Source organism: Parabacteroides caeci (assembly GCF_023656795.1).
Classification (GTDB): Bacteria; Bacteroidota; Bacteroidia; order Bacteroidales; family Tannerellaceae; genus Parabacteroides; species Parabacteroides segnis.
This window is the reverse complement of record NZ_JAMOKT010000008.1, coordinates 115,344-156,839: the sequence shown is the minus strand read 5'-3', so window position 1 is coordinate 156,839 and position 41,496 is coordinate 115,344. Positions and strand designations below refer to the sequence as shown.

The following is a 41,496-nucleotide window of genomic DNA, read 5'->3' as shown; positions in this document are numbered from 1 at the left end:
CCTGACATCATAGCTTTTCTCAATGGATTATATAAATAAATATGTTGTTCCCAAAACACACAACTAACTGTTCACAAGTTAAATACAATTATTATACAACATAAATTGAAAGCTAACATATGGCGTGAAATTCATAATCCATTAAACTTGCAAGCGACATGAAAAAGATGAAAAAGATATTGGCCCTGGCGGTCTGGATCGCCGCCCTGGGTCTTTTATGCGCATCCTGCGACAACGGGCTGGATATACAGCAGGCGTACACGTTCTCTCTGGAAACGATGCCCGTTCAGAAGCGAATCTCCGTTGGTGAAACCGCTGAAATCCGCTGCACGCTCGTGCGGGAGGGGAGATATGACGGCGCGCGTTACACGATCCGCTATTTCCAGCCCGACGGGCGCGGTGAGTTGAGGATGGACGACGGTACGGTGTTCCTGCCCAACGACCGCTATCCGCTCGACCGTGAGGTGTTCCGCCTCTATTACACATCGCGCAGCGATGACCAGCAGACCATCGACGTCTATGTCGAGGACAACACGGGTCAGGTCGTGAAGACCTCCTTCACGTTCCAGAGCGAGAACGGGACGGAGGAAACGGAACGATAACGGAATATGTCTAACCAAGAGAAGCGCCCGTCACCCGGGCGCTTTCCATAAATACTGAAAACCATGACAGAGCAAGAGAGAATAGATATAGCCTATCTCGATACGGGGGTGTACGAGAACCCGTGGCGCGAGAACCTTTTCGAGACGCTGCCCGAGGATCGGAAAACGGCGGAAGTCTGCCGTTTCGCCATCAAGAAATCGGCTTTCAACATCGAGTTCGTTCCCGAAGCGATGAAAACGCCGGAACTTTGTCTTGCCGCGGCCGGCCACCGGGGCGAAACACTGAAATTCGTCCCTGACCGTCTGAAGACACCGAAAATGTGCCGTGCCGCCGTCGATAGCAACAGCTACGCGCTGTATTACGTTCCGGAGGGGCTGAAGACCCCCGAACTGTGCATGGCGGCCGTGAAGCGCAACGGTCTGGTGCTGGAGGCCGTCCCCGGGGAATTGAGGACGCCGCAAATATGCCGTGCGGCGTTGAAAGCGGTGGACAGTGCCGATTACAAGATACTCCCTTACATTCCGTATCCCGATATATGCCTGGAAGGGCTGAAAAAATTCGGGATGTCGTTCGTGGACAAGTTCGAGATTTTCGCCTCCATTGCCCCGGAGGTCATGACCGGGGAACTGGCCCTTCACGGCGTGGGGATGGACGCGTCCTGCCTTTCGCTCGTGCCGGTGGAACTGCGCACGGAGGCAGTCTGCCTGCGTGCCGTCAGCGGGGACGGCATCCTGCTCCATGAAGTGCCGGAGGAATTACGCACGGAACGGGTCTGCGAGGCCGCCGTGTCCTCGAACTACCTGGCACTGGAGTACGTTCCGAAACATCTGAAAACCGACCGTCTGTGCGGGATGGCGCTGGAGCGCGATCCCCTGGCCATCCGCTTTTTCAACCCCGAACAGCTCACGCCGGAGGTCTGCAACCGGGCGTTGGCCCGTACCGACGACCTGCGTGTCCTCCGCTATATCCCCTTCGAGGAGATACACCTGAAAGTGTTGGGGTTCTATTGCACGAATTACGATAAGACCTTCGATTTTTTGCAGCACATGAACCCGGCACACGTCACGCCGAGGGTGGCCCGGGAGATCTTCGCCCTGGAGCCGGAGCTGTTCTACAACCTTCCCGACCACGCCAAGAACGAGGAGATGTGCCGCCGGGCCGTCGGGCACGACGGGAGCTACCTGCAATATGTCCCCGAGAAGTGGAAAACGCCGGAGTTGTGCATGGAGGCCATACGGCGCAGTCCCTATGCCATCGCCCACCTGCCCGAGAGCATGAAAAGCCCGGATCTATACATGAGCCTGGTGCGGGAGAACCCGCAAAACCTGAAAGGCGTCCCCCGCGAAGCCAGGACGCCGGAGATGAGCCGGGAGGCTTTCGAGCGTACCTACGGGAAGGACAAAACCGATTTCTCGGTTATCAGCGCGTTGAGCGACCCCGCCCTGGTCTTGCAGGTGTTCCGCGAGCAGGACGACCCGCAGCAGATACACCGGTTGATGAGTATCCTGCACCTGAACCGCCGGCTTGTAACGGAGGAGGTGGCGTTGGAGGCCGTTCGCAAGGATGCGGGGGTGCTGTACGACATTCCCAGCACGGCCATCACGCCGCTCGTGGCCGATACGGCCGTGCGGGGCGACCCGAGGATGATCCAGTGGGTTCCGAGGGAGCTTCGCACGGCGGATCTGTGCCTCTATGCCGAGGCCGCCCATCCCGAGTTGCGGGTTTACGTTCCCGACGAGATAGCGAAGGGACGTAATATCTATTCGTTCCACCGTCAGGTGGACGCGAAATTGCGGCAGCCGCTCGAATACGAACAATACAAGACCCTCTACTCGGGCGGCGCGGTGCGTGTGAACAACGTGTGGACGTCGGTTGCGGGTGAGATTGACTGCTGCGAGGTGCGTTACGACCGTAAGACGGAGAAACTCAAACTGCGGATCGTCGAACCGCCCAGGGAGAAGAAGGCGCAGCCGAAGGTCGCGCCCCGCAAACCCGCCCGGGGGCCGAAATTGTAGGACGGCGGGTAGTTCTTTGGCAGGAAGGTTGTTAAAAATCGCACGTGTTGTCGCCGATACCCGGATGAAATCGTTATATTTGCAATCGAATCCTCCGGCGGCGTGCCGCCGGGCGATTTACATACGGAAGGAACACATTATGGTGGGGCATTGAAAACAGCCAAATTTTAATCCGCTCGCAAAATAATGGGTAGTTCTCTTCTTCATCGTCGTGTCTATATGCGTCAAGCGTATGCGATAGCGGCGTGGGGAGAAATTATCTATCGAGTGGATGGGTGCTTGGCTGTACCTCAATGCCGGTATTTAACGTATTCTCACGCCTTTTTCGTATGGTATTTGTCTGAACCTAAAGAAAAGCGATATGGAAACGAAATCGACAAATGAGGTAAAGGGTGATTACGACCGGGTATCGGCGAGTGAATGCCTGGGGTCGCTAATCGAGTTGCACGGGATTGTCATGGAAGACGATCTGTTCGTCATTCCCGATGCGGATGGCACGGCAGTATTATACAATGACGGGAAGATACGTTTTGACGAGATCGCCGACATCGAGGTCGGCTCGGTGTTTGTGGGCATCCTGCTCCGCAACGGCTATCTGTTCTACCTTTCCCGTACCGAACCGCTCAAGACGTGCATATACACGCATGGCGGGTGGGGTTCAATCTCTGAAATTTCTCCCCGTGGCATTGCCGGACATATCGGGCGTGAACTGCACGGGAAGCTGGGCGACCATACGGCGGTCGATTGACGGGAAACAAAAAAATCGGACGGTTGTTTGTACTGCACCCCAAAAGTTGGACACTTTTGGGGTGTTTTTTATGAAATATAATTATGAGATTCGTTTAAAGGCCGTAAAACTGGTACTCGAAGGCGGACTTTCGGTTAGGGAAGCCGGATGTCACTTGGGCTGTGGCCGCTCGCAAGTTCACTTGTGGGTAACATTATTCGAGCGCCATGGCCTTACCGGCCTTAAGCTGCGCCACGGTAGCTACAGTGCAGAATTTAAGTTGTCAGTTTTGAAGCATATGCACCAAAATCATCTATCTTTGCTGGAGACAGCAGTGCATTTCGGCATTCCGGGCCCTTTTGTTATTCGTCAATGGGAGCGGCTCTATCAAAACCAAGGTGCTGAAGGCCTGCGGCGTAAACCGCAAAGAAGGAGGCCGGCCATGAGTAAATCGAAGACTAAAAAAGTCAAACTCAAAACGACTCCGCACGAAGAGTTGCTTAAGGAACTGGAGTATCTTCGTGCCGAGAATGCTTACTTAAAAAAATTGCAGGCCTTAGTCGAGGAGCGCATTGTCCGCGAGAGCGGGAAAGAGCCCAAGCCATCGAAGGACTAAGGCCGCAGTGCCGGCTTTCAGTATTGCTCAAAGCCGCAGGGATGGCGCGAAGCACATTTTATTATCACTTCAGAAAATCAAAACAACCCGATAAATATGCTCGCGAAAAAGAGAGTATTATAAGGTTATATCACGAACATAAGGGGCGTTATGGTTATCGGCGCATTACCGTTGAAATGAATAAGATCGGATATGCGATAAATCACAAAACCGTACTTAAGCTGATGAATATTTGCGGGATAAAAAGTCAGGTCAGGCTCCGTAAATACTGTTCATACAAAGGACAGATCGGACGGATAGCGCCCAATCTTCTGCAACGCGACTTTGCAGCCGAAAAACCGAATCAGAAGTGGGTTACTGACCTTACGGAATTTTCGGTTTGCGGCGTAAAGTTATATCTATCGCCGATTATGGACTTATATAACCGGGAGATTATTAGCTATAAAATAGCTGAACGCCCTAACTTTATGCAGATCATGAAGATGCTGGACGATGCGTTTGCCAGAATACCGGATTCTCCGGGTATTGTCTTGCATTCCGACCAGGGCTGGCAGTATCAGATGAAGCAGTATCAGCTCCGTTTAAGACAGAAAGGTATTACACAGAGCATGTCGCGCAAGGGTAACTGTCTGGATAACGCTGCTATGGAAAGTTTCTTTGGATTATTGAAGTCCGAATTATTATATTTGCAAAAATTCTCATCCATAGACCATTTCCGAAAAGAATTGGAAGAATATATCGACTACTACAATAACAAGCGGATAAAGAAATACTTAAACAACATGAGCCCGGTACAATACCGAACTCATGCCATCTAAACAAATACTAATCCGTCCAATATTTGGGGTGCACTTCAGTTATCGTCCGATTTTTTTCGCGTCGTATTTTCACGGCCGTTGCCTGCCGTGTTCCCGTTTCCGCCTTTGCAGGGCGAGCAGTTGCCGCAACATGTAGGCATGGTTTTCCCCCACGGTATGCCCCGAGGGCATCAGGTAGGGACTTGCGAGGCACTCCCGGCATTGGCGTACCGCCTCTTTTAAGTCGGTAACGGTTATTTCCGCTCCCGTGATGTCTTTAATCTTTGTTTCCATTCTTGTCCTGTTTTTTTGGTTCGTACCAACTGTCCCGGTAATTTTCTCCCACGAGCGAGAAAATTCCGCTCATGCCGCTTTCAGCGGCGAAATTTTTGGCTTCCCATATACCGGAAAACTCTCCCAGCAGCCGGTAGCCGATGAATAATTTGTACTTGCGCATGATTTTATCGTTTTTCCAGGTTGATAATCGGTGTGTTCTTTTGCAGCCATTCCTTCACGCTGTCCATGTTGTATTCGGATGTGATAACCGCCGTTCGGTCGTCGATTTCGGTGAAGCGCGTAGTTTCATACCCGTCGATCCACTGCTTCAGCGTGGCAACGCCCCACACCTGCGGGTCGTCGAACATGGTGTTGAGCCGCCCGATACCCTCGCCGAAGGTTACGAGCAGCGTTTCATAGGAGATTTCCTTGTTTACTTCATTCGTTTTCATATTCTCGCTTTTTACGGGCGGCTTTTGCCGCCCCGAAATTTTTTAATCAGACAAGTTCCACTCTAACCCTGCTCATGTTCGCCCAGAACACGCCGTTGCAGTAGTAGGCGTAGCCGTTATGCCAGTTGCTCCTGCGGCGTATCACGTCCTGCTCGGGTGGTCGTATCTCGATACTCGTGGTGTAGATGTTGTGTCCCACGGTAATGACGAGGTTGCACCTTCGCCATATCTCGGAATGGGTTTTGAACCCGTTTTTCCCCTCGACGAGCGCAAGGGCCGTCTTGACTGCTTCCCGAACTTCCCAATCCCACTCCCCGAAGGGTTTGAGCGGGCGTGCCATGTAGCTTTTATAGATGATTTTCATTGTTATATTTTTTTTTGTAGGGCGGCTTTCGCCGCCCCGATTTTATAATTCGACAATCCTTTCCACTCTGCCGTACAACATGGAGCGTATGCTCGTCTTGTCCACGCCCTTGTATTCCGTGTAATGCCCGTACTGCTTTACCACGAATGTTTTCAGTACATCGACAAAGTTGAAACGATACCCTAAAAGCGGAATGGAGTCCTTGAAATAGGTGTTATGGTTTACCTCACGGGTAATCCAGTCTTTCTCCTCACGGGTGAGCGTTCCCCCGTCATTGAGCCGTTTGCGTAATATGTACGCTTTTGAGCCTGCAAGGCTTTCGAGTGCGGGAACGTCCCACGACACGAATTTATATGCTATTTGGTTCATTCTATTTTGTTTTTGCGGGCGGCTTTCGCCGCCCCGATTTTTATGCTGTCATTCGTTTCCGTATAAGGGACATGTTCCCCTTCATCAGTTTCAGTATTTGCCCGTGGTATGGGGTATTCTTGTTACACACGCCACGGCTCTGCACGACCTCCATGCGTTTTAGGGACACCTCTATCGTTTCGATACGTTTGCCGTCGATTGTGGCCGAGAGTATGAGCGAGTCGGCTTTCAGATAGTATTCGTTGGTAAACACGCAATGGTGCATGGCCTCGCCCTCCTGCCGTATGGCTTCAACGCTGTCCAATACCTTGATGCAGATTTCCCCGTCGGAAAACTCCACTCCGAAAAACCGCCCTTTGGCTTCGACAAACGAGGCTTCCTGTTCCAACGCCTTGCGCCGTTCCTCCTGCCGCCGTTCCATTTGCATGTGCCGCCGTTTTTTTGCCATGTAGAGGTCATGCGCTGCGGGCAGGTCTGCGGGACACACGAAATGGGCGTTATGCAGGTCTTTCCCGAAAAATCGCAGCAGGTCGATGTAGTCGCACCATTCCGTCGGTTTCCCGATAGCGTACCCGTTACGGATGGCGATACGGATGGCCGGCCAATAGTCTGCGATATTGCGGGAGGAACGGGCGAAAAATCGCACGAGTGCCGTTTGTCCCGCTTTAAGCAGCGTTTCGGCCTTGTTCTCCGAGAGCAGCAGGTGGATAAGGTCGAAAGGGGTTACATCGGGGAGTTGTTTACCGTAGCCGCTTCGGCGCAGTTCGGGGATAAGCCGTTGTCGGGGATAGATGCGTGTGGGCGTGATGTTGTATTTCCCGTCGTTCTCCGCCCGCAGTTCCAATGCGCTCGACCAACTCCACCCGTGAACGAAGAAGCCCATCGGGCGCAGCCGTGCGAAGGTTGCGGAGCGTCCGTCGGGGGCAATCCACCGCTGTACGGCTTCGATATGGGTGTAAACGGGCGTCTGTCCCACTTTCGCCCAACACTCGATATAGACGAAGCGCAGGACTTGAAAACCCTTGCAGCGGGTTACGATGCACAAATACTCGTAATCGTTGAACTTGCGGCGCAGGGTGGTTTCCACTTTCAGCGGGGTGTGGCAGTGCGGACACTCGCACCCTAACAGATTGTCCGTGAGTTCTCCGTTTTCGCTCTGCCACGTGTGGCCGCACTCGGTGCAGGTGATAAGTCCTTTCGGCGTGCGGCGTCCGATATGCTCGATGCAGTTCTTGTACCCCCATTCGATTTGTGCGGGGGTAAGCGGCGGCAGGTGTTTACTTGCCGCCACAACGCTCTGTTGGAATTTTGTTCTCGGTTTCATAACTAAAATAGACTGGGCATTAGTTTGTTATCTTCGATTTTCTTGGGTTTGGACTTGGCTTTCGCCAACTTGGCGTAGGCTTCGCTCTCGGCCTTCCGTATGGCGTTCCGCCGTGCCTCGGCTTTTTCCTCCTCGGTCAGTTCAACGGTGTGATTGACCACTACCTTGCAACTGACGGGTTTGCCGATGTCGATGTCCTCCTCGTCGTAATAGTGGAGTGCCATAGAGTATATTTCCTCGTCGGCAAACCCGTTGCAACCGCTCTGCCGTACTTGGTTGATGATGAAAGTGCAGCAATCGTCAATGTTCTTTTTCGGGTTGGCGTATCGGGGTGCGAAAAGTTCGTCCTCCCGTGCCCGTGCGTCGAGATAGTTCTGTATCGTCAGTTTGAAATAATCTGTTCCTTGTGCCATGATTTTTTGGTATTGTGGGGCGGCGAGCCGCCCCGTGTTCAACATTTATTCGTCCTTTCCGAGAAGCCGCCGCACCTCGTCCTCTTTGGTCTTTTGGAAAATCCATCCCGCTCTCTTCTGCCCGTCATGCGTCAGCCGTGCGTTGAAGCGTCCCCCGAGTGCGTGAAGGGCGTCCTTGACGGGCTTGGTGTCCCCGAATACGGCTATCGCCTTCTCGGAATAGTCCACGATGATAAACCCGCCTTGCACGCTCGTTTCAGTGCGTTCCGCCCGTTTTTCGTCTTTCGGCTCGGGCAGACATATATTCTCCTCGTTTCCTGCGATATATGCCAGCCTGTCGATGTACCCTTCACGTGTGTAGTGGGTCAGTTTGCAGACACTCCACCCGTATTTCGGACTTTTGCCGAGCGTGAAAACGGGATAGCGGTGTTCGTTCTTGGGGTCGTATTCGGAGAGGTGCGCCGTTTGCGGGAAATTGGCCGCCGCCTTTCTCAACTCCCCGAAGCCGTTGCGGGAGGTGGCCGAAAAGCCGAGAATGACGGTACGCACGCTTCGGGTGGTCGAACACTCGTAAGAGGGGTCAGTGTATTCCGTTTCGTTGAGTTCGGCGATGATTACGCCCTGCACCCCTTCGGGCATGATGCGGCGTAACCTCTGCGCTCCTATTTCCGCTATGCGGTCATGCTCGGCTTTCTCTTTGGCGGCGGCGATGGCTTGCGCCGTGGCTTGCTCTTCCGCCTGCCCCACGAGCAAAGCCACCTCGAAAGCGTCCATGAACTCGGGGTTCACGTCGTCGTAGTACCTGCCGATACCGAATGTTTGCGAGAGGGGTCGCAGAATGTCCGTTTGGCTGATTTCCTTTGTTTCGGTATCGACCATGTGGTACACGTAGCCACGGGCGGTGTGTTCCACCTTGTAAACGACGTAACGCTTTCTGCTCGCACCCGCACCGATACCGATGATTACCTGGTTTTCCTTGACTACCTGCACCCGTGTGTCCGTGGTAGTCGCTCCGAATAATGAAATGTACTTTGTCATACCTGTAATAATTTAGAAGATGTGAGTGAATAGGAAATAGAAAAAGCCGGTTAGAGCCACGAGAGAAACAAGGCAGGAGAAAATGCCCCGCAGGATGTCATAACAGAACGTGAAGCCCAAAACGACCCAAATAAAGTCGATACCCCACACGTGGAAGCCCAAAGCCACCGCCCCGACCTTTACCGCCAACCCGACCTTTGCCTTTATGCCAAGTGGAAGGTTGGAGGATTTCTGTTTCCATTTATTTTTCTCTTCGTTTCTCATAACCTTTGACTTTTTTTTTATGCCGTAGCGGAGCCGGTATGGATGGAATCTGTTTCGGTAGCATCAAAAGGTGTCGGGGATAGCTGCTGCAAGATTTTGTCGGAAAATACGCTCGCCCGCAGGGAAAGAGGAAGATTTTGCGGCAAACCGCCCCGCGGCCCGATCTTGCAGCAGCGTGAGCCCCGTAACTACCTTTGCTACTGACAACAGATTTCCATACCGCGCTCCGCGGCATGAAAAAAAGAGAGGAAAAGGTTATGGGAGAGAAACGGGGAGAAAACGATATGCCGTGAACGCTCGCGAAAGTCGGTTCACGGCTCACCCTGCATGGAATGATAAATCGCCCGCGAACATTTCCTTTCACGGGCGATTGGCGTATCGGAGCGTGCCGATCCCGTATCGGCGGAGGATCGTTTCCGCCGGACGTGGCGCCACTCGCTGCCACTTTTAAGACGGATACGTCCATATACCACTGGCTGATAACAAGATACTGTTCATTTGTGTACTTTTGGGCATCCGGGAAACAAAAAATGAAACAGAACATGGAAATAATAAGTATGGACGTGAAGGCTTTCGACGCGCTGGCAGGGCACGTGGAAGCCATTGAAAGAAAAGCCGAGGCGTTATGCCGCAGGCAGGAGGACGTGAGTTTGAAAAAATGGCTGGACAACCAGGATGTCTGTGACGTGCTGGGGATATCGAAACGTACCCTGCAAACCTACCGGGAGAAAGGGTTGCTGCCTTTCAGCCGCATCCGTCACAAAATCTTCTACAAACCGGAAGATGTCGGGAAACTGCTGCAATCGTCGCACTATCCTAATACCGCCGCGTTATGAGCCATTATTTCATCGACAAGCACGATCCGCGTGTGGCGGATCTCTTCCGGCGTTTGGAAAAGGCCGGCAAGGCACTGGATAAACTGGAATCCTCCGGAGGCCGGACACTCAAGGGAGAGCGGTTCGTCACCGACGAGGAATTGTCCCGGCTGCTGAAAATCAGCAGGCGTACATTGCAGGAATACCGCACGGCGCGGATCATTCCCTATTATTTGATTCAGGGCAAGGTACTATACATGGAATCCGAGATACAGAAATTTCTGGAAGATTCCCGGAAGAAATGTATCGGGGGACAGGAATGGGTATAAAAGAAGAACGGCCATCACGGCCGTTCTTCTTTTTCAGTTCAATATCGTGTTCATGCCGGGGAGCTGCCAGACGACGGCGGTCGTCGTGGCCCTTCGGACAAGCCACCGTCGGAAGGCTTCGGCATTCCCGGATTTTAAGCGGAAAGCCAGCGCGGCGATCATTTCGAGCGAATACAGCTCGACAATACCGCCGTCACGGTTGCGCTCCCGGCGGTAAACCCGCTCCTCACGGAGTATGCCGCTTTTGAGTATGGAGCGGATGTTGCTCCCCACGGCAGGAACGAAGACTCCGAACAGGTCGGCAATCTGGTGGCGCGTGAGCCATACACGGTTCTCCGGCGTGTGGATTTCCACCCGCCCGTTTTCAATGCTGATAGGTTCTCTTGTCGTCATAGTCATACAAATTTATCAATTTTTGTTATACTGTTCAACCGTTTACCGTTATAATATCTGCCGTTTCCGGTTCGTCCTCCTCGTAGAGATTTATTTTCCGGCCTTTGGTCTGTTCTTTCAGACGTTTCATGTCCTCGTCCACCTTGCGGTCGGTCACTTTGGCGTAAATCTGCGTGGTGGAAATGCTCTTGTGTCCCATCATGCGGCTGACAGTTTCGATAGGCACACCCAGCGAGAGCGTGATATGTGTCCCGAAATTGTGCCTCGCCTTGTGAAAGGTCATGTCGAAGCCGTATGTCCGTCCCAGTTCTCTGGTGAGCTTGATGAGATACCCCCGGCAATAGAGGTTGAAAATCCTGTCGCTTTTACGCTCGTGGCGGTATTTCTCGATGATCTGCAACGGCACGTTCAGCAGGCGGATGGCCGAGGGCGTTTCGGTCTTCTGGCGCCGGATGTGTATCCAGTACGTTCCGTCGTCCGACTGCGTGATGTCTTTTTCGGACAAGCGTTTCAGGTCGGCGTAGGACAACCCCGTGAAGGTAGCGAAGAGAAACCAGTCCCGCACCCGCTGGAGGTTGGGTTTACCGACGGGAGTTTCCATCAGTTTTTTGAGGTCTTCGAGTTTCAAATGGCGGCTCTTGCGCCGGGGCAGTTCCGGGTGCAGCTTCCCGTAAGGGTCGCGCCGGAGTGTACCCTGACTGACAGCCCGCTTGGTCATTTTTTTCAACCGGTAAAGATGCTCGTGTACTGTCTTGGGTTTCATTTCACGATCTGTACGCAGGAATATTTCAAAATCATCGTAGAACTCCCGGTCAAGGCTCCGCAACGCTACATCCTCCTTTTCCTTCCTTTTTTTCACGAAGGAGGCTAAAATATTATAGGAGTTCTCGTAACTTTCATAAGTTTCTTCCTTGCGATCCACGCCGACACGCTTGCGGAACTCCTCGTTATGCTCGCGGAACAAGGCAAGGAGGGTGAACGGTTTCTGCCCGATTCCTTCCACGGCGTTTTTGACCAGCTCGGCCGTCACGAAACCGAGGCTTTTACGAATATGACGGTAATGTCCGGTGATTTTTTCGGTCAGTTTCTCTATTGCCTGGTTTACCGTTCGGGCGTTCTCGCTTCGTCCGTTCGCCCTTTTGGTTTCCGGATTCCAAAGCGATGGATCGACAAACGCGTTGATATTGATCGGGGCCGACTTGGCGTCGATGCTTACCTTGCATAACAATTTACATGTTCCGTCCTTGCGGACTTTCGTGCGGTTGATGTAGAACAGCAGGGAGAACGTGCTGCGGCGTTTTATCTCTTTATTATTCGTTTCCATAATCGTTGTGAATTTGATTGTCAATGATAGATTAAATAGCTACGGAGAAGCGGCCGGCAATCTTTTCCTCTAAAGACCGGGTATCCATGTCGATCTTGTCATCGGTCACTTTGGCGTAAATCTGCGTCGTGGAAATGCGGCTATGCCCCAGCATTTTACTGACGGTTTCAAGCGGGACACCATGCGAAAGCGTGATCTCGGTGGCGTAGGTATGGCGTCCGCAGTGAAAGACGAGTTTCCGTTCAATTCCGCAAATGGCGGCAATACGTTTCAGTGTCCGGTTGAGTTCGTTGTTGCTGTACATCGGCAGCAGTTTTCCTTCCGGGGCCATATCCCGGTACTTGTCGAGGATGAGCAACGGTATGTCGAGCAACGGCACTTCATAGTCGATTTTCGTCTTCTTGCGGGCGGTCTTGATCCATACCTCACCGTCCTCGGCCACTTCCAGATCCTCCGTCGTCAGGCGGCACATGTCCCCGTAAGGGATACCCGTGTAGCAGGAGAAGAGGAACAGGTCGCGGATATGGTAGAGTTTCGGGTCGTGCAGGGGTGTGGTCATCAGCCGTTGTAACTCTGCGGCGGTAAGGTATTTCTGTTCCCGCTCGGGATGTTCGGCTTCATACCCCGCGAACGGGTCGGCAGTGATAATCCCTTCCGCGATGGCTTCCCCGACAATCGTGTTCAACCGTGTGACAAGCAACACGATAGTTCCCAGGGCAAAGCGGCGCTCCGTGCGTAGGTAGAGGTCATAGTTGTCGATGAATGAACGGTTCAGGGCCGTGAAAGGAACATCCGACAACTTGTATTTCTCCTGGATGAAAGCAGCCACACAGTTACAAGCATAGCGGTAAGATTGTGCTGTTCCCTTTTCCCGGTTCACGCCGACACGTTTTTCGAAATGTTCGATGAACGTCCGGAAATAACCCAACAGGGTTTCCTGCCCGAAAGCCGTCCCCAACAACAGATTCCTTATTTCTTCAGCCGTTACATTCTCACGGGTGGCTGACAGTTCGTCATAAATGGAAATGGCTGAAGCTCGCAAATCGTCCAGTTGCCGGTTGATTTCCCGCGCGGCGTTACTTTTACCCGTGGCACGTCCGGATGCCCACAGTGCAGCGGGTACGGACATTTTCGCACTAAAAGCCGCTTCTGAAAATTTGCCGACGGCAAGTTTCGCCATGACCGGGCAATGTCCCTCGTCATTCATTTCGCTCTTTTTGAGGTAGAACGTAACCGTTACATCCGTCTGTTTCATAACTCTATTTTTTTATGTTGCAAAATTACTTGATATAGAGTTATTTACAGTTATGAAAATTATAGCGGAACAAAGAATAAAACCCCGGATGCCGGTAACATAACCTGTATTTCCATGAAAAACGGAAAAAAACGGTTATCTTTACGGGCAAAATATAGGGTTCTTTGCATGGTGAACGGTAAAACCGCAGGTGGTTAAGCGTTATTTTGCCGGATTATCCGGGGCTAAAAAAGGCAACGGATAAGTAGCAAATCTTTCTCTTAACCTTTCATTATCCTGCATTTTAGCGATTTGGAAAGGTATAGAAGAATTTGGCTTAACTCTCCTCAATACCAAACACTTACTTTATTTATCCAAATTTTGCCGTTTTTTTGCGAGTTCTTCGTATCTTTGCGGCATAATATATTTAGTATATGGCTGATACGAAAGAGCAATTCGAGAAAGTGATCTCCCAATGCCGGGAGTTGTTCGAAAAGAAGTTGAAAGATTACGGTCCCTCCTGGCGGATTATGCGTCCCCTGTCTGTGACCGACCAGATATTTATTAAGGCAAACCGTATCCGCAGCCTCGAGATAAAAGGGGTGAGCATGGTGGACGAAGGGATACGTCCGGAGTTTGTTGCGATCGTTAATTACGGAGTGATCGGATTGATCCAGTTGGCAAAAGGTTTTTCGGATACGACCGATATGACGAATGAGGAAGCGTTGGCATTGTACGATAAGTACATAACGGAAACCAAAGAGTTGATGTATGCCAAGAACCATGATTACGATGAAGCCTGGCGCAGCATGCGTATCAGTTCCTATACCGATCTGATCCTGATGAAGATCTACCGTACCAAACAGATAGAAAGCCATGGTGGCAAGACGATCGTATCGGAAGGTGTAGATGCCAATTATATGGATATGATTAATTACGCCTTGTTCGGTTTGATCAAACTCGAATATGGCGAAGAATAATATATGAACTATAAAGAGACTGCAATAAAGATACTGACAGAATGCAGCCGTCTGCTGATCGGGGTCGTGTTTATCTTCTCCGGTTTTGTGAAGGCGGTCGATCCGACGGGAGGTGCGATCAAGATAGGCGACTATCTGACTTCTTTCGGGTTGGATATGTTGCAGCCTTTTACCGTCCTGGCATCTTTTGCCCTTTCGGCTGCCGAGTTTGCCATGGGTGTTTGTATGTTGTTAGGGGTATACCGCCGCTACAACTCTTTCCTTGTTTTACTTTTCATGGCGTTCATGACGCCGCTGACGTTGTATCTTGCGATATTCAATCCGGTTTCCGACTGCGGTTGTTTCGGGGATGCAGTCGTTATTACGAATTGGGAGACGTTTTTCAAGAACCTGGTTCTTTCGGCTGCTGCTATTATGGTATTTATGAATTGCGGCAAGATGTTCCAGTGTTTTACTTACAAGGTTTACTGGTTCGTGGCGTTGTTTTCTTACTTCTTCTGTCTCGGTTTTGCTTACTGGAATTACAATCATCTGCCGGTCATGGATTTTCGTCCGTATAAGATCGGGGCTAATATCCCTTCTTTAATGGCAATACCCGATGGCGCTCCCGAAGATGAGTATAAATATACTTTTGTCTATGAGAAAGATGGCGTACAGAAAGAATTTTCTTTGGAAAACTATCCGCAAAATGACAGTACCTGGACATTTGTAGAGTCGAAGACCGAACTGATAAAGAAGGGATATGAACCTCCTGTGGCTTCCTTTAATATCTATAACGCCGAAGGAGACGATGTCACCGATGAAATATTACATAATCCGCAGCCGGTTCTGCTGCTGATCGCTCCGAAACTGGAAAAGGCGGATGATGAACAGATCGACGAGATAAACGGAGTGTACGATTATGCGTTGGAATATGAAGTGCCTTTCTATTGTGTGACCGGTTCCTCTCCTGAAATGATTGACGAATGGAGCGACAATACCGGTGCCGAATATCCGTTCCGTATGGCGGATGAGGTATTATTGAAGACGATCGTCCGTTCTAATCCCGGACTGGTATTGTTGAAAGACGGTACTGTGATGGGCAAATGGCATTATAACGATATCCCGGACGAGGAACATGTGAAGGCTGAGATCGAAGATCATTTGAACCTGAGTGAAACAAAAGAAAAAGAAGATGGCTGGCTTATTACCATTTTATTGACTTTTACCGTACCTTTGCTGCTCGTTTGGGTATATGACTTTTTCCGATTCCGCCGGAGACGGAAGGAGAAGGCTGAATAAAAGATTTTATTGTATTTATATATTTAATTAATTAAATCATGAGAAAGAATATTGTTGCAGGAAACTGGAAGATGAACACAACTCTTCAGGAAGGTCTGGAATTAGCAAAAGGATTAAATGAAGCTCTGAAAGGCAAAGCTATCAACTGTGATGTAATCATCGGTACTCCGTTCACTCACCTGGCAAGCGTTGCTGCTGCTATCGATACTGATAAGATCGGTGTAGCTGCTGAAAACTGTGCTGACAAAGAAAAAGGTGCTTACACTGGTGAAGTTTCTGCTGCTATGGTTGCTTCTACAGGTGCTAAATATGTAATCCTGGGTCATTCTGAAAGACGTGCTTACTATCACGAAACTCCAGAAATTCTGAAAACTAAAGTTCAGTTGGCTTTGGCTAACGGTCTGACTCCGATCTTCTGTATCGGTGAGGTACTGGAAGAAAGAGAAGCCGGTAAACATTTCGAAGTGGTAGACGCTCAGATCAAAGAATCTTTGTTCGACCTTTCTGCTGAAGATTTCGGTAAGATCGTATTGGCTTACGAACCGGTTTGGGCTATCGGTACAGGCAAGACTGCTTCTGCAGAACAGGCTGAAGAAATCCATGCTCATATCCGTGCTACACTGGCTGCAAAATATGGCAATACAGTGGCTGACGACTGCACAATCCTGTATGGCGGTAGCTGTAATGCTAGCAATGCTAAAGAATTGTTCTCTAAACCGAACGTAGACGGTGGTCTGATCGGTGGTGCTTCTCTGGCTGTTGATAAATTCATGCCGATCATTGAAGCATTTTAATGACATTATCCTGTAGGGAAAGGGTAAACGCTCTTTCCCTCCCGATTTGAACATAAAAATAAATCACAATGAAGAATTCCCCTTGTATCACTTTCTTATTCATGTTACTGGTTTGTGTGACCGGGGCGTCAGCACAAACGAGTGTCGACGGATCGGCACAGACGATCTTTGACGACCTGCAAACATCGAAGCCCGGTAAAGGCGAGGTGATTGTCAATCAGCCGGAGGCCCTTCGTAAAATGGTGGGAGTACGCCTGTATGGTGATAATGTAGAGAAGACGGATAGTACTGCCTTCCTGAAGATACAGGGATTCCGGACACAGGTGTTTTCCGGAAATAGCCAACGTAAGTCGAAAGATGAAGCGTTCGAAAAAGAAAAGAAGATCAAGGAACTTTTCCCTGATGTCCCGACTTATGTCAGCTATACCGCACCGTTTTGGAAACTGCGTGTAGGTGATTTCCGTTCACACGAAGAAGCATATCATATGCAACGCCTGTTGATGACTGCTTTCCCTTCGTTCGGAAAAGAAATGTATATTGTCCGGGAAGAAGTAAAAATCCCATTGAATTAACTAAGAAAATAAGAAACTTGTCCCCGTGCCTGACACGGATAATTATAGAAATGACAAAAGAAATAGACGACAAGACCTTGGCGGCACGCGAAGAACTGGCCGGCCATTACAAACAAATATTAGGCCTGTTGGGCGAAGATGCCGAACGTGAAGGTCTGATCAAAACGCCGGAACGTGTAGCAAAAGCTATGCAGTTTTTAACCAAAGGATACAACGAAGACCCTGCAAAGGTACTAGCTTCCGCTATGTTTCAGGAAGAGGACTACAAGCAGATGGTTATTGTAAAAGATATTGATTTCTTTTCTCTGTGTGAACATCATATGCTTCCGTTCTTCGGAAAGGCCCATGTCGCTTATATTCCCAAGAAATATATTACGGGTCTGAGCAAGATTCCCCGGGTAGTGGATATCTTTGCCCGCCGCCTGCAAATCCAGGAACGCCTGACTATGCAGATCAAGGACTGCATCCAGCAAACGTTGGACCCTCTGGGTGTCATGGTGGTAATCGAAGCACAGCACATGTGCATGCAGATGCGCGGTGTGGAGAAACAGAATTCCCTGACGACAACTTCCGACTTTACAGGTTTCTTCCAGCAGGCTAAGACGCGTGAGGAATTTATGAACCTGATCAAGAATAACCGGTAGGATTTGCGGTGACCGTACGGGATTATACGGTCACCTGATTGTTTAAGGACGTAGCACGTCTGTGAACACAGCCTTTTGATTGGTGAATTTTAATCCGTTCCCATCCTGGTATGTTCCAAATTCTGAGATGATGGCGCCATTGTCGTCTGCACGAAGGAAATGAGGAGACAAGAGTTCCTTCAGCGGAAGTATATCGCCGACTTTCATATAAGTGAAGTTGGAGACGGTGATAGCCTCTTTCTGACTTTCAGGCAATGCCGGAGGATTGGGGGTAGGATCACCGATCCCGAAATTATAAGCCGATCCGTTGCGTACCATCCATGATTCGAATTTAGCCGGATACTCAGGGGTTGCCACATGACGGTGTTCCGGGATCATTTGTCCGGGTAACAGATATATTTCGTGTCCGAAATGGCGGTTAACCGGGTCGTTAACCCAAAATACGCCGGCCATACCGGCATGTTCGAAATCTCCTAAGCCGAAATCGGATATCCACATGTTCTCCTTCATAAAGTCTGTAAAGGGAACTCCATAAAATTCAAACATTTTGAGATAGGCTTTCAGGGCGACTTCGCCGTTGAACTTTCCGCCTACATAAAAATCTGCATTTGTGTACTTTTTGGTGAATACCTTTTCTTTTGTCTGTTCCATGTTATCTTTACTTTTATTTGTTTATACTATTCAGGGAAGCTATGCTGTCGGCAAGTGCCTTGAAGTTGTCGAGGACTTTCCGGTAGGTTGCCTGATGACGGGGATCGGGCCTGAACCGTTGTTGTTCCTGATGCAGGGTGTCGATCTTTTCATAACTATTCCAAAGACCTGTACCTTTCAGGGCGAGTGCCGCAGCTCCCAACGAAGCCGCCTCCTGCCCGATGTTTGTCTTTTGGATTTCCAGTTCGTAGATGTCGGCAAAGAGTTGCATCCAAAAATCACTTTTTGTGCCACCGCCGACAAATAACATCTCGGAGAATGAGGCGTGATATTTCCGGAACAGATCCAGTGCGATACGAAGATTCAAAGCGATACCTTCCATGGTGGCACGAATCAGGTCGGCACGTGTATTCCCCAATCTCAGTCCGGTAAAGGCTCCTGTCATATCCGGGCTGGGCTCGATGCTTGAACCGCCAGCCAGGCTTGGGTTGAAGAGCAGGCCATTCGCACCCGGAGCCGAAGTCTCTGCCAGTTTGTTCATGGCTATATAGGCGTCTTCTCCACCTTGTTCTTCGGCCGATAACAGATCGGGACAGATCGTATTTCGTACCCATTGCAGGCTACTCCCTGCCGAGAATATGCAGGTGGCGGAGGCATACATTCCTTTGATGACGTGTGCAAAGACATAAGGCTTTTTGTCAAAGTCGAGCACCGGATTTTCGGATACCAGGGCGATCCAGGCAGAAGATCCCAGCGAGGTATAAATACGGGAAGGCTTGATACCTTTGCTTCCCAGGGCCATACAAGAGTTATCCACACCACCGCAGATAACCCTGACATGTTCCGGCAATCCGGTTTCGAGAGAGGCTTCGGGAGTAATTGTCCCGACGATAGCGTCCGAGTCCAGTATTTCCGGGAATATATCCGGGCGGATGCCGGAAGCCTGTATATATTCCTCTTTATAGTTCCAGGTTTTTAAGTCGAAAACTCCGCTTCCGGAGGCATACGAATAGTCGGTGCAAAGGCGGCCGGTAAACCGGTAGTTACAGTAGTCTTTTGTTCCGATTATTTTGTTTGTAACCTCATATTGTTCTGGGTAATGTTTCTTGTACCACATGATCTTGAAGACCGAATAACATTCCGGCGGGAAACCGTTGCCGGTTGTCTCATACCATTCTTTATAATCGATCCGGTTGAAGAACGTTTCAGCTTCGCTACTGGCCCGGCGATCGGACCAGATAGGGGTGGCAGCCTGCAACAGGCTACCGTCTTTGCCGATTGGGACGACGCCCAGGCTGTGTCCGGAGATGGCAAGGGCGGTTATTTCATTTTTATCGATCTTAGTCTTATCCAGCAGGTGCCGGGTGGAACGGATGATAGCCTGCCACCAGTCTTCGGGTGCCTGTTCTTGCCAGCCAGGTTGCGGGTAGGCAGTCGGATAGGGGATAAAGACGGAATGTAGAGCCTCTCCGTTGCGATTGAAGAGAGAGGCTTTTATTCCTCCTGTTCCCAGATCATAGGATATTACTTTTTCATTCATGTGCTTCCCTGTTTATACATTCTTCCATGATCCTAAGAGCCGATTTATAGCCAATGCCGAAACGGCTGACGCCCATTTGATACATTTCCAGCAATGTGTCGAGCGTGCGGACACCTCCTGCCACTTTTAATTTGATGGCGTCACCGACGGTCTCTTTGATCAAATCGATATGATGGAGCGTAGTTGCTCCCGCCCAGCCGGTTCCGGTTTTAATGTAATCCGCTCCGGCTTTCAGGATGATGGAGGAAGCTGTTTTTATCTCTTCATCGGTGAGGAGGACGACTTCCATGATTACTTTTAAAGGAAGAGGGGAAACGGCGGCTTTGATCTGCCGGATTTCGTCTTCTATATCGTTCAACATGCCGGACTTTAGTTTGCCGATATTCAGAACCATGTCGATTTCGTTGCAGCCAGCCTCTTTCAGTTCTTTAGCCTGGAACAGCTTGCTTGCCGTTGTCTCTCCGCCGGAAGGGAAACCGACAACACCTCCGATTCCGATCTGCGAATGGTCTTTCAGTTTCTCAAAAACGAGCGGAAGCATGCCGGGCATGGGGAAGATGCAAATGAAGTTGTGTTTTATGGCTCCGTCGATGATGTCTTCCACGTCCTGACGGGTGGAATCTGCACGTACGGCACTGATGTCGATCAGGCGTGCGATTTCCCGGGAGGAAATGATTGGATTGTGAGTGCTCATGATTATAAACTTGTGTAACCGCCGTCAACAATTAAATCTGTCCCTGTTGTGTAGCGTGCGGCATCGCTTAACAGGTATAAATAGGCTCCGATAAGGTCTTCCGGCACACCGAGGCGACCGGCCGGGATTTTCGATATCCATCCTTTGTGCATGTCCTTCATCTCTGCAACCAGCTCAGTTGCCATATATCCCGGACTGACACAGTTGACGCGTATATTATACTTGGCCCATTCGACTGCCAGTGCTTTAGTCAGCAGAAGCACACCACCCTTTGAGGCACAATAGTTGGCTATTGTCTGTGGGGTGTTGATGATGTGGGCGGACATGGAGGCCGTGTTTACGATACTGCCGGCTTTCCCTTCTTTTATCATCTGGCGGGCTGCGGCCTGGGCTGTCAGAAAGACGCCGTTCAGATTGATGTCGACAACTTTCTTGAAGTCTTTGGATGAGATTTCCTCTGCTGCATAAGTGTTTGCTATTCCGGCATTGTTGATGGCAAAGTCGATGCTGCCGTACTCTTTGATAAATGTGTCCATCATTTGTCCTACATCTTCTGCATCCGTCACATCGCAGCGGATGGCGATGGTGTGGGCTGAGTAACGGGCGGCCAGTTCTTTGGCTGTCTTTTCTGCCTCTGCAATATCTATGTCGACAATGGCGATAGAGGCGCCCATTTCTGTGAATGCATCGGCAAGACATTTCCCGATACCGCGTGCGGCTCCGGTGATAAAGCCTTTTTTCCCTTTCAGGCTGAATAAATCGAGTGTACTCATGGTTGTGTGTTTATATTATTTGTCGTAAATCTTATCACCTTGTCCGATGACCGAACAGTTTTGCTGTTCGACTTTCAGACGTTCCGCATATTTCCGTAGCTGTGCTTTATGCCGTTCGCAGGGAACGAGGTCTTTTTCAATATCTCCGCGTGGAGTAGCTTTCAGCCGCTTTTGTCCGGTGCGGATGATTTCGACGGCACGGACATATTTCTGCTTGTCGTTTCTGATTTTATCCAGGCATGGACTGACTTCCGGGCGGTCGAAAGATATTTGTGCGGTCAGTTTTCGGCCGTGGTGGTTGAGGTCCCAGATGTTTACTTCCGTCAGTTTTATTAATTCTTGTATTTCGTAATTATATAGCGGGCTTCGTCCGGCAAGTGTAGAGTCGAAAGCGGACTCATAAACCGGATAGTAAACGCCGTTCAGGTCCATCCAGGTGTAAAGTATCTCTTTATCTTTGGGGGATAATTTCACATCGTGATGATTGCCTTCAATGACCTTTGTCAGTTTGCTGGCATGCGATCCCCAGGAATAAGGCTCCTGTATCTGTGCGGGGCCTCCACCGATGAGTGTAATTTCTTTCTTTACATATAAATTGACGTAGGCGGCATTGAAGAATGGATTTTTGTCTTTTGCCAACACCAGCTTGTTACGGTTCTTCTGGTCGAAATCATGACAACGTACACAGCTTTTATCCAGAATCGGTTGAACCTGTTCCATAAAGGAGAAGTTCCTGGGTGCCTTACCCATCCAGCCATTCATCTTTACAGGAGCCTTTTTTAAGGCCAATGGTTTGGGACCCATTGCACTCGGAACACTCAGGCGGTCTTCGTGGCAACCGATACAACCATTTACCTCTCCCGGCATAACCATTGTTCCGCTGCGCATGGATTGGATCATTTTCTTATCCTTGTCGAGCAACTGGAAATAGACGAATGTACCCGAAGGAACTTCGAAATTAGCAGAACCGTCTTCTTCTACCGGTACTTCTCCCAGGATACGTTTGTTCTCGAAGCTGTGCCAGTTAACGGCCGGTGCCTGCTCGCCTTGTCCGCCCCAGCCGTTCTTTGTCCATGTCCTTTTCTCCGGAGATTCGATGACACGCAGGTATTTGGCTGTTCCCGGTTCGACGCCTTTCATATGTGTGCCATGATAAACATTTTGCACGTAGAAGGAACCTTTCTTATCTGTATAATTCCTGTTGGATGGTATAGCGTGAGGTTTAGGGCGCGGTTCGATAATCATCGGATCGAAAAGGCTTCTGTTTCCTTCGATAATCAGTTCCTGTGTTCCGTCGCGACCGATCAGGTAGATGCCGGATTTGGAGTCGAGATGCATCCATCCGCCCGGCTTTGCCCAGATTGTACGGGAAGCCAGAAAGAAGTTCTCATTGAGAGGATAAGGGTCTTCAAAGAAGTATTCGATCCATTTGAATGAGTCGAGGTCGCCGTTGTCAACCAGTTTCCTGCTGTCTTCGGGCCATATCTGTACGACGGGGTCAACGCCGTCTACTCCTTTTTTTCTGTCTATAATGGCAAGGGCTCCCCAGGGACGGTCATGGCAGGAGCCGAAGATACAGATTACCTGGTCGGTTCCGGGGATTTGCCGGGCGTCGATTACTCCGCCCGGCGATTGAGTATTGTTGCCATAGTATATAGAATGTTTTGTTCCGTCGGGGTTTACCGTCCATAGTCCCTGTGCATCACCGAAATTACGGTCCACGTATTCCCAGCGATCGTAGAGGATTCTACCGTCGTTCAATAAAGAGGAATGTCCTTCGAATAACGTGCTAACGCCGATTTGTGTGATATTGGCACCATCTGCTTCCATCCGGTACAGGTTGCACATGATATGTCGGTTGCACATGCAATATTTGGGCTGGCGGGTGGAACTGAACACGATTCCTCCGTCCGGCAGATATAAAGGATCTATATCGGATACTCCTTCGGCGAAAGTTAATTGCTTTAATTCGCTTCCATCTGTGTTTATTTCATAGATATGATAGAAATCATCCTTATTTTTCCGCATGGAAAAGATGATCTTTTTCCCGTCGAAAGACAATTCAGGATCGCGGACCAATCCGTCTTTCAGTTCGATAAGTGTGGTCGTATTCCCTGTGTTCACATCAAAAATACGCATGGCACCTCCCGGGAAGAAACTGCTTTCATTGATTTCCTCTTTCTGGAAAAGAGTGGCGGTATTATGATGGTCCGGGGCATACTGTTCCCTTTCTATATACAATATTTGTTTTCCCGCCAATTGTTCTTTGGCCTTTGCGGTGAGTGTAATTTTCTTCGGGTCCATTTGTTCGGCGGAAAGTTGCATACTCCCTATGCAGACTGTCGCCAGAAGGATGATGAATTTGCTGTAGTTTCTCATGATATGTGGTTATTTATATTGTTTACAAGTATATCCCAAACTGGTAGAGATACTATTCGCTGTTTGGATTAATTCTTTTGCGACTACAGGAAAGATACTTTTGGTTAGACGGCCGGATGGACCGGACGTCCAGATTGTTGCGACAATATTATTAAATTGATTAAATATAGGTGCAGCGATACATTGCACACCGGCCATTTCTTCTTCCAGGTCTACTGCATATCCGATTTTCCGAATGTGTTCGAGCTCTTTTTTCAGTTGAGCTTCGTTTTCGATAGTATGTTTGTTGAAGACGGTATATTGTATCGTTTCCAGTGCTTTTTCGAGTTCTTCTTCCGGCAAATAGGCGAGGGTCAATTTGCCGGGGGCAGAGGCGTGCAAGCAGAAGCTTGTTCCGGGACGTAGCAGGAAGGTGAAATTGTGAGATCCCAGTACTTGCTCCAGCAGGACTATTCTGTTTTCCATAAAAACGCCGAGCATAATACTTTCTTTGATCTTATCGCGCAGCGCTCTCATGGGTGAAAGAGATTGTTCCACTATATTGGATTCGCCCAAAGCTGCCAGACCCAGTTTTAAAAACTTTTTGGAAAGGAAAAACTGTTGGGTATCGATGTTTTTTGATAGATATCCCATATTGAGCAAAGAGTTCAGCAGGCGGAAAACAGTCGTTTTGGGTGTATTCAGCAGGTTGACTGTTTCCTGCATGGTTAACCCGTTCGGATACTTGATAAGTAGCTCCAGCAGTTCAAAGCTTTTTTCAAGCATGGGGATGTTATATTTATCTCCGTTTTTTACTTCTTTTGTTTCTTCCTGATTCATCATATTGTCACTTTCTTTTTTTTGTTTCTTATTTGAAATCACATTTCTTATTTGAAACAAATTTCGCGTTTTTATAATAAATAGACTTCATGTATTTTGTTAATTAATTAATAACAACAAGGGGTAAGGTTATATAATTTGTTAATTTGCAACCATGGAACAAATGTGTGGAATATGAAAAACGGGAACACGTCAACCGTGTTCCCTGTTTTTATATTTTGATTGATTCAAATATTTTGCTTATGCATTTTCTTATCCTATTTATCTTCAGGTAACCAATATTTGTATCCTTTCGATTTTACTTGTGCCCAACTTTGGGGAGAGATGCTATTCCCTTTGATCGGATCCAACGTCAGGTCTTCTGATTCGAAGGTTAATACATCGGTATAATCCTGCCCGATTACATTCTTGTAATGAATGGTAAGGGTCTTTGTTTTAGGATCATATTTGTTGTCTTCCGTGACACCTTGTACGGTGCTATAGGCAAATGTTCGGGCTGGGAAGTCATTGTTTCCTGCCAGGATGGGTTCGATGGTGTAAGTTCCGGCAACCTGGTCGTTCAATGTGAACAGGTTATACATCCAACCGGAACCATGATAGGCGAAGACTTCGAAACTCCAAACCCCGGTTCCCCAGATTATATACTTTCCTTTTAGTTCAGGGGTATCGCCCAACGGTGTGATATATTTATATTTACGATGTCTGCCGTCTGCCGGTATGTTTTCGGCTCCGTTTCCTAACAGACGGGCTGAGAGGTAACGGCCTGTCGGTATTTCTGGTATCGGAAAACCGGACCAGTCGACCACTCTTTCCAGGTCTACATTGAGTTTGGATACCATGAAGTTGTAGTATTGGCGGCTCAGTGTAGCATTTCCTGTCTCTTTTATTTTCAGGGCAAAAGCGAAATCGGCATACGTTTCCATCTTGTCGCGTTCGATGGGAACCTGAAATGTCAGAGACGTGGAGGCTGTTCCTGCTTTAATGACGACAGGGAATCCTTTTCTTGTCTGGTCGTAAGGGATGTTTGTCGTGTACAGTGACGGATCCGGAATATAACGTTCGGCATTTTTTGAAATGTTATAGTCTTTCACGGCTTCTTCGTCAAAATCGATCAGGATTTCCAAATCTTCATGGGCGGAAAGCGATCCTCCTATTCCTATTTTGAAAATAATATTGGCCGTGCCGACTTTGTAGTCTACTAAAGTGTCCGTGTCGTAACTGTCGTTGATGATCTTTAGTGTATCAACGAAAGTATAAGCTTGGATACCAGTTATCTCGCGCTCCGTGGCGGAGGTCGATTCTGAATTGATGATATAAACTTCCTGTTTATAAAATTCTTTATTTTCGTAATCTAGCTTTCCACATGCTGCTGTTATCAGCGTAAGCGTGAAAATGGTTATATAAGACAAATATGTTTTCATATACGTTATTATTTTTATAGGATATTAAAATTACCATCCCGGATTTTGAACAAGGTCTCCCCAGTGATTTGCCACATCCTGGTAAGGAATCGGCAGGAAGTAGTTTTTTTTCTTGAACAGGTAACCGTCTATGATGGTCCGGTCATAAAAACTACCGTCGGTGGCTTGATAATTGCAACCATATACGGGGCCGTTCATTCCTTTGTTGTTACCGAATTGATCTCGTTCGTTTATCTCTGCATCTTTCCATCTGCGCGAGTCGAAATATCTCTTGCCTTCAAAAGCGAATTCGACATATCTTTCTCTTTTGATTCTTTCCCGATTTACATCTTGGTTTCCCGATCTGTAACCCGGTAGTCCGGCTCTGTAACGAACGTAATTCAGATATTTCAAAACATCCGGATTCTGTGGGTCATATTCATTTAATGCTTCGGCATACGATAAATAGATTTCCGCCATTCTGAATACAGGATATTGTTTATCGAAACTTCCGGCTGCGTTTTGATCTTCGTCATTGATCCATTTTACGATCTGGTAGCCGGTACGGATAGAAGGACGGTCGGATTGTAAATATCCGTCAACCATATTGGCACGGTAATCGGCATAGTATATGCTTCCGGTATTTTCGACATAGCCTTTCCCGATGAACCCGATCGTTGCATAAAAGCGAGCTTCCCTGTTCAGGCATCTGTTGGGCACTTTTTGAATCGTGTTGTTCAGTTTGAATCCGGTTATTATGGGAGAAACTTTGTCTTTCTTCCCTTCTCCATGAATGAAGTAGTTGTCGCCGATGGTGGTCATTCCCAGATCGATGTACAACTCTTTTTCTTCCTCGATTGTCTTGCCGTTATTCATAAAATAAGCATCGACAAGCTTTTGTACGGCACATAATTTTCCGGCCATACCGGCGCCCTGTCCTTTGTTATAGTTGCGGGGGAAACCTAAACGGCTTAACGAGGAGCTTTGTCCGGATGTGTTCACCTGCCAGATTACTTCTTTGTTCCAGTAATTTTTCCCTCCGCTGAATAATGCTTTATAAGACTGGTAGGCATCAATGCCGGCAGGTCCGTTCGGCCATTCGATATTGTTGCCTTCGAATTCGCCGAGCGGAACGGTTGTATAGCCGTCGTTGGCGGGCATCGTAAACAAGTCGAATTTATTTAAATCGATAATATCTTTAGCTGCTTTGGCAGCTTTTTTCCATTTCTCCATATCAGGTGATTGTACGTTGAAATATGGGACACCTTCTTTATTAACAAAGTCGCTATAATCTGGATTCCCGTTTACCAACGGACTGGCAGCCCATAATAATAAACGAGCTTTAACAGCCATGGCTGCCTCTTTGGAAGGACGACCGTAATCGGAAGTCAGGATGTCTTCGTTGTTGGGAAGTTCGACAATACACTGTTCTAATTCTTTTAGGATGAAATCCGTACATTCGTCCAATGTTGATCTGGTGGTAGGGTATTCTTCCAGTTGCGAATAGTCGATTGTTTTGTCGATGATGACAAACGGACCATATAATTCTATCATTTGGGAATAATAGAAGGCTCTTAAAAAGCGAGCATCTGCAGCATAACCTTCTACTTCGCCCTCTTCTAGCAGTTTATCATTTGCTAAATGAGAGTTTTCCAGAAATTGGCAGCATAATCGAATGGCTTTGTAATAGTTTTTCCAATATTCGTATATCGGTTTGTCTGCGTCATATTTACCTTGGGCAAAAGTTAGACAATTATAACTGTCTAAACCGCCATGGGCCTCATCGTAATTACAGTTGAAAGGCCAACCGTTGACCATGTCTGCATAGTTGGGCATGGCTCCGTAGCAAGCGGCCCATGCTTTTCGTATGCTGTTTCGTTCAGTCCAGATATCGTTCAGGTTTTCTACCTCATTCAAATACTCATTTGCATCCAGATAGTTGCAAGAGTTAAAACCCGCCGACAAGCAAAGGCTTAATGCTAATTCTATAATATATGTTGTTTTCATGATTTGTATTATAAATTAAAACCGATTTCAAAACCTAATGTGATCGTTCTTTTTAGCGGATATGCATATGGAGATGTTAATTCTGGATTCCAATCCTTGAATTTGGAGAACGTACATACATTATCGCATCTTCCGTAGAAATAGATACTCTTGAAGAATTGATTTTTGTCTTTAGGTATCCAGTTATAACCCAATTCTATGTCGGCAATTTGCAAATAAGAAGACTCACGAAGCCAGAAGGTAGATTGTTGGGCATTGTTTCTGTTTTCAGATCCGAAAGCCAGACGCGGATAAGTCGCATTCGGATTTTCTGTGGCAGTAGTTCCTGAATAAGAGGCCGGTGTCCAGTGGTCGTTCATTGCGGCATAATACAATGCTCCGTTTTCGTTGATTACTTCCTTGCCGTTGGAATCATATGGATTGAAGGGTATTCTACCTCCGCTGATCGTCCTGTAAACATTCGACTTTCCGATGAGTCGCGATGCCAGAGTGAAGTTTTTGTAACTGATGTCGAAAGCCAACGAGTAAGTCCATTTGGGATACCGGTTTCCTAACCATACACGGTCGGTAGGCGTAATTACACCGTCTCCGTCTATATCTTTATATTTTATATCGCCGGGCTTTACATCATTCCATGTCTGAACAGGACTATTGTTGATGTCTTCTTGGTCTTTGAACAGGCCTAAAGCAATATAATTGAGAGATCTTCCGTAGTCCAGGCCGATACCGCTCTGGTAAGGAACTTTCGGGTCTAATTGTCCGTTTTCTTTGATCTCGTTATTATTGTAACTGATGATACCTTTTATGTAATTGATTCTGAAATTATTCCATGAATTGGAATAAGTGAAATCGAAGTCAACACCTTCGGAAATAGTGCGTCCCAGATTGGCTTTTGGTATGGTCGGTAAGCCTAATGTGGATGGCAGACGGTTCAGGTCGATCAATTGCATCTCGTTGTCGTAGCGGTATAACTCAGTGATTAATTTGAATTGTTCAAATAAACCGATTTCTATTCCGAGATTAATTTTCTTGTTGCGCTCCCAAGTTAAGCCTAATTGTTCCAGTCGTGTTTCGCCAATACCTCCAATGCTGACGCCACTGCCTGCGGCATTACCGAAACCGAATGAATAACCGGTCAGAGGACCTGTCGCTGCCAAATAACCAAAACGTTTGGCACTACCCGGAGCCCCTACTTCACCATAAGTGACTCGGATTTTAAATAGATCCACTACAGGACGTAAACCTGACCAGAAGTTTTCATCCGAAATCAGCCAACCTACGCCAATAGAAGGGAAGGTAGACCATCTCTTATCCGGTGTAAAGAGTTGAGAGCCTGATGCCCCTATATTCACATCCATAAAGTAGCGATGCTTCCAGTCGAATGTCAAACGGCCTGCCAACGATTGTTCGCGTGAGGCCAATGCGTTGATCAGCAATTCGGCTCCTTTCCCTTGGGGTGCATCTGTCAGATATTCTCTTTGCTTATAAAGGAACAATCCTGTTGTGTGAAGATCGGTGAAGAAAGTTCTGCTGTAATTTGCGCTACCTTGTACTTCTATAACTCTGTTTCCTGTTGGTGCTACATATTTAAAACTCATTTTGTCGTCGACATCCGGGGTTTTATTAATGGTGACCAGATTGCCTTCTTCGTCTCGCCCGGTACCCATATAACTATGGGCGAAGTCAGGAGCATGTTTTTGATACTTCTTTTCGTACTTGTGCGTGTAATAGTTGTTTTTTGTAAAAGAAGCAATAAAGTTGACAAATAGCCCTTCTGTTATAAAGTCAAGTTTTTGAACGATATTCAGGTTGGTTGACATGTGATTGGCATAATCTTTTACAAAACCAGTCTTTGTCAGCAACGAATACGGGTTTGTCACACCGGGCGGCTCTTCTGGAGCTGTACCGTTCGAGTATTCGGCCGGGAAAAGCGTCGGGTTTAGATTATTCATAATATTCAGAAGATTGTCAACGCCTTGACCCGGTTCTGTCGTTGTATTGTAACGACCGTCAAATCCTAAAGCTAATGTTGTTGAAGAGCTCACATCGGCTTTGATATTTGAACGGAAATTGAACTGGTTGTAATCGGCATTGGAATCATTTCCGCTGTTGAACATACCATTTTCTTTATAAAAACCTCCGGACATGTAGTAGGTTACCACGTTTCCTCCACCGCTGATGTTGAAGTTCGCTTTTTGAGAGAAATTATTCGGTTTAACCATAGTCTTGTACCAATCCACATTCGGATAAAAGTCCATATCCGCATCACCGAATTTCTCTATATCCTGATCTGAGTAATACGGTTTTTTCCCTCTGACAACGTATGCTTCGTTTTTCATCTTGGCATAATCAACTGCATCTACCCACTTGGGTTTGTAAGTCGAGTTGTTAATAGAAGCTGAATAGCTGACTCTTACGGATGGTTTTGCTAAAACTTTTCCTGTTTTTGTTTTAATAACAATGATACCGTTGGCTCCTTCCAGACCATATACAGCTGTTGCTGAGGCATCTTTTAAAACGGAGAAGCTTTCAATATCATTCGGGTCTACGTCGTCAATCGTTCTTTTTAATCCGTCAATTAAGATAAGAGGTTCACTATTTCCTGTCACAGAGTTGATCCCTCTGATAATAAAGGAGGCACCATCTTTTCCTGGTTGTCCGGACTTTTGTACAAAGGTAACGCCTGCTACTCTACCAGCCAATTGGGTTGATAATGATCGTGTTGGCGCTTTTAATTCACTTGGTTCAAGAGTCGTAATAGCACCTACGATACTTACTTTTTTTTGAGAGCCGACACCTGTGACAACAACTTCATCCAGAAGTTCAGAGTCTTCTTCCATTTCGACAAGAAGGGAAGTCAGTTCCTGATTCTTTAATTTACTGATATTTATTTCTTTCGTTTTGTAACCGAGATAAGAGAATACGAGGGTCGAATTTCTTGGTACATTGCTCAAGCTAAAACTTCCATCTTCTCCAGATATTGTTCCGATCAGCGCGTTGGCTTTAACGTGAATTGTTATATACGCTAATTCTCCTAAAGCATCTTTTACTTTACCAGAAACCAAAACGTTGTCTTTGGCTTGTTGGTGCTTGGTCGGTTGTTGAATAGGGGAAGGCTCTCCTATATTATCCGCCCATATATGCCCTACAAAGAATGAGAAAAATAATAAAGACCCCAAAGGTCTAAAAATGTGTGTACAGATTGAATTTGGATGATAAAATGTAATATCATCTTTTATGCGATTTTTTTTCATACTTTTGTATGCGTTTTTGTTAGTATTAATTTAATGAGAAAAGAGGTACTAATTTAAGGCTGATAAGTGAGGCAACACTTATTGGCCTTTTTTGTACAAAGGCAAGTGATTGTGTTTATTTCATAGGCATGTGAATTTAAAATGTTACTAAATGTTTAACTGTATTGTATTGAATTTGAACGCGTAATATCATTTGTTTAGGGTTTGTGATACAAAACTAAGTTTCATATACAAAACTAAGTTTCTGTATAGAAACTTAGTTTTGTATATGAAACAAATATGAAGTTTTTTTGTGGAATAAATATAGTTTGATATATTAAAAAAAGTGAATTTTTGAATATTTTGCAATTCTTGCAGAAGTAGTAACTACTCACCTAATGTGGAAAGTGACGAGACATTTTTTGAAGAATCCGAGAAAGGTAACCGTCATCTCAAACGTCCTCCCCGCAAAAGGGGGACCGATCCTAAAAGCAGTGGTATATCGGATAACAAGGCTAAGGTTATAGTAACTGCCGACAGAAAGAACGACCTGAACATGACATGCTGTGGAAAAGGAAGGCTGACCAAAGCGGACATCGCGGAAAGCCTGGGAACTCCGCTGGACAAGGACGTAATTCTTTGCTCTGACGGCCATGTAAGTTATAAGGGGTATGCAAACGACAACCACCTGAAGCATGTAGTGTTAAGAGACGACATAAAGCAAAGGGTCAAACAGGAAAGATTCCATATACAACACGTGAACTCGTTACACAACAGATTGAAGAAATGGATCGCTTCCACCTTTTGGGGAGTCTCTACGAAATACCTGCAGAATTACTTGAACTGGTTTAAGGTAGTGGTAACTGTACTTAAAAAGGAAGCGAACCACGCAAATGCTTTACTGAGGCTGTCAATGATGGAGAATAAGGCTCTCTTTGTAACGCAGTAATCAACTACAGCCACAAAATACCTATGACATGCGCAAGAAAATCAGCATTTATTCTGATCTTATTTTATTGGAAATCAGAAGTATTATGTCTTCGTTAGTCCGGGACAACAATGAGTATGAGAAACAACTATCGAATAACTCAATAATCGTCATTCGGGCATAGGTGAGTAGTTACCAGAAGTAGTAAGATGACAGGGCAACCGCATCAAATTATTTGAAAAGGGGGCAGCAAAGACTTTTTGAGGCTTGAAACGTCTTCGCTTTTCCGAAAGACTCTATCCTGCAATGGGGTTTATATATTTTGCTTTCACCCTTCATCGTGTATACTATGTTGTAATATAGGTAATTGTGGTGAAGGGTGGTGAAGCGGGGATAAAATGTTGTTTTCGAAAAAAAAGCGTACGTTTTTTTCCTGGAATGCGTACGGTTTTTCTTTAACGGACAGGCATCGGTTGTCCAACGAATAACTATCTGTTTCCAAACGGATGCCTGCTCACCGGAAGGTTTCCCGTTTCGGGCGTGAAGGCAGGCGGGAAAATGTTGCCTTCACCACAAGAGGCTGTAATACATCGTGTTACGTGTGTGAAGGATGAGGTGCGAAAATCATGGAGGGGAAGTAATGTTTCCGTCACGAACTTTCTCATGCTTAAAACTACCTTTACTGTCTTGCAAAACGGTGTTTTCTTTCGGACGAGAGATGCTTTTGATGCGGTTGCCCTGGTAAGATGAAGATTTATCCAGATTTTTGATTTATTATTGTAATTATTCATCTTTGTATGCGACTGATGTAGTAAACAATACGATAACGAGTTAATGAATGCACAGCAACAAGAGAAGGAGTTTATAGCGCTTGTAGAAGAATATAAGCAGGTTCTATATAAGGTCTGCTATATCTATGCAAGTGATCCGGAGAATCTGAACGACCTGTATCAGGAAGTCGTGATCAACCTGTGGAAAGCCTTTCCCCGCTTCCGGAGCGAGTGTAAGGCTTCCACCTGGGTGTATCGCATCGGGCTGAATACTTGTATTTCTTTTTTCCGCAAGTCAAAGTCCAAACCGGAAGTGATACCGATTTCGGTCGACCTGGAAGATTTTGTGGAAGAAGAAGATAAAACAACCCAGCTTCATGAACTTTATCGGATGATAAACCGGCTGGGACGTTTGGAGCGTGCACTGATCCTGCTTTGGCTGGAAGAAAAGAGTTATCAGGAGATGGCGGATATTACCGGACTTTCCCGTAATAATGTGGCAGTAAAACTCAATCGTATTAAAGAGAAGCTAAGAATCATGTCAAACAGTTAAATTAAAAAGAATATGGAACTGGAAGAATTAAAAGCAGGTTGGAATGTGCTGAACGAGCGATTGGCACAAAATGAGATATTGAATAAAAGGATCATTAAGGAGATGATAATTAATCGGACACAGTCGGCCTATGAACGGTTGTTCAGGTTTGATTTGTTTGGACTTATATTGGCATTCGTGATGTGTGTGTTGTTTCCTGTGCTAGTTGTGACAGGTAAAATCGTGATGCAGCCGCTCTCTTTTGCTGTATTGGAAGGGACTATTGGCATAGGATTTATTATACAAGTCTTTTTCTCCGCTATCCTTCTTAGGTTCAATATGGAGAAGAAGAGGATTTGTGAACTGGCCCGGCTTACGTTAATTTATAAACTTTGGATGAAAAGGAATTTCATGTTTGCTTCGGGACTTGTAGTTTCAGCTCTGATTGCTTTTCTGTTTATTGAAAAGGCCCGGCTTGTCGCTAATTGGGAAATACGTCTGATATTAATATTGCTCTTTATTTCTATTATGATGTTCTATCAAATCCGTTTTTACCTGAGAAATATCCGAACAATAGAGAAAGGCCTGGAAGAACTGAAGGAGTTCGAAGAAGAAGTGGGTTAGAATAGGTCGGAATGGGTGACATTAAAAAGACAAGTCATGACGGATATATCTTTTTTATCGGTGTTGGCCCCCGTCTTGATTTTAAATTGAAATCGGTGGTAGTAACTTATGTTGATTTTGATGAACACCGTCCCTCTGATTTTGAACCTATCAAAGAAAAGCTGGATGGCATTCATCCTGTCCTGTTCGGTTTGAAATGTGTGGGTGGCATCCGGAAAGACTTCAGGAATATGCAATTAGGATTTAATATCGCTTATTTACCTAGTTTTACCCGTTTATCGGATGGAATACGTGACCGTACATTTACATTTGGATTATCTTTGGGGTACAAATTAGGAACAGAAAAGACGGGTACTATTCGTAGCGTTCGTCGTCATAAATAATAAGATATACAGCTTATGGATCGTAGCAAAGATTCTTCTTATTGGATTGAAAAACTAAATATGTCTCCGCATCCGGAGGGTGGTTATTTTAAAGAAGTATATCGTCCGGACAGGTGGAAACCTATTTCCGGATATCCATCCGACCGCAGAGTGTTGACAACAATCTATTACCTGTTGGAAGAGGCGGACTTTTCGGCTTTTCACCGTATTCAATCTCCGGAAAGCTGGTTTTTCCATAAGGGCGAACCTTTACATATCTATTCTTTCGAAAAAGGACAACTTGTTTGTCGTGAACTTTCGGATCAGGAGGGAGGACAGTTACAGATCACTGTTGAACCTGATATTTGGTTTGCTGCCCGCCTGAAAAATCCGAAAGGTTTTACATTGGTAAGTTGTGCTGTCGCTCCTGGATTTGAATATAAAGATTTCGAACTGGCCCGGAAAGAAGAACTGGTCGTTAGGTATCCTCAGGAAAAAGAGATTATTGAACAATTGTGTAGATAGAGAAAACTATCTACACAACTAAAATATAGGCTCTGTATTTTGTCTCCTTTGTCACCGGGCATAAAGATAAGTATCCTTCCCTGATTTTGCCATTTTCTATGGTGAGCGGGTAAGCTCCTTTCATGAAACGATGACGTTCGTAGGCATCTCCGGCTTTACTGTCATAAGTGATATGGAAATCGCCAATGGCATGCGGAGCTAGATATTTTTGACTGAGGCGGAGGGCGACCATTCCCATCGTATAGCGCATATTGATCTCGATACAGGGATGGAGGGCATACGAACCGTCTTTTGTTTTGTAGACGATCATATCCACTCCCAGATATCCATGGTATATATTTCCATAAATGCTTTTCAGGGCTTCTGTAACCGCTTCCTGGGTCCGCTGGTAAACATCTTCTCCTATCCAACGTTTGATCGGTGTAGCCAGATATTCCTGACTTCCCAATACATTTCCGGAGTAGGAACCTTTTTTTTCCGTACTGAAGACGGAGAGTCCTTCATAGGTGACATGGCCTTCCCCATCGGAATAAAACTCCATCGCTAAATCATGGACCTTGTCTAGTCCGCATTCAATACTGACAGTGCCCTGTTTATTGATAGCCCCTTCTATCCAGGTACGGTCTTTGGGGGTGAGTTTGCGCTCCGGTATCCAGTGCAAACCGCGTCCGGACGAAGAATAAGGAGTCTTTACAACAAAAGGGGCATTTTGCAGGATCTGGTATTTTTCTATTTCCCTGATCTTTTTGCAGAATTTCGGAGTAGCCGGTATGGGAAGGTCGGGTAACAGCTGGCGGATTCGTTCAAGGCATTCTGCCGCTGTCTGCCTACCGGTCAGCCGGAAATATTCTTCTTTCCAGGTCGGTACGGATAAATTCAATTGTAATTCTTGTTTCAGTTTCTCAAAGACGTGCAGGCTGTGCGGAGATATTCCCCAGGGAGACGCAGCCAGTTCCGGAAGAGAAGGAGCTAACTCTTTCAATTCTTTTACGGAAACAAGCGTGGCAAACGGCCTGAGCTCTTTGGGTTGTAAAGAAAAGAAACGAGGCGAAGCGATCTCTTCTGTAAATACGTAATCGTTGCTATCGGCATACCATACAGGAAGATATGATAACTCCTGTATCATTCTTCGTACGTTTGCCGGAGGTGTATAGTTCTCCGTGCCTAGCAGTACGGCAGTTTCATGTCCGGGATTAAATAAATGTATCTGGGATATCATATAAAATAGTAGATGTATATAAACAGCGAAGCCGTCTGTTAGCGAGACGGCTTCGTTTTATTTATTCAAGATTTTCATCTATTGCATCGATCTTTTTAATTATGAGCGCCATCTCATCTTTTAGTTTTTCGATCTTGCGCTCCATCTCTTTCACGAGACCGCCACCGCCTTTCGAGGAGATGCTGAGGAAGCCGATATTATTTTCGTATGTCTGCAATTCATTTTTCATGCGGTCATACATTCTCATCAGCTTTTCGCGTTCGCCATACAGTTTGCCTTTTCCATGTTCGCCTGCCATATCGTTCAGGTTACTGCGGAATGACTGCATCTTACGATCTGTCTGGTCTACTTTCAAACGGTCGAACTGGCTGTCTACCGCTTCGTGATATTCTTTATAGATTTTATCTTTTTCCTTGAAAGGTACATGACCGATTGCATTCCATTCAGCCATCATGTCTTTCAGTTCAGCTAATGCTTCATCTGCACTCAACGTTTCATCCAGCTTATTGATCTTTTCGATCAATGCTTTTTTTGCGGCCAGATTTGTCTGTTCTACGCCCTTCTGGGAGGAAACATTTTTATTTTTCTGTTCGAAGAAATAATCACAGGCAGAAATGAAACGCTTCCATACAACATCCGAGTGCTTGCGGGCAACCGAACCGATCGTTTTCCATTCTTTCTGGAGAGCGATCATCTTTTCAGTCGTACTCTTCCATTCTACGCTGTCTTTCAGTGCTTCCGCTTTCTCACACAAGGCTTTTTTCAGTTCGAGATTCTTTTCCATCTCTTCCTTGATATTCTTGTAGAAAGCGCTTTTCTTGTTGAAATATACATCACAGGCAGCGCGGAAGCGTTCGAAAATCTTTACATTGGATTTTTTCGGTGCGAAACCGATTGTTTTCCATTTATCCTGTAAAGCGATCACCTCTTTATTCTTTTCTTCCCAGTCTTTGAATGTCTTCAATGCATCGAAGTCGATACCTTCTATTTCTTCGCAGATAGCTGTTTTTGCGACCAGATTTTCCTGTTCTTTCGATTTCAGCGATTCGAAATGCTCCTGATGACGTTTGTTGATCACGGTAGAAGCCGCTTTGAAACGAGCCCATAACTCTTCACGCAGTTCTTTGGCAACCGGACCGATCTCACGCCATTGCTGATGTAGTTTTTGAAGCTGGTGGAATGCGGACACGACATCCGGTTCGGTTTGCAGCTTTTCAACTGTTTCACATAGAGCAGTTTTCAATTCCAGATTTTTCTTGAAGTCGTAATCGCGGAACTGGTTATTGATCTTGATTATATCATAGAATCTTTCGCTGTAAGTCTGATAGTTTTTCCACAGTTCGTTTGCATGTTCCTGTGGTACGGCTTTAATTTCTTTCCATCTCTGTTGGATGTCTTTAAAGTCGTTGTATAGCTTATTGAAGTCGTCCTGACTTTCGGTAAGCACTTTTAACTGGTCGATCAGTTGAAGTTTCAGTGCATAGTTCGCAGCCTTTATGCGTTCTTCTTCTGCCAGGATTGCAGCTCTTTTTTCTTTAAAAACGGCCAGCAATTCTTTCAGTTTGTTTTCGCCTTCATCTTCAGGAGCGACGAAATCCTTTTCTTCTCCACCACCTTCGAGGAATGTTTTCTTCGATTCTTCAACTTCGGCTCTGTGGATTTTATAAAATGCCTGTTTCAACGATTCCACTTCGTTGCGTGCCGTTTCGGCAGCAGCATTTACCAATTCAGCTAATTTTTCAAGAATTTCTTCTTTTGATAATTTACTGATAGCGTTCGCTGTCGCTTCATCCGGGGTTTCAGTTGTTTCAACTTCAGCCGCAGTGTTCTCCGGAGTTACTTCCGGTGCTTTAGTTTCTTCTAATTTGCCGGTTTCTTCAGCTGGCAGATTAGTTTCATGAGTGTCCTTCATATTCAATCACATTTAAGAAAAGGATAAAAAGCATTTCTATATCAAGTCACAAATTAAAGTATTTATTTTTGGATTACAGCATTTGCGGGCAATTTATTTATTAGAAAAGGTTAATATTCGTGTAAAAAGTCCGGAATTAACCGCTTTGTTCTCCAAAAAATGTATTAAACAAAAATCCCTGCAACTTGCATTGAGCAGATTACAGGGACTTTTTATAAATAGTTGCAGTTTTTTTATCCCAGGAACGAGATCAATACGCCGGCTGCAACAGCCGAACCGATTACGCCGGAAATGTTGCTGGCCATGCAATACTGCAATACATGGTTTTTGGGATCGTATTGCAATGCAATCTCATTGGCAACACGTGAAGCCATTGGGACGGCACTTAATCCGGTTGCACCGATAAGCGGATTGATTTTCTTCTTGGTGAACAGGTTGAACAGTTTTACGAAGAAGATACCGCCAGCGATAGACAAGGCAAAAGCCAGGAATCCACCGATCACAATACCGATCGTTGTAAAGTTCAGGAAGGCTTCCGCCGTCATGGTTGCACCTACCGATAGTCCCAGGAAGATGGTCGCTGCATTCATGATACTGTTGGATGCAGCATCGAATAGACGGAATGTATTGGTTCCGATTTCTTTTACAAGGTTACCGAACATCAACATACCGATCAAAGGCACTGAACTGGGAACAAACAAGGCAACAACAGTAGTAACAATAATTGGGAATATAATTTTTAAAACCCGCATATTCTTAATCTCTACTGTTGAAGGATATTTCTTTTCCTGTTCCTTCATATTGATACGAAGTTCTTTTTGGGAGCAAAGAGCTTTGACTACCAGTGGTATGATTACAGGGACCAGTGCCATATATGAATAAGCAGCAATGGCAATCGGACCTAATAAATGAGGTGCGAGTTTAATGGTTGTAAAGATCGCTGTAGGTCCATCTGCCCCCCCGATGATACCGAGAGAGCCGGCTTCCTGCGGAGTGAATCCCATCAGGATTGCTACCAGTAAAACGGTGAAAATACCCAGCTGGGCAGCTGCACCGAAAATCGACAGGCGAAGATTGCGCAACATCGGGCCGAAGTCGGTCAAGGCTCCTACACCCATAAAAATGATTGGCGGAAGGAAACCGGTCTTGATCAGCATGTAATAGATGAAGTTCATGATTCCCAGTTCATGAGCAATGTCGTGCAACGGCATTTCCCAGATGTTTTTCATTACTCCGTTAACATTGACCAATCCATTTTCATCAGCCTGGATCACGCCCATGTCACCTCCGGGGAAGTTGGCGAGCAGCACCCCGAATGCAATAGGGACAAGCAGCAAAGGTTCGTATTGCTTCTTGATACCTAGATAAAGCAATATGAATGCGATTGCATACATGATCAGGAACTGCGGTTCAGCAATAATGTTGCTGAACGCAGTCATTTCATACAGATTTTGAAATATCTCGTTCATTACTGTATAGTCATTAATATGTCGTCTTCAGAAACTGTGTCGCCACCAGCGTAGTTGATGGAAGTGATCTTTCCGCTGAATTCCGAACGTACGGCATTATATGTTTTCATTGCTTCCACATAACAAAGCACATCGCCTTCTTTGACTATATCTCCAACTTTAAGTGGTGTGTCGGAAGCGTTCTTTACGAGGAAGAATTTTCCTTCCAGCGGTGAAAGAATTTCATTTCCGGCTCCGGCAGGCGCTGGAGCGGCCGGTGCTGCGGATTGTGCGGCCTGGGCAGGAGCAGCAGCAGCAGTATTAGCCGTATCTCCGAAAGCAACTGTTACGCGGTAAGGCTGTCCGTCTACATCTACAGTCAGTACCTGGGGTGTTGTAGGCAGAGCTGCCGAAGCGGTTGTGGCCGGTGCTGCCGGTTGTGCCTTTCCCTGCAAAGCTGCTTTTTTCTGGGCAACATCAGCGAGGAATTCGACTTTCGCTTTTCCGGAACGGTAGGCTTCGTACTGAGCCGGGTGCATTGCATATTCGAACAATTCTTCGTCGTCTTCGCCGGTTTCCCATTGTTTCTCGTTCATCATCTTGCGATATTTGTCAAGAGCATCCGGGTAGTTGTCCTGCGGATTTCCTTCGAAGAATTCGCGTCCTTCGGCTTTTGCCTTTTCGATGATTTCAGGAGCCAGCGGACCAGGCAGTCTTCCGGCTTTTCCGAGAAGCATATCCCAGATGTCGTCGGCGATCATGCTCCAGCGTGCTTTCCCTTTTTCCATCTGCATTACGTTCATCAGTGCCAGGTTCTTTACATACTGGCTGAACGGTGTTACCAATGGAGGATAACCGACACGTGGCCATACATAAGCCACTTCGTCGAACAGCTTGATCAGCAGCTGGTCTTGCGACATCAGCGGCTTGTTGTTCTTGATATTGTTTTTGTTGATCGATTCCAGATTCTTTTCCAGGTCAGACATCAGGCTACCCATCATACCGCCGGGAAGTCCCGGGCCAATCAGCAATGAGTTCATCAGGCGGTTTTTCGGACTGATATACAATCCTAAGAAATCATCCATAAATTCCTGGATCATGCTGCGTACTTTCATGTAGGCTTCCATATTGATTTCCGGTACTTTGTAACCGGCATCTTTCAACATGGCCTGCACGGTCAGCAGGTCGGCATGCCCTGTGCCCCATGACAGTGGCTCCATACCTACGTCGATATAGTCGCAACCGGCGTTGCACACTTCCAGGATAGAAGCTACATTAAATCCGGGACCTGCATGGCTATGATACTGGATAGGTATTTCAGGGTGTTTCGCTTTGATATTGGCAACGATCTGTCCCAATGAATAAGGACGTCCGATACCTGCCATGTCCTTGATGCAGATTTCGTCTGCTCCCAGTTCGATCAGTTCCAGGGCCATCTTGGTATAATATTCGACCGTGTGGATAGGCGAGTGGGTGATACAGAGCGAACACTGGGAGATCATCCCGGCTTCTTTGGCATACTGGATGGAAGGAGCAATGTTGCGTACGTCATTCAGGCCGCAGAATGTACGGGTGATGTCGGTGCCCTGTGCTTTCTTTACCTTGTAGAATAGCTGGCGTACATCTGCCGGAACCGGACTCATGCGGAGGCCGTTCAGTGCACGGTCCAGCATATGTGTTTGAATACCTGCTTCATGGAATGGCTTCGTCCATTCACGTACGGCTTTATTGGGATTTTCTCCGAATAGTAAATTAACTTGCTCGAATCCCCCTCCGTTAGTTTCAACGCGGGCAAAACAGCCCATTTCAACAATAGCGGGGGCAACTCTGGTTAGCTGGTCTACTCTGGGAACATATTTTCCGGCAGATTGCCACATGTCTCTGAAGACCAAACTGAATTTGATTTCTCTTTTCATGATATATTATGTATAGCTAGTATTATAATTTTTCAATTTTGGTAACCTTTCCTTGTCCACCTGTTACCATGCTGACAGCGGCTACGATAGCGGCGGTAGTCTTACCCGGAATATTTCCGGACTGTCCGGCCGCAACAGGT

Annotated in this window: 43 protein-coding genes and 2 pseudogenes (1 of these 45 cut by a window edge); 17 read left to right on the top strand and 28 right to left on the bottom strand. The window is 46.7% G+C overall.

The features are described from left to right. Nucleotides 1-158 precede the first annotated feature (158 nt). The 5 genes from NBH15_RS06345 to NBH15_RS06325 all read left to right on the top strand — a co-directional run bounded on the left by NBH15_RS06345 (nucleotide 159) and on the right by NBH15_RS06325 (nucleotide 4,779). Nucleotides 159-602: a DUF3872 domain-containing protein gene (locus tag NBH15_RS06345; protein WP_004295445.1), complete on the top strand. Its 444-nt coding sequence runs from the start codon at nucleotides 159-161 to the stop codon at nucleotides 600-602. Nucleotides 603-665: 63 nt separating this feature from the next. Further along, nucleotides 666-2,618 carry a DUF4116 domain-containing protein gene (locus NBH15_RS06340; protein WP_250822220.1) on the top strand — a complete coding sequence of 651 codons (1,953 nt, stop codon included), beginning with the start codon at nucleotides 666-668 and terminating at the stop codon, nucleotides 2,616-2,618. A 361-nt stretch (nucleotides 2,619-2,979) separates the two neighbouring features. Further along, nucleotides 2,980-3,366, top strand: coding sequence for a hypothetical protein (locus tag NBH15_RS06335; protein WP_004295441.1), 387 nt, complete (start codon nucleotides 2,980-2,982; stop codon nucleotides 3,364-3,366). Between the two features lie 70 nt (nucleotides 3,367-3,436). Then, nucleotides 3,437-3,961, top strand: a complete 525-nt coding sequence (locus NBH15_RS06330) for a helix-turn-helix domain-containing protein (RefSeq protein WP_032568716.1) — start codon at nucleotides 3,437-3,439, stop codon at nucleotides 3,959-3,961. Next, a complete protein-coding gene (locus NBH15_RS06325; protein ID WP_117615371.1) occupies nucleotides 3,892-4,779 on the top strand; it encodes an IS3 family transposase in 888 nt (295 codons plus the stop codon). Before NBH15_RS06330 ends, NBH15_RS06325 begins: the two co-directional genes overlap by 70 nt. Nucleotides 4,780-4,848: 69 nt before the next feature. On the opposite strand, the gene NBH15_RS06320 is transcribed toward NBH15_RS06325, so the two are convergent. Genes NBH15_RS06320 through NBH15_RS06280 form a run of 9 tightly spaced genes read right to left on the bottom strand, consistent with a single transcriptional unit; the run spans nucleotide 4,849 to nucleotide 9,258 of the window. Then, complete coding sequence (locus NBH15_RS06320; RefSeq protein ID WP_004295440.1) at nucleotides 4,849-5,052, bottom strand: hypothetical protein; 204 nt, start codon at nucleotides 5,050-5,052, stop codon at nucleotides 4,849-4,851. Next, nucleotides 5,036-5,215, bottom strand: coding sequence for a hypothetical protein (locus NBH15_RS06315; protein ID WP_004295439.1), 180 nt, complete (start codon nucleotides 5,213-5,215; stop codon nucleotides 5,036-5,038). The genes NBH15_RS06320 and NBH15_RS06315 overlap by 17 nt, the downstream gene beginning before the upstream one ends. 4 nt (nucleotides 5,216-5,219) lie before the next feature. Continuing rightward, complete coding sequence (locus NBH15_RS06310; protein WP_004295438.1) at nucleotides 5,220-5,486, bottom strand: DUF6956 domain-containing protein; 267 nt, start codon at nucleotides 5,484-5,486, stop codon at nucleotides 5,220-5,222. Between the two features lie 46 nt (nucleotides 5,487-5,532). Continuing rightward, the gene (locus tag NBH15_RS06305; RefSeq protein WP_004295436.1) at nucleotides 5,533-5,850 is read right to left on the bottom strand and encodes a hypothetical protein; all 318 of its coding nucleotides are present in this window, start codon (nucleotides 5,848-5,850) and stop codon (nucleotides 5,533-5,535) included. 42 nt (nucleotides 5,851-5,892) lie between these two features. Continuing rightward, a complete protein-coding gene (locus NBH15_RS06300) occupies nucleotides 5,893-6,219 on the bottom strand; it encodes a hypothetical protein (protein ID WP_004295437.1) in 327 nt (108 codons plus the stop codon). Between the two features lie 40 nt (nucleotides 6,220-6,259). Continuing rightward, complete coding sequence (locus NBH15_RS06295) at nucleotides 6,260-7,543, bottom strand: PcfJ domain-containing protein (protein ID WP_017141505.1); 1,284 nt, start codon at nucleotides 7,541-7,543, stop codon at nucleotides 6,260-6,262. A gap of 2 nt (nucleotides 7,544-7,545) precedes the next feature. Continuing rightward, complete coding sequence (locus NBH15_RS06290) at nucleotides 7,546-7,956, bottom strand: PcfK-like family protein (RefSeq protein WP_009132163.1); 411 nt, start codon at nucleotides 7,954-7,956, stop codon at nucleotides 7,546-7,548. 45 nt (nucleotides 7,957-8,001) lie between these two features. Beyond that, entirely contained in the window at nucleotides 8,002-8,994 is a 993-nt protein-coding gene (locus NBH15_RS06285) for a hypothetical protein (RefSeq protein WP_007559037.1), read from the bottom strand. 12 nt (nucleotides 8,995-9,006) lie between these two features. Then, on the bottom strand, nucleotides 9,007-9,258 hold the full coding sequence (locus NBH15_RS06280) for a hypothetical protein (RefSeq protein ID WP_004303766.1): 252 nt from the start codon (nucleotides 9,256-9,258) through the stop codon (nucleotides 9,007-9,009). Nucleotides 9,259-9,800: 542 nt separating this feature from the next. Here NBH15_RS06280 and NBH15_RS06275 point away from each other — a divergent pair. Together NBH15_RS06275 and NBH15_RS06270 are read left to right on the top strand one after the other, a co-directional pair. Beyond that, a complete protein-coding gene (locus NBH15_RS06275; protein WP_004319131.1) occupies nucleotides 9,801-10,094 on the top strand; it encodes a helix-turn-helix domain-containing protein in 294 nt (97 codons plus the stop codon). After that, the gene (locus tag NBH15_RS06270) at nucleotides 10,091-10,402 is read left to right on the top strand and encodes a helix-turn-helix domain-containing protein (protein ID WP_004295430.1); all 312 of its coding nucleotides are present in this window, start codon (nucleotides 10,091-10,093) and stop codon (nucleotides 10,400-10,402) included. Before NBH15_RS06275 ends, NBH15_RS06270 begins: the two co-directional genes overlap by 4 nt. A 33-nt stretch (nucleotides 10,403-10,435) precedes the next feature. Here the strand turns inward: NBH15_RS06270 and NBH15_RS06265 are convergent, their stop codons facing one another. Genes NBH15_RS06265 through NBH15_RS06255 form a run of 3 tightly spaced genes read right to left on the bottom strand, consistent with a single transcriptional unit; the run spans nucleotide 10,436 to nucleotide 13,374 of the window. Next, on the bottom strand, nucleotides 10,436-10,801 hold the full coding sequence (locus tag NBH15_RS06265) for a virulence RhuM family protein (RefSeq protein WP_007559043.1): 366 nt from the start codon (nucleotides 10,799-10,801) through the stop codon (nucleotides 10,436-10,438). Nucleotides 10,802-10,829: 28 nt separating this feature from the next. Further along, on the bottom strand, nucleotides 10,830-12,119 hold the full coding sequence (locus NBH15_RS06260; protein WP_007568639.1) for a site-specific integrase: 1,290 nt from the start codon (nucleotides 12,117-12,119) through the stop codon (nucleotides 10,830-10,832). Between the two features lie 31 nt (nucleotides 12,120-12,150). Further along, nucleotides 12,151-13,374 carry a site-specific integrase gene (locus tag NBH15_RS06255; protein WP_007486356.1) on the bottom strand — a complete coding sequence of 408 codons (1,224 nt, stop codon included), beginning with the start codon at nucleotides 13,372-13,374 and terminating at the stop codon, nucleotides 12,151-12,153. A gap of 413 nt (nucleotides 13,375-13,787) precedes the next feature. Here NBH15_RS06255 and NBH15_RS06250 point away from each other — a divergent pair, with 413 nt between their 5' ends. The 5 genes from NBH15_RS06250 to folE all read left to right on the top strand — a co-directional run bounded on the left by NBH15_RS06250 (nucleotide 13,788) and on the right by folE (nucleotide 17,624). Then, nucleotides 13,788-14,333, top strand: coding sequence for a DUF1599 domain-containing protein (locus tag NBH15_RS06250; protein ID WP_007655754.1), 546 nt, complete (start codon nucleotides 13,788-13,790; stop codon nucleotides 14,331-14,333). Between the two features lie 3 nt (nucleotides 14,334-14,336). Beyond that, entirely contained in the window at nucleotides 14,337-15,614 is a 1,278-nt protein-coding gene (locus tag NBH15_RS06245; RefSeq protein ID WP_250822219.1) for a BT_3928 family protein, read from the top strand. A gap of 38 nt (nucleotides 15,615-15,652) precedes the next feature. Then, nucleotides 15,653-16,408: a triose-phosphate isomerase gene (gene tpiA / locus NBH15_RS06240; protein ID WP_250822218.1), complete on the top strand. Its 756-nt coding sequence runs from the start codon at nucleotides 15,653-15,655 to the stop codon at nucleotides 16,406-16,408. 68 nt (nucleotides 16,409-16,476) lie between these two features. Continuing rightward, entirely contained in the window at nucleotides 16,477-16,980 is a 504-nt protein-coding gene (locus tag NBH15_RS06235) for a cell division protein (protein WP_046145613.1), read from the top strand. A gap of 50 nt (nucleotides 16,981-17,030) precedes the next feature. Then, nucleotides 17,031-17,624, top strand: a complete 594-nt coding sequence (gene folE / locus NBH15_RS06230; RefSeq protein ID WP_010801487.1) for a GTP cyclohydrolase I FolE — start codon at nucleotides 17,031-17,033, stop codon at nucleotides 17,622-17,624. Between the two features lie 42 nt (nucleotides 17,625-17,666). Here folE and NBH15_RS06225 read toward each other — a convergent pair whose 3' ends face one another. The 9 genes from NBH15_RS06225 to NBH15_RS06185 all read right to left on the bottom strand — a co-directional run bounded on the left by NBH15_RS06225 (nucleotide 17,667) and on the right by NBH15_RS06185 (nucleotide 31,141). Next, on the bottom strand, nucleotides 17,667-18,275 hold the full coding sequence (locus NBH15_RS06225; protein WP_250822217.1) for a cupin domain-containing protein: 609 nt from the start codon (nucleotides 18,273-18,275) through the stop codon (nucleotides 17,667-17,669). Nucleotides 18,276-18,288: 13 nt separating this feature from the next. Then, nucleotides 18,289-19,815: a xylulokinase gene (locus NBH15_RS06220; RefSeq protein ID WP_128133103.1), complete on the bottom strand. Its 1,527-nt coding sequence runs from the start codon at nucleotides 19,813-19,815 to the stop codon at nucleotides 18,289-18,291. Next, the gene (gene deoC, locus NBH15_RS06215) at nucleotides 19,808-20,509 is read right to left on the bottom strand and encodes a deoxyribose-phosphate aldolase (RefSeq protein ID WP_128133102.1); all 702 of its coding nucleotides are present in this window, start codon (nucleotides 20,507-20,509) and stop codon (nucleotides 19,808-19,810) included. Before deoC ends, NBH15_RS06220 begins: the two co-directional genes overlap by 8 nt. Nucleotides 20,510-20,511: 2 nt before the next feature. Further along, complete coding sequence (locus NBH15_RS06210) at nucleotides 20,512-21,282, bottom strand: SDR family oxidoreductase (protein WP_128133101.1); 771 nt, start codon at nucleotides 21,280-21,282, stop codon at nucleotides 20,512-20,514. 15 nt (nucleotides 21,283-21,297) lie between these two features. After that, nucleotides 21,298-23,661 (bottom strand): HzsA-related protein, encoded by a 2,364-nt coding sequence (locus tag NBH15_RS06205; RefSeq protein WP_250822216.1) that lies wholly within the window; start codon nucleotides 23,659-23,661, stop codon nucleotides 21,298-21,300. 9 nt (nucleotides 23,662-23,670) lie between these two features. Further along, nucleotides 23,671-24,483, bottom strand: a complete 813-nt coding sequence (locus NBH15_RS06200; RefSeq protein ID WP_128133099.1) for an IclR family transcriptional regulator — start codon at nucleotides 24,481-24,483, stop codon at nucleotides 23,671-23,673. Nucleotides 24,484-24,737: 254 nt separating this feature from the next. Next, nucleotides 24,738-25,901 carry a DUF1735 domain-containing protein gene (locus NBH15_RS06195; RefSeq protein WP_128133098.1) on the bottom strand — a complete coding sequence of 388 codons (1,164 nt, stop codon included), beginning with the start codon at nucleotides 25,899-25,901 and terminating at the stop codon, nucleotides 24,738-24,740. A gap of 30 nt (nucleotides 25,902-25,931) precedes the next feature. Next, a complete protein-coding gene (locus NBH15_RS06190) occupies nucleotides 25,932-27,887 on the bottom strand; it encodes a RagB/SusD family nutrient uptake outer membrane protein (RefSeq protein WP_250822215.1) in 1,956 nt (651 codons plus the stop codon). An 8-nt stretch (nucleotides 27,888-27,895) separates the two neighbouring features. Next, nucleotides 27,896-31,141 (bottom strand): SusC/RagA family TonB-linked outer membrane protein, encoded by a 3,246-nt coding sequence (locus NBH15_RS06185; protein WP_250822214.1) that lies wholly within the window; start codon nucleotides 31,139-31,141, stop codon nucleotides 27,896-27,898. A gap of 379 nt (nucleotides 31,142-31,520) precedes the next feature. Here NBH15_RS06185 and NBH15_RS06180 point away from each other — a divergent pair, with 379 nt between their 5' ends. Continuing rightward, nucleotides 31,521-32,069, top strand: coding sequence for an IS1595 family transposase (locus tag NBH15_RS06180; RefSeq protein ID WP_250822213.1), 549 nt, complete (start codon nucleotides 31,521-31,523; stop codon nucleotides 32,067-32,069). 467 nt (nucleotides 32,070-32,536) lie between these two features. On the opposite strand, the gene NBH15_RS06175 is transcribed toward NBH15_RS06180, so the two are convergent. Then, a complete protein-coding gene (locus NBH15_RS06175) occupies nucleotides 32,537-32,713 on the bottom strand; it encodes a hypothetical protein (RefSeq protein WP_158579674.1) in 177 nt (58 codons plus the stop codon). A 169-nt stretch (nucleotides 32,714-32,882) separates the two neighbouring features. On the opposite strand from NBH15_RS06175, the gene NBH15_RS06170 reads away from it, so the two are divergent. Genes NBH15_RS06170 through NBH15_RS06155 form a run of 4 tightly spaced genes read left to right on the top strand, consistent with a single transcriptional unit; the run spans nucleotide 32,883 to nucleotide 34,861 of the window. After that, a complete protein-coding gene (locus NBH15_RS06170; protein ID WP_128134551.1) occupies nucleotides 32,883-33,371 on the top strand; it encodes an RNA polymerase sigma factor in 489 nt (162 codons plus the stop codon). A 12-nt stretch (nucleotides 33,372-33,383) separates the two neighbouring features. Next, entirely contained in the window at nucleotides 33,384-33,974 is a 591-nt protein-coding gene (locus NBH15_RS06165; RefSeq protein ID WP_048318192.1) for a hypothetical protein, read from the top strand. Nucleotides 33,975-33,985: 11 nt separating this feature from the next. Next, complete coding sequence (locus NBH15_RS06160) at nucleotides 33,986-34,357, top strand: hypothetical protein (protein ID WP_233567310.1); 372 nt, start codon at nucleotides 33,986-33,988, stop codon at nucleotides 34,355-34,357. A 15-nt stretch (nucleotides 34,358-34,372) separates the two neighbouring features. Then, nucleotides 34,373-34,861, top strand: coding sequence for a cupin domain-containing protein (locus tag NBH15_RS06155; RefSeq protein WP_250822212.1), 489 nt, complete (start codon nucleotides 34,373-34,375; stop codon nucleotides 34,859-34,861). Nucleotides 34,862-34,871: 10 nt separating this feature from the next. Here the strand turns inward: NBH15_RS06155 and NBH15_RS06150 are convergent, their stop codons facing one another. The 6 genes and pseudogenes from NBH15_RS06150 to NBH15_RS06130 all read right to left on the bottom strand — a co-directional run. Next, nucleotides 34,872-36,080, bottom strand: a complete 1,209-nt coding sequence (locus NBH15_RS06150) for an ATP-grasp domain-containing protein (protein WP_244050344.1) — start codon at nucleotides 36,078-36,080, stop codon at nucleotides 34,872-34,874. A 61-nt stretch (nucleotides 36,081-36,141) separates the two neighbouring features. Then, the gene (locus NBH15_RS06145) at nucleotides 36,142-37,992 is read right to left on the bottom strand and encodes a DUF349 domain-containing protein (protein WP_128134553.1); all 1,851 of its coding nucleotides are present in this window, start codon (nucleotides 37,990-37,992) and stop codon (nucleotides 36,142-36,144) included. Between the two features lie 233 nt (nucleotides 37,993-38,225). Next, a complete protein-coding gene (locus NBH15_RS06140; RefSeq protein ID WP_007655729.1) occupies nucleotides 38,226-39,461 on the bottom strand; it encodes a sodium ion-translocating decarboxylase subunit beta in 1,236 nt (411 codons plus the stop codon). Further along, nucleotides 39,461-39,832 (bottom strand): annotated as a pseudogene (locus NBH15_RS29495) (acetyl-CoA carboxylase biotin carboxyl carrier protein); the annotation flags it as partial. The pseudogene NBH15_RS29495 and the gene NBH15_RS06140, both read right to left, overlap by 1 nt. Before the next feature lie 21 nt (nucleotides 39,833-39,853). After that, nucleotides 39,854-41,356: pseudogene (locus NBH15_RS06135) on the bottom strand (hydroxymethylglutaryl-CoA lyase-like TIM-barrel protein); the annotation flags it as partial. Nucleotides 41,357-41,378: 22 nt separating this feature from the next. Further along, on the bottom strand, nucleotides 41,379-41,496 hold the end of the coding sequence (locus tag NBH15_RS06130; protein ID WP_010801500.1) for an OadG family protein. The gene runs 158 nt beyond the window's last position; the window shows 118 of its 276 coding nt (coding positions 159-276); the start codon falls outside the window, past its right edge; its stop codon occupies nucleotides 41,379-41,381.

Coding starts and splice junctions, on each gene's coding strand:
- deoC (WP_128133102.1), bottom strand. CDS start 20,509: ATGAGCACTCACAATCCAATCATTTCCTCCCGGGAAATCGCACGCCTG.
- NBH15_RS06285 (WP_007559037.1), bottom strand. CDS start 8,994: ATGACAAAGTACATTTCATTATTCGGAGCGACTACCACGGACACACGG.
- NBH15_RS06165 (WP_048318192.1), top strand. CDS start 33,384: ATGGAACTGGAAGAATTAAAAGCAGGTTGGAATGTGCTGAACGAGCGA.
- NBH15_RS06195 (WP_128133098.1), bottom strand. CDS start 25,901: ATGAAAACATATTTGTCTTATATAACCATTTTCACGCTTACGCTGATA.
- tpiA (WP_250822218.1), top strand. CDS start 15,653: ATGAGAAAGAATATTGTTGCAGGAAACTGGAAGATGAACACAACTCTT.
- NBH15_RS06330 (WP_032568716.1), top strand. CDS start 3,437: ATGAAATATAATTATGAGATTCGTTTAAAGGCCGTAAAACTGGTACTC.
- NBH15_RS06305 (WP_004295436.1), bottom strand. CDS start 5,850: ATGAAAATCATCTATAAAAGCTACATGGCACGCCCGCTCAAACCCTTC.
- NBH15_RS06235 (WP_046145613.1), top strand. CDS start 16,477: ATGAAGAATTCCCCTTGTATCACTTTCTTATTCATGTTACTGGTTTGT.
- NBH15_RS06290 (WP_009132163.1), bottom strand. CDS start 7,956: ATGGCACAAGGAACAGATTATTTCAAACTGACGATACAGAACTATCTC.
- NBH15_RS06155 (WP_250822212.1), top strand. CDS start 34,373: ATGGATCGTAGCAAAGATTCTTCTTATTGGATTGAAAAACTAAATATG.
- NBH15_RS06255 (WP_007486356.1), bottom strand. CDS start 13,374: ATGAAACAGACGGATGTAACGGTTACGTTCTACCTCAAAAAGAGCGAA.
- NBH15_RS06225 (WP_250822217.1), bottom strand. CDS start 18,275: ATGGAACAGACAAAAGAAAAGGTATTCACCAAAAAGTACACAAATGCA.
- NBH15_RS06245 (WP_250822219.1), top strand. CDS start 14,337: ATGAACTATAAAGAGACTGCAATAAAGATACTGACAGAATGCAGCCGT.
- NBH15_RS06205 (WP_250822216.1), bottom strand. CDS start 23,661: ATGAGAAACTACAGCAAATTCATCATCCTTCTGGCGACAGTCTGCATA.
- NBH15_RS06315 (WP_004295439.1), bottom strand. CDS start 5,215: ATGCGCAAGTACAAATTATTCATCGGCTACCGGCTGCTGGGAGAGTTT.
- NBH15_RS06220 (WP_128133103.1), bottom strand. CDS start 19,815: ATGAATGAAAAAGTAATATCCTATGATCTGGGAACAGGAGGAATAAAA.
- NBH15_RS06150 (WP_244050344.1), bottom strand. CDS start 36,080: ATGATATCCCAGATACATTTATTTAATCCCGGACATGAAACTGCCGTA.
- NBH15_RS06210 (WP_128133101.1), bottom strand. CDS start 21,282: ATGAGTACACTCGATTTATTCAGCCTGAAAGGGAAAAAAGGCTTTATC.
- NBH15_RS06175 (WP_158579674.1), bottom strand. CDS start 32,713: ATGAGAAAGTTCGTGACGGAAACATTACTTCCCCTCCATGATTTTCGC.
- NBH15_RS06160 (WP_233567310.1), top strand. CDS start 33,986: ATGGGTGACATTAAAAAGACAAGTCATGACGGATATATCTTTTTTATC.
- NBH15_RS06275 (WP_004319131.1), top strand. CDS start 9,801: ATGGAAATAATAAGTATGGACGTGAAGGCTTTCGACGCGCTGGCAGGG.
- NBH15_RS06270 (WP_004295430.1), top strand. CDS start 10,091: ATGAGCCATTATTTCATCGACAAGCACGATCCGCGTGTGGCGGATCTC.
- NBH15_RS06190 (WP_250822215.1), bottom strand. CDS start 27,887: ATGAAAACAACATATATTATAGAATTAGCATTAAGCCTTTGCTTGTCG.
- NBH15_RS06310 (WP_004295438.1), bottom strand. CDS start 5,486: ATGAAAACGAATGAAGTAAACAAGGAAATCTCCTATGAAACGCTGCTC.
- folE (WP_010801487.1), top strand. CDS start 17,031: ATGACAAAAGAAATAGACGACAAGACCTTGGCGGCACGCGAAGAACTG.
- NBH15_RS06145 (WP_128134553.1), bottom strand. CDS start 37,992: ATGAAGGACACTCATGAAACTAATCTGCCAGCTGAAGAAACCGGCAAA.
- NBH15_RS06185 (WP_250822214.1), bottom strand. CDS start 31,141: ATGAAAAAAAATCGCATAAAAGATGATATTACATTTTATCATCCAAAT.
- NBH15_RS06140 (WP_007655729.1), bottom strand. CDS start 39,461: ATGAACGAGATATTTCAAAATCTGTATGAAATGACTGCGTTCAGCAAC.
- NBH15_RS06280 (WP_004303766.1), bottom strand. CDS start 9,258: ATGAGAAACGAAGAGAAAAATAAATGGAAACAGAAATCCTCCAACCTT.
- NBH15_RS06265 (WP_007559043.1), bottom strand. CDS start 10,801: ATGACTATGACGACAAGAGAACCTATCAGCATTGAAAACGGGCGGGTG.
- NBH15_RS06295 (WP_017141505.1), bottom strand. CDS start 7,543: ATGAAACCGAGAACAAAATTCCAACAGAGCGTTGTGGCGGCAAGTAAA.
- NBH15_RS06250 (WP_007655754.1), top strand. CDS start 13,788: ATGGCTGATACGAAAGAGCAATTCGAGAAAGTGATCTCCCAATGCCGG.
- NBH15_RS06300 (WP_004295437.1), bottom strand. CDS start 6,219: ATGAACCAAATAGCATATAAATTCGTGTCGTGGGACGTTCCCGCACTC.
- NBH15_RS06340 (WP_250822220.1), top strand. CDS start 666: ATGACAGAGCAAGAGAGAATAGATATAGCCTATCTCGATACGGGGGTG.
- NBH15_RS06200 (WP_128133099.1), bottom strand. CDS start 24,483: ATGATGAATCAGGAAGAAACAAAAGAAGTAAAAAACGGAGATAAATAT.
- NBH15_RS06320 (WP_004295440.1), bottom strand. CDS start 5,052: ATGGAAACAAAGATTAAAGACATCACGGGAGCGGAAATAACCGTTACC.
- NBH15_RS06170 (WP_128134551.1), top strand. CDS start 32,883: ATGAATGCACAGCAACAAGAGAAGGAGTTTATAGCGCTTGTAGAAGAA.
- NBH15_RS06260 (WP_007568639.1), bottom strand. CDS start 12,119: ATGGAAACGAATAATAAAGAGATAAAACGCCGCAGCACGTTCTCCCTG.
- NBH15_RS06335 (WP_004295441.1), top strand. CDS start 2,980: ATGGAAACGAAATCGACAAATGAGGTAAAGGGTGATTACGACCGGGTA.
- NBH15_RS06345 (WP_004295445.1), top strand. CDS start 159: ATGAAAAAGATGAAAAAGATATTGGCCCTGGCGGTCTGGATCGCCGCC.